This window comes from Streptomyces viridiviolaceus (assembly GCF_014650995.1).
Taxonomy (GTDB): domain Bacteria; phylum Actinomycetota; class Actinomycetes; order Streptomycetales; family Streptomycetaceae; genus Streptomyces; species Streptomyces viridiviolaceus.
Genome location: NZ_BMWA01000010.1, coordinates 1 through 42144 on the forward strand (window position 1 = coordinate 1; position 42144 = coordinate 42144).

At 72.5% G+C, this 42144-nt stretch carries 37 protein-coding genes and 1 pseudogene; 20 read left to right on the forward strand and 18 right to left on the reverse strand.

Features of this window, described 5'->3' with window-relative positions:
- Together IE260_RS15620 and IE260_RS15625 are read left to right on the forward strand one after the other, a co-directional pair.
- A partial coding sequence (locus tag IE260_RS15620; protein WP_189872162.1) for an electron transfer flavoprotein subunit alpha/FixB family protein occupies positions 1-717 on the forward strand: 717 nt, incomplete at its 5' end.
- A 156-nt stretch (positions 718-873) separates the two neighbouring features.
- Entirely contained in the window at positions 874-2169 is a 1296-nt protein-coding gene (locus IE260_RS15625; protein WP_189872165.1) for a DUF6986 family protein, read from the forward strand.
- Here IE260_RS15625 and IE260_RS15630 read toward each other — a convergent pair.
- Positions 2153-2959, reverse strand: a complete 807-nt coding sequence (locus IE260_RS15630; protein WP_189872721.1) for a hypothetical protein — start codon at positions 2957-2959, stop codon at positions 2153-2155. The two genes, IE260_RS15625 and IE260_RS15630, sit on opposite strands and share 17 nt — an antisense overlap.
- Positions 2960-3008: 49 nt before the next feature.
- Positions 3009-4085 (reverse strand): LacI family DNA-binding transcriptional regulator, encoded by a 1077-nt coding sequence (locus IE260_RS15635; RefSeq protein ID WP_189872166.1) that lies wholly within the window; start codon positions 4083-4085, stop codon positions 3009-3011.
- A gap of 202 nt (positions 4086-4287) precedes the next feature.
- Here IE260_RS15635 and IE260_RS15640 point away from each other — a divergent pair, with 202 nt between their 5' ends.
- The 3 genes from IE260_RS15640 (at position 4288) to IE260_RS15650 (ending at position 6778) form a co-directional block, all read left to right on the forward strand.
- A complete protein-coding gene (locus tag IE260_RS15640; protein ID WP_189872168.1) occupies positions 4288-5241 on the forward strand; it encodes an ROK family protein in 954 nt (317 codons plus the stop codon).
- A gap of 164 nt (positions 5242-5405) precedes the next feature.
- Positions 5406-5597 carry a hypothetical protein gene (locus IE260_RS15645; RefSeq protein WP_189872170.1) on the forward strand — a complete coding sequence of 64 codons (192 nt, stop codon included), beginning with the start codon at positions 5406-5408 and terminating at the stop codon, positions 5595-5597.
- A gap of 140 nt (positions 5598-5737) precedes the next feature.
- Positions 5738-6778 (forward strand): NUDIX hydrolase, encoded by a 1041-nt coding sequence (locus IE260_RS15650; protein ID WP_189872172.1) that lies wholly within the window; start codon positions 5738-5740, stop codon positions 6776-6778.
- 2 nt (positions 6779-6780) lie between these two features.
- Here IE260_RS15650 and IE260_RS15655 read toward each other — a convergent pair whose 3' ends face one another.
- Both IE260_RS15655 and IE260_RS15660 read right to left on the reverse strand, forming a co-directional pair.
- Complete coding sequence (locus IE260_RS15655; protein ID WP_189872174.1) at positions 6781-7488, reverse strand: MBL fold metallo-hydrolase; 708 nt, start codon at positions 7486-7488, stop codon at positions 6781-6783.
- 69 nt (positions 7489-7557) lie between these two features.
- A complete protein-coding gene (locus IE260_RS15660; RefSeq protein ID WP_189872177.1) occupies positions 7558-8913 on the reverse strand; it encodes a dipeptidase in 1356 nt (451 codons plus the stop codon).
- Positions 8914-9057: 144 nt separating this feature from the next.
- Between IE260_RS15660 and IE260_RS15665 the strand changes: the two genes are divergently transcribed.
- Complete coding sequence (locus IE260_RS15665) at positions 9058-10299, forward strand: geranylgeranyl reductase family protein (protein ID WP_189872179.1); 1242 nt, start codon at positions 9058-9060, stop codon at positions 10297-10299.
- On the opposite strand, the gene IE260_RS15670 is transcribed toward IE260_RS15665, so the two are convergent.
- Positions 10289-10747: a nitroreductase family deazaflavin-dependent oxidoreductase gene (locus tag IE260_RS15670; protein ID WP_189872181.1), complete on the reverse strand. Its 459-nt coding sequence runs from the start codon at positions 10745-10747 to the stop codon at positions 10289-10291. The two genes, IE260_RS15665 and IE260_RS15670, sit on opposite strands and share 11 nt — an antisense overlap.
- Positions 10748-10902: 155 nt before the next feature.
- Between IE260_RS15670 and IE260_RS15675 the strand changes: the two genes are divergently transcribed.
- On the forward strand, positions 10903-11634 hold the full coding sequence (locus tag IE260_RS15675; protein ID WP_189872183.1) for a TetR/AcrR family transcriptional regulator: 732 nt from the start codon (positions 10903-10905) through the stop codon (positions 11632-11634).
- A 10-nt stretch (positions 11635-11644) separates the two neighbouring features.
- On the opposite strand, the gene IE260_RS15680 is transcribed toward IE260_RS15675, so the two are convergent.
- The gene (locus IE260_RS15680; protein WP_189872185.1) at positions 11645-12442 is read right to left on the reverse strand and encodes an AfsR/SARP family transcriptional regulator; all 798 of its coding nucleotides are present in this window, start codon (positions 12440-12442) and stop codon (positions 11645-11647) included.
- 157 nt (positions 12443-12599) lie between these two features.
- On the opposite strand from IE260_RS15680, the gene IE260_RS15685 reads away from it, so the two are divergent.
- From IE260_RS15685 to IE260_RS15695, 3 genes are read left to right on the forward strand one after another with little or no spacing between them, the layout of a single operon-like run.
- Complete coding sequence (locus IE260_RS15685) at positions 12600-14756, forward strand: MMPL family transporter (protein ID WP_189872187.1); 2157 nt, start codon at positions 12600-12602, stop codon at positions 14754-14756.
- Positions 14757-14809: 53 nt separating this feature from the next.
- Positions 14810-16048 carry a sensor histidine kinase gene (locus tag IE260_RS15690; RefSeq protein ID WP_189872189.1) on the forward strand — a complete coding sequence of 413 codons (1239 nt, stop codon included), beginning with the start codon at positions 14810-14812 and terminating at the stop codon, positions 16046-16048.
- Positions 16045-16710 (forward strand): response regulator, encoded by a 666-nt coding sequence (locus IE260_RS15695; RefSeq protein WP_189872191.1) that lies wholly within the window; start codon positions 16045-16047, stop codon positions 16708-16710. Before IE260_RS15690 ends, IE260_RS15695 begins: the two co-directional genes overlap by 4 nt.
- Here the strand turns inward: IE260_RS15695 and IE260_RS15700 are convergent.
- The gene (locus tag IE260_RS15700) at positions 16671-16958 is read right to left on the reverse strand and encodes a DUF6332 family protein (RefSeq protein WP_189872192.1); all 288 of its coding nucleotides are present in this window, start codon (positions 16956-16958) and stop codon (positions 16671-16673) included. The genes IE260_RS15695 and IE260_RS15700 overlap by 40 nt on opposite strands.
- 73 nt (positions 16959-17031) lie before the next feature.
- Entirely contained in the window at positions 17032-18510 is a 1479-nt protein-coding gene (locus IE260_RS15705) for an MFS transporter (protein WP_189872194.1), read from the reverse strand.
- Positions 18511-18597: 87 nt separating this feature from the next.
- On the opposite strand from IE260_RS15705, the gene IE260_RS15710 reads away from it, so the two are divergent.
- Entirely contained in the window at positions 18598-18990 is a 393-nt protein-coding gene (locus IE260_RS15710; protein ID WP_189872196.1) for a MarR family winged helix-turn-helix transcriptional regulator, read from the forward strand.
- A gap of 30 nt (positions 18991-19020) precedes the next feature.
- Here the strand turns inward: IE260_RS15710 and IE260_RS15715 are convergent, their stop codons facing one another.
- Entirely contained in the window at positions 19021-19755 is a 735-nt protein-coding gene (locus IE260_RS15715; protein WP_189872723.1) for a maleylpyruvate isomerase family mycothiol-dependent enzyme, read from the reverse strand.
- A 294-nt stretch (positions 19756-20049) separates the two neighbouring features.
- Entirely contained in the window at positions 20050-21222 is a 1173-nt protein-coding gene (locus IE260_RS15720) for an MFS transporter (protein WP_189872198.1), read from the reverse strand.
- A 229-nt stretch (positions 21223-21451) separates the two neighbouring features.
- Between IE260_RS15720 and IE260_RS15725 the strand changes: the two genes are divergently transcribed.
- Together IE260_RS15725 and IE260_RS15730 are read left to right on the forward strand one after the other, a co-directional pair.
- Positions 21452-22021: a dienelactone hydrolase family protein gene (locus IE260_RS15725; protein ID WP_189872200.1), complete on the forward strand. Its 570-nt coding sequence runs from the start codon at positions 21452-21454 to the stop codon at positions 22019-22021.
- 590 nt (positions 22022-22611) lie between these two features.
- Positions 22612-23277 carry a maleylpyruvate isomerase family mycothiol-dependent enzyme gene (locus IE260_RS15730; RefSeq protein WP_189872202.1) on the forward strand — a complete coding sequence of 222 codons (666 nt, stop codon included), beginning with the start codon at positions 22612-22614 and terminating at the stop codon, positions 23275-23277.
- A 49-nt stretch (positions 23278-23326) separates the two neighbouring features.
- Here the strand turns inward: IE260_RS15730 and IE260_RS15735 are convergent, their stop codons facing one another.
- On the reverse strand, positions 23327-24355 hold the full coding sequence (locus tag IE260_RS15735) for a LacI family DNA-binding transcriptional regulator (protein ID WP_189872204.1): 1029 nt from the start codon (positions 24353-24355) through the stop codon (positions 23327-23329).
- A 266-nt stretch (positions 24356-24621) separates the two neighbouring features.
- Here IE260_RS15735 and IE260_RS15740 point away from each other — a divergent pair, with 266 nt between their 5' ends.
- Genes IE260_RS15740 through IE260_RS15765 form a run of 6 tightly spaced genes read left to right on the forward strand, consistent with a single transcriptional unit; the run spans position 24622 to position 32957 of the window.
- Positions 24622-25983 (forward strand): ABC transporter substrate-binding protein, encoded by a 1362-nt coding sequence (locus tag IE260_RS15740; protein WP_189872206.1) that lies wholly within the window; start codon positions 24622-24624, stop codon positions 25981-25983.
- Positions 25980-26912: a carbohydrate ABC transporter permease gene (locus tag IE260_RS15745; protein ID WP_188180139.1), complete on the forward strand. Its 933-nt coding sequence runs from the start codon at positions 25980-25982 to the stop codon at positions 26910-26912. The genes IE260_RS15740 and IE260_RS15745 overlap by 4 nt, the downstream gene beginning before the upstream one ends.
- A 2-nt stretch (positions 26913-26914) precedes the next feature.
- Complete coding sequence (locus tag IE260_RS15750) at positions 26915-27808, forward strand: carbohydrate ABC transporter permease (RefSeq protein WP_189872208.1); 894 nt, start codon at positions 26915-26917, stop codon at positions 27806-27808.
- 53 nt (positions 27809-27861) lie between these two features.
- Positions 27862-29958 (forward strand): glycoside hydrolase family 2 protein, encoded by a 2097-nt coding sequence (locus IE260_RS15755; protein WP_189872210.1) that lies wholly within the window; start codon positions 27862-27864, stop codon positions 29956-29958.
- Between the two features lie 38 nt (positions 29959-29996).
- Positions 29997-31661 carry a sialidase family protein gene (locus IE260_RS15760; RefSeq protein WP_189872212.1) on the forward strand — a complete coding sequence of 555 codons (1665 nt, stop codon included), beginning with the start codon at positions 29997-29999 and terminating at the stop codon, positions 31659-31661.
- 54 nt (positions 31662-31715) lie between these two features.
- Positions 31716-32957: an ROK family protein gene (locus IE260_RS15765; protein ID WP_189872214.1), complete on the forward strand. Its 1242-nt coding sequence runs from the start codon at positions 31716-31718 to the stop codon at positions 32955-32957.
- Between the two features lie 39 nt (positions 32958-32996).
- Here the strand turns inward: IE260_RS15765 and IE260_RS15770 are convergent, their stop codons facing one another.
- From IE260_RS15770 to IE260_RS15785, 4 genes are read right to left on the reverse strand one after another with little or no spacing between them, the layout of a single operon-like run.
- Complete coding sequence (locus IE260_RS15770) at positions 32997-34376, reverse strand: GH1 family beta-glucosidase (protein ID WP_189872215.1); 1380 nt, start codon at positions 34374-34376, stop codon at positions 32997-32999.
- A 32-nt stretch (positions 34377-34408) separates the two neighbouring features.
- Positions 34409-35236 carry a carbohydrate ABC transporter permease gene (locus IE260_RS15775; protein ID WP_189872216.1) on the reverse strand — a complete coding sequence of 276 codons (828 nt, stop codon included), beginning with the start codon at positions 35234-35236 and terminating at the stop codon, positions 34409-34411.
- 6 nt (positions 35237-35242) lie between these two features.
- Positions 35243-36196: a carbohydrate ABC transporter permease gene (locus IE260_RS15780; protein WP_189872217.1), complete on the reverse strand. Its 954-nt coding sequence runs from the start codon at positions 36194-36196 to the stop codon at positions 35243-35245.
- 11 nt (positions 36197-36207) lie between these two features.
- Entirely contained in the window at positions 36208-37494 is a 1287-nt protein-coding gene (locus tag IE260_RS15785) for an ABC transporter substrate-binding protein (RefSeq protein ID WP_189872218.1), read from the reverse strand.
- Positions 37495-37777: 283 nt separating this feature from the next.
- On the opposite strand from IE260_RS15785, the gene yicI reads away from it, so the two are divergent.
- Positions 37778-40048: an alpha-xylosidase gene (gene yicI / locus IE260_RS15790; protein WP_189872219.1), complete on the forward strand. Its 2271-nt coding sequence runs from the start codon at positions 37778-37780 to the stop codon at positions 40046-40048.
- A gap of 25 nt (positions 40049-40073) precedes the next feature.
- On the opposite strand, the gene IE260_RS15795 is transcribed toward yicI, so the two are convergent.
- The 3 genes and pseudogenes from IE260_RS15795 to IE260_RS43060 all read right to left on the reverse strand — a co-directional run.
- On the reverse strand, positions 40074-41276 hold the full coding sequence (locus IE260_RS15795) for a cysteine desulfurase-like protein (protein ID WP_189872220.1): 1203 nt from the start codon (positions 41274-41276) through the stop codon (positions 40074-40076).
- Positions 41277-41314: 38 nt separating this feature from the next.
- Positions 41315-41770, reverse strand: a complete 456-nt coding sequence (locus IE260_RS15800; RefSeq protein WP_268254925.1) for an aspartate/glutamate racemase family protein — start codon at positions 41768-41770, stop codon at positions 41315-41317.
- Between the two features lie 13 nt (positions 41771-41783).
- Positions 41784-42068: pseudogene (locus IE260_RS43060) on the reverse strand (aspartate/glutamate racemase family protein); the annotation flags it as partial.
- Positions 42069-42144: the final 76 nt, after the last annotated feature.

A 42144-nucleotide genomic window follows, 5' to 3' on the forward strand; every position in this document is an offset into this window, starting at 1 on the left:
GTGTCCCCGGCCGCGGTCCTGGTCCCCTCCTCCGCGGAGGGCAAGGAGATCGCCGCCCGTCTGGCGCTGCGCATCGGTTCGGGCATCATCACCGACGCCGTCGACCTGGAGGCCGGCGACGAGGGTCCGGTGGCCACCCAGTCGGTGTTCGCCGCCGCCTTCACCACCAAGTCCCGCGTCTCCAAGGGCACCCCGGTCATCACGGTCAAGCCGAACTCGGCCGCCGTCGAGGCCGCCCCGGCCGCCGGCGCGGTCGAGGCCCTGTCCGTGTCGTTCTCCGCGCAGGCGACCGGTACCAAGGTCACCGGTCGTACGCCGCGTGAGTCGACCGGGCGTCCGGAGCTGACCGAGGCCGCGATCGTGGTCTCCGGCGGCCGTGGCGTCAACGGCGCGGAGAACTTCGCGCTCATCGAGGCCCTCGCCGACAGCCTGGGTGCGGCCGTGGGTGCCTCGCGTGCCGCGGTGGACGCGGGCTGGTACCCGCACACCAACCAGGTCGGCCAGACCGGCAAGTCCGTCTCGCCGCAGCTGTACATCGCCTCCGGCATCTCCGGCGCGATCCAGCACCGGGCCGGCATGCAGACCTCGAAGACGATCGTGGCGATCAACAAGGACCCGGAGGCCCCGATCTTCGACCTGGTCGACTACGGCGTCGTCGGCGACCTGTTCGACGTCGTCCCGCAGCTCACCGAGGAAGTCAAGACCCGCAAGGGCTGAGCATCCCGCCGGAAGCCGACCGAGGCCCCCGCGACCGTCGCTGGTCGCGGGGGCCTCGGCGTCTGCGCAGGATGGTGTTGACCGACGGGAAGGTCGCCGGATAACTTCGCTCTGCGGATTGTTGATTCCGTACAGTGGAAAATAGGAGGGTATCGGATGGGTCAGCAGGAGAAGGTGGCAACGAGCCTCGCGGGTGCCGTCAGCGAGGAGATCAGTGCCTCCCTCGCGCCGGTCGACGCGGAGCTGGAGCGCCGCTACCCCGGAGACCCGGGCACCCGCCAGCCCGTCCACACCGTCTACGTCCCCGGCGACGTCTTCGCCGCCGACACGATCCGCTCCTGGGGCGACCAGGCCCTCGCCGCACTCGACGAGCACGCCCCGGACGCCGCGTCCTTCGCCGCCGTACTGGGCCTGTCCGACGAACTCGCCGAGCCCGTGTACGCGCGCGTGCGCGCCAAGCTGGAGCGCGAGCCGATCGAGGACCTGCGCGTCGACTTCGAGGACGGCTACGGCAACCGCGCCGACGCCGAGGAGGACGAGGCCGCCGCCCGCGCCGCCCGGTTGATCGCCGAGGCGTACGCCGACGGGACGGCCGCCCCGTACATGGGCATCCGCATGAAGTGCATGGAGGCCCAGGTGCGCGACCGGGGCATCCGCACGCTCGACGTCTTCCTCAGCGGCCTGACGGAGGCCGGCGGCCTGCCGGACGGGCTGGTCCTCACCCTGCCCAAGGTCACCTACCCCGAGCAGGTCACCGCCATGGTGCGGCTCCTGGAGGCGTTCGAGAAGGCACGCGGCCTGGAGCCCGGACGGATCGGCTTCGAGATCCAGATCGAGACCAGCCAGTCCATCCTCGCCTCCGACGGCACCGCCACCGTCGCCCGCATGATCCAGGCCGCCGAGGGCCGCGCCACCGGGCTGCACTACGGGACCTTCGACTACAGCGCCTGCCTCGGTGTCTCCGCCGCCTACCAGGCCAGCGACCACCCCGCCGCCGACCACGCCAAGGCGATCATGCAGGTCGCCGCGGCCGGTACCGGCGTACGCGTCTCGGACGGCTCCACCAACGTCCTGCCGGTCGGCCCCACGGCGAAGGTCCACGACGCCTGGCGCCTGCACTACGGCCTCACCCGCCGCGCCCTGGCCCGCGCCTACTACCAGGGCTGGGACATGCACCCCGGCCACATCCCCACCCGGTACGCCGCCGTCTTCGCCTTCTACCGCGAGGGCTTCGAGCAGGCCGCCGCCCGCCTCGCCCGCTACGCCAGCCGGACCGGTGGCGACGTGATGGACGAGCCCGCCACCGCCAAGGCCCTCAGCGGCTACCTGCTGCGCGGTCTGGACTGCGGTGCCCTCGACATCGCCGAGGTGGCCCGGCTGACCGGCCTCACCCGCGCCGACCTGGAGGGCTTCGCCTCGCCCCGGCGCGGCGACCTCACGGCCTCGGCTTAGCGGACGGCGGCAGGTACCGTTCCAGGCCGGACGCCGTCACCCACTTCTCCTCGGCGAACAGCCGCGTCCCCCGCTCGCACAGCCGCCGGTCGGCCCGTGCCCGCGCGCAGAACTCCTCGGGTGTGACCCCGAACAGTTCCCGCAGCCGGGCCGACCGGACGAGCAGTTCGGCCAGCAGGGCGCGCTGCCCCGGATGGGTGCGCGGTGCTGCGGTGCCGTTGTGCAGGACACCGTGGCGGTTGACGTAGGCGTACGCGCCGCTCAGCACCACGCCGTCGGCCTCGATCCGCACGCCGGGAGCGGGCAGCCAGGCACGGTCGAAGTTGCCGGTCGGCAGCGGCACGCCCTCGCTGACGTCGATCACGGCGAGCTGTTCCGCGTCGAGCCAGATCACGAACAGCTCCCGCACAGTGTCCGGGGCGCTGACCGGCGAGGCGGAGACGTAGCCCAGGCGGCTCACATGGGCCGAGACGCCGATGTCCACGCCGGTGACCCGGGCCTTGACCATCGGGATCGGCGACGTGATGCCGAACCCGGCCATCTTGTGCCGTAACTGGCCCGGGCTCGCGTTGGAGCCGATCGCGAGGACGGGGACGCGGTCCTCGTGGACCGGCCCGTCCAGCGGCAGCAGCCGGTCCCCGACGAGCAGCCCGGACTCGGCCGGCCACGCGCCCGGATACAGCAAGGGGTGCTCGCGCGGCGCCTCGGCCAGCCCCAGCGCCCGCAGCGTCCGGCCCGCCCCGCCCGGCTCGGGCGCGCGGCGGTCACCGGACCGTCGGCCGGGCGGCACGCCGGGATCCCGGGGACCGCCGCCCCGCGAAAGGTCCGCCACGGGCCGCTCAGTCCGCGGGCGGCAGCTCGCCCGAGCCGCGGGTGATCAGCCGGGTCGGCAGTTCGATCCGGTCCGGTGCGAGCAGGGTGCCGTCCAGTTGCCGGAAGAGCCGTTCGGCGGCGGTGCGGCCGAGGGCCGCCGCGTCCTGGGCGACCACCGTGACGCCCGGCTGGAGCAGATCGGCGAGCTCGATGTCGTCGAAGCCGACCAGGGCGACGCTGCGGGCGTGCTCGGCGAGGACCCGGATCACGGTGACCGTCACCCGGTTGTTGCCCGCGAAGACGGCCGTGACCGGATCGGGGCCGGCGAGCATCTCCTCGGCGGCCCGGCGCACCCGCTCCGGGTCGGTGACGCCGAGGGACATCCAGGCGTCCTTCACGGGTATGCCGGCGTCCTCCATGGCCGCCCGGTAGCCGCGCAGCCGCTCGGCGGCGGTGTGGATGCGGGGCATGTCGCCGATGAAGCCGATCCGGCGGTGCCCGTGCGCGATCAGATGGGCCACGCCGTCGCGGGCGCCGCCGAAGTTGTCGGACAGCACCACGTCCGCGTCGATGCGGCCCGCCGGACGGTCGACGAACACCGTGGCGACGCCCGCCTTGATCTCCGGCTCCAGGTACTGGTGGTCGTCCCCGGCCGGAATCACCACCAGCCCGTCCACGCGCCGCGCGCACAGGGCCAGCACCAGTTCCTGCTCGCGGTCCGGGTCCTCCGCGCTGGACCCGTTGATGAGCAGCGCACCGTGGGCGCGGGCCACCTCCTCCACCGCGCGGCTGAGCGGGCCGTAGAACGGGTCCGCCAGGTCCTCCAGGACCAGGCCGACGCTCGCCGTCCGGCCCTTGCGGAGCACCCGCGCGCTGTCGTTGCGGCGGAAGCCGAGCGCGTCGATCGCCTCCTGGACGCGCCGTTCCGTCTCCGGGGTCACGCCCGGTTCCCCGTTGACCACCCGGGAGACGGTCTTCAGCCCGACCCCGGCGCGAGCGGCCACGTCCTTCATGGTCGGGCGGTTGCCGTAGCGGTTCCCGGGAAGGCGGCCTGCGCGGCGGGGCGTGTCGGGCACGGTGTCCTGTCCTGTCCTGTCGTCCACGGGATCGCGTCGGTTCCTGTCGTCCACAGGGGATGCGTCGGTCATGGGTTCGTATGAGGATGTGGCGTCGAGCATAGAGCCTGGACAACGTTGTCAGGTCCAGGGGACACTGTCCATCGCAATCTCGGGCCCGTGCCGTCACCGTGCGACCGGCCTGCTGTTCTCTTGTGATTCTCATGGTTGACGGGGAGATCCGACACTGATGCACACCGACCTCGTGGCCGCGCTGGACATCGGCGGCACCAAGATCGCCGGAGCGCTGGTGGACGGCCACGGCAGGATCCAGGTGCGCGCGCAGCGTGCGACGCCCGCCCGACAGGACGGCGAGACCGTGATGCGGGCCGTCGAGGAGGTGCTCGGGGAACTGACCGCCTCGCCGCTGTGGGGCCGCGCGACGGCCGTCGGCATCGGCAGCGCCGGACCGGTGGACGCCTGCGCCGGCACCGTGAGCCCGGTGAACGTGCCCGGCTGGCGCGACTACCCGCTGGTCCGGCGGGTCCGCGCCGCCGCCGGTGAGCTGCCCGTCGAGCTGATCGGCGACGGGGTGGCCATCACGGCGGCCGAGCACTGGCAGGGCGCCGCCCGCGGGCACGACAACGCGCTGTGCATGGTGGTCTCGACGGGTGTCGGCGGCGGTCTGGTGCTCAACGGCCGGCTGCACCCCGGTCCGACCGGGAACGCCGGCCACATCGGCCACATCAGTGTGGACCTGGACGGCGACCCGTGCCCCTGCGGCGCGCGCGGCTGCGTCGAGCGCATAGCGAGCGGCCCCAACATCGCGCGGCGTGCCCTCGACGGCGGCTGGCGTCCGGGGCCGGACGGCGACACCTCCGCGGCCGCCGTGGCCGCCGCCGCCCGTGCGGGTGATCCCGTCGCCGTGGCGTCGTTCGAACGGGCCGCGCAGGCGCTGGCCGCCGGGATCGCGGCCACCGCGACCCTCGTGGAGATCGACATCGCCGTGGTCGGCGGTGGGGTGGGCAAGGCGGGCGAGGTGCTCTTCGCCCCGCTGCGCAAGGCCCTCACCGACTACGCGACCCTGTCCTTCGTGCAGCGCCTGGCCGTGGTGCCGGCGCAGATGGGCACGGACGCCGGGCTGGTGGGAGCGGCCGCGGCCGCCCTCACCAGGACGGCGGGAGTGACCGCGGCGGGCGTCTGAGGCCCTGCCCGGGCAGCCGGACTGCGGCGCGACGGCGGCCCGCCCCCGGGCGGGCGGCCGCCACCCGGGCCGCGAGCCCCCGATGGAGCCGAGAGCCGAACCCGTCGGCCCCCGTTCGCACCCCCACCCGTTACCCCGGCCCGGCGGACACAGTTGAGTGCGGCATGAAGAAGCGCAGCATGCTCGCCCTCGCCTCCCTCGCCACCGGCTTCGTCGTCGCGGCCGTCACCCCGTCCCACGCACAGGGCGGCCTCCCGGTCGACGTCGAGGCGGAGGACACCGTCGGCGCCGTCGAGAGCACCGTCCTCACCGAAACTCTTCCCCTTGCCCAGGAGGCCCTCGACCACCGGGGCTGACCCGCACGGACCGGTCCGCACGGCGCCGGTGCCCCTCGTCCGGGGGCACCGGCGCCGTTTCGTGCCCCCTCAACTGGGGCTGGTTTCCGTGGCAGGGTGGAGCGGGCAAGCCACAGGGGGCCACCAGAAGAGGGGGAACCGTGATCGTCTGGATCAACGGTGCGTTCGGTGCGGGAAAGACCACCACCGCACGGGAACTGATCGAACTGATCCCGAACAGCACGCTCTTCGACCCCGAGGTCATCGGCGGCGCACTCGCGCACCTGCTGCCGCCCAAACGCCTCGCCGAGGTCGGCGACTTCCAGGACCTCCCGATCTGGCGCCGCCTCGTGATCGACACGGCGGCCGCGATGCTCGCCGAGCTCGGCGGGACCCTCGTGGTCCCCATGACCCTGCTGCGCCAGGAGTACCGCGACGAGATCTTCGGCGGCCTCGCGGCCCGCCGGATCCCGGTCCGGCACATCCTCCTGGCCCCGGCCGAAACGATCCTGCGCGAGCGCATGGCGGGCCGCGAGGTGCCGCAGGACCTGCCCGGCGGCGAGATACGCGTACGGCAGTGGTCGTACGAGCACATCGAGCCCTACCGCGCCGCCCTCGCCTCCTGGCTCACCGCCGACGCGCACCCCGTGGACACCAGTTCCCTCACCGCGTACGAGGCCGCCGCCCGCATCGCCGAGGCGGTCAGCGCGGGCACCGTGCCCGCCTGCGACATCGTGCAGACACCCGAGCCCACCGCCGAGACACTCGCCGCCGGTGTCCTGCTCTTCGACGAACAGGACCGCGTGCTGCTCGTCGACCCCACCTACAAGCCCGGCTGGGAGTTCCCCGGCGGCGTCGTCGAACCCGGGGAGGCGCCCGCGCGTGCCGGGATGCGCGAGGTCACCGAGGAGACCGGGATCGTCCTGGACGACGTACCGGCCCTGCTCGTCGTCGACTGGGAATCGCCCGCGCCGCCGGGCTTCGGTGGTCTGCGGCTGCTCTTCGACGGCGGGCGGCTCGACTCCGCGGACGCCGGCCGGCTGCTGCTGCCCGGTCCCGAGCTGCGCGACTGGCGGTTCGTCACCGAGGAGGAGGCCGCCGACCTGCTGCCCCCGGTCCGCTACACCCGTCTGCGCTGGGCCCTCAGGGCCCGGGAACGGGGGGCGGCGCTGTACCTGGAGGCGGGCACCCCGCTCGGCTGAACTCACCCGGGCGTACCCTGCGCCCGCGCCGCCGCCCTCCGGAGCGCCTCTCCGGCCCGGGCGGTCACCGGGTCCCCGTGGCCGAAGCAGGCCACCTCCGTGTCGAGGCCGGCCAACCGGCGCAAGGAGGCGACGGTCCGGTCCCGGTCGACGTTGAACACGCCCGGCATCACGGTGCCGTCGACGGGCGACGCGGCCACGGCGTCGCCCGTGAACAGCACGCCGTGGCGCGGCAGGTGCAGTGCGATGCTGCCGTCCGTGTGGCCGGGGACGTGGACGACGCGCGCCCCGCCGCCGAAGTCGAGGACGTCGCCCTCCGCCACCTCGCTCACCCGTGCCGGGCGGTCGAAGCCGCCCCGGGGAAGCCGCCGGACGGCCTCGGCGTGCAGGGGGCGCTCCCAGTCCTCGAACACCGGTGGCGGGCCCGGCACCTCGCCCCGTACGACGGGCGCGTCCAGGGCGTGCGCCAGTACGTCGGCGCCGCCGAGCGCCGCGACCTCGCCCGCCCCGCCCGCGTGGTCCTCGTGGAAGTGGGTGAGGACCACGCGCCGTACGCGGCCGACCGCTTCGGCCGCCTCGGCGATGCGCGCGCCCGACCCGGCCGGTCCGGCGTCGATCAGCGTCAGTTCGTCGCCGTCGCGCCAGAGGTAGGCCTGGCCGACCGGGAAGCGCAGCAGGTGCAGGCGCGGGAGGAGTTCGATGACGTCCATGGGACGACCGTAGGGAAGGCCCCGTACGGTGACGAGGGCCCTCTGCCGTCGGCAGAGCGGGCGCTGCGCTCAGCTCGCCGCGTAGTTGCGCAGGAACAGCGCCTCCGCCACCGACAGCCGCTCCAGCTCCTCGGGGGACACGCTCTCGTTCACGGCGTGGATCTGCGCCTCCGGCTCGCTCAGGCCGATCAGCAGGATCTCCGCCCGCGGGTACAGCGCGGCGAGGGTGTTGCACAGCGGGATGGAGCCGCCCTGGCCTGCGTACTGCATCTCCTGTCCGGGGTACGCCACCGCCATCGCGTCCGCCATGGCCTGGTAAGCCGGGCTCGTCGTGTCGGCGCGGAACGGCTGGCCCTGGCCGATCTGCTCGACCTGCACCCGCGCGCCCCACGGCGTGCGCGACTCCAGGTGAGCCTGGAGCAGCTTGGTGGCCTCGGCGGCGTCCACGCCCGGCGGCACCCGGAGGCTGATCAGCGCCCGTGCGCTCGCCTGCACCGAGGGTGTGGCGCCGACGACCGGCGGGCAGTCGATGCCGAGGACGGTGACGGCGGGGCGGGCCCAGATGCGGTCGGCGACGGTGCCGGAGCCGATCAGCTCCACGCCGGAGAGCACCTTGGCGTCCCGGCGGAACTGCTCCTCGTCGTACTCCAGGCCGTCCCACCGGTCGTCCCCGGTCAGCCCGTCGACGGTCGTCGAGCCGTCCTCGGCGCGCAGCGAGTCCAGTACGCGGATCAGCGCTGCCAGCGCGTCGGGGGCTGCGCCGCCGAACTGGCCGGAGTGGAGGTTGCCTTCGAGCGTGTCGACCCGCACCCGCACCAGGGTCATGCCGCGCAGCGTCGAGGTGACCGTCGGCAGACCGACGCGGAAGTTGCCCGCGTCGCCGATGACGATGGTGTCCGCCTCCAGCAGGTCCGGGTGCGCCTCGGCGTACCGCTCCAGACCGCCCGTGCCCTGCTCCTCCGAGCCCTCGGCGATCACCTTGACGTGCACCGGCACTCCGCCGTTGGCCTTCAGCGCGCGCAGGGCGAGCAGGTGCATCAGCACGCCGCCCTTGCAGTCGGCGGCACCGCGCCCGTACCAGCGGCCGTCGCGCTCGGTCAGCTCGAAGGGCGGGGTGGCCCAGCCGGCCTCGTCCAGCGGCGGCTGCACGTCGTAGTGGGCGTAGAGGAGAACCGTCTTGGCGCCCTCGGGGCCGGGCAGGTGGCCGTACACCGACTGTGTGCCGTCCGGCGTGTCGAGCAGGGCCACGTCCTCGAAGCCCTCGGCGCGCAGGGCCGCCGCTATCCAGTTCGCGGCGCCCTCGCTCTCGCTGCGGGGGAACTGGCCGAAGTCCGCCACCGATTTGAAGGCCACCAGCTCGGTGAGCTCCGCCTTCGCCCTCGGCATCAGCGAGGCGACGGTCTCGGCGACCGGATTCGACGACATGGGCACGCTCCTTGTGGGTGCGACGTTGTATCGAGGAGTACTGGGGTTGGTGGGCCGATCCTCCCACAGTGGCCTGCGGCGATGCCCGCCGTAGGATGCGGGGGTCAGGTGCGGCATGCGGTTTGATCGGAGCAGTAGACCATCGTGAGCAGCGAGAACTCTTCGGCGGACGACGCGCGTCAGGTCTGGGACGTCGTCGTGGTGGGCGCGGGACCGGCGGGCGCCACGGCCGCCTACGCGGCGGCGGTCGCGGGGCGGCGCGTGCTGCTGCTGGAGAAGGCGGAGCTGCCCCGCTACAAGACCTGCGGCGGAGGCATCATCGGCCCGTCGCGCGACGCGCTGCCCCCCGGCTTCGAGCTGCCCTTCCGGGACCGTGTGCACGCGGTGACCTTCTCCCACAACGGGCGCTTCACCCGTACCCGGCGTTCCCGGCAGATGCTGTTCGGGCTCATCAACCGGCCGGAGTTCGACCAGCAGCTGGTCGAGCACGCGCAGAAGGCGGGTGCCGAGCTGCGCACCGGAGCGACGGTGACGCGGGTCGAGCAGCACGGGTCCGCGGTGCCGGACCGGCGCACGGTCGCCGTCGTCCTGCAGGGCGGCGAGACGGTGCTGGCCCACGCCGTGGTCGGCGCGGACGGCAGCGCCAGCCGGATAGGGGCGCACGTCGGGGTGAAGCTCGATCAGGTGGACCTCGGCCTGGAGGCGGAGATCCCGGTGCCCGAGACGGTCGCCGAGGACTGGCGGGGGCGGGTCCTCATCGACTGGGGGCCGATGCCCGGCAGTTACGGCTGGGTCTTCCCCAAGGGCGACACACTGACGGTCGGGGTCATCTCGGCCCGCGGCGAGGGCGCGGCGACCAAGCGGTATCTGGAGGACTTCGTCGGCCGGCTCGGTCTGTCCGGCTTCGAACCGAGCATCTCCTCCGGCCATCTGACCCGGTGCCGTGCGGACGACTCGCCGCTGTCGCGCGGGCGGGTGCTGGTGTGCGGCGACGCGGCGGGGCTGCTGGAGCCGTGGACGCGCGAGGGCATCTCCTTCGCGCTGCGGTCGGGACGGCTCGCGGGGGAGTGGGCGGTGCGGATCGCCGAGGCCCACGACGCCGTGGACACGCGCAAGCAGGCCCTGAACTACGCGTTCGCGATCAAGGCCGGGCTCGGGGTCGAGATGAGCGTCGGCAAGCGGATGCTCGCGGTGTTCGAGCGCCGCCCGGGTCTCTTCCACGCGGCGCTGACGGGCTTCCGTCCCGCCTGGAGGGCGTTCAAGGAGATCACGCAGGGCTCGACGTCGCTGGGTGAGCTGGTGCGCGGTCATCCTCTGGCGCAGCGGGCCCTGGCCGCGATGGACCGCAAGGCCGTGGCCCCCGCTGCCGACGAGATCAGCCCGTGAACTCGATCCGGAAGACCGGATGGTCGGGGGCGGACGCGGTGATCTCCTCGTCTGAGGACTTGGCGGTCACCCCCTGGAAGTACTGGTTGACCTCCCAGCCCCACTTCTCCAGATAGGTCCGCAGGATCGGGAGCTTCTCCTCGTCGGGAAGCTCCACGGCGGTGAACACGCGTACCCTGCGCCCGACGCGCAGCTCTCCGCCGCCGGCGGCGCGCATGTTGCGGACCCACTGGGAATGGCCGCGCGCCGACACCAGGTACTGTCCGCCGTCGTACGCGTGCGGGTTGACCGGGATGCGCTGCATCTGTCCGCTCTTGCGGCCGCGGACGGACATCTCCGCGCTGCCCGCGAGGCTGACGCCGTGCCGTGCCAGCCAGCCGATGACGCTGTTGAGCCGGACGTTCATCCGGCTGCCCTTGAGGTAGTACGGCGAGGACGACGACGGCATGGTGACCCCCGGGAAGGTGATGGAGAGAGCAGCGCTCGCTTTTGCGAGCAGTGCTCTCGTTCGAGAGTTCCAGTCTGCAGGAGATGGGCAGGCGAAAGCAAGAGCACTGCTCTCGTCTGTGTGCGCCGCTCTGAATCCGTGGGACACTCCTCGGCATGAGCAGCACCGCACGGGGCGTCCGCGCCCGAGCCAGGATCGAGGTCACCGCCGCCATCAAGGACGAGGCGCGCAGACAGCTCGCGGAGGAGGGCGCCGCGAAGCTGTCGCTGCGGGCCGTCGCCCGTGAGCTGGGCATGGCCTCCTCCGCCCTGTACCGCTACTTCCCGAGCCGGGACGAGCTGCTGACCGCCCTCATCATCGACGCCTACGACTCGATCGGCGCCGCCGCCGAGGCGGCACGCGACGCCGCCTCCGGCAGCGACCCCGCCCGTCGGTGGACCCTCGTGTGCGAGGCCGTACGGGTCTGGGCGCTGGCGCACCCCCACGAGTACGCGCTGATCTACGGTTCGCCCGTGCCCGGCTACACCGCCCCGGACGACACCGTGCCCGCCGCCGCCCGGGTCGGCCACGTGTTCATCGGCATCATGCGCGCCGCACAGGGCGATGCATGCCTGGACCGGCCCGAACTGCCCCCCGGGCTGCGGCCCGAGGCCGACCGGATGACCGCCGACCTCGCCCCCGACCTGCCGCCCGAGAACGTGACGGCGCTCGTCGCGGCCTGGGCCGAGTTGTTCGGTCTGATCGGGTTCGAGGTCTTCGGGCAGTTCAACCGGGTGGTGGAGGACCGGAAGGCGTTCTTCCGGCACGCCGCGGACCGACTCGCCCGCGGCGTCGGCCTGATGCCCCCGCAGCAGGGCGAGGGAGCGACGCCGGCGCGCCGGGCGTGACGCGAGGGACTCAGGCGACCCGGGGCCGGGGCAGCAGCGCCGGGTCCTGTCGCAGGATCCGCGCGTGCAGGGACCGCAGCGCGGGTCCCGGGTCCGCGCCCATCGCCTCCGCCAGCCGCTGCCGCGCCGCCTCGTAGGCGGCCAGGGCGTCGGACGGGCGGCCGGTGCGGCACAGGGCGAGCATCAGCAGCTCCACGAGCCGTTCCCGCAAGGGGTGGGCCGCGACAAGCCGGACCAGTTCGTGGACGTACCCGAAAGCGTTGCCGAGTTCGATCTCACCGGCCAGCCGGGCCTCCAGGACCGTGAGCCGTTTCTCCGCCCAGCGCAGCCGCTCCGCCGCCAGGTAGGGGGCCCGGAGTCCCTCGGCGAACTCGCCGCGCCACAACTCCTCCGCGCGCCGGGCCAGTTCACCCGCCCGGCGCAGGTCGCCGGCGTCCCGTGCGGCCAGCGCCTCGTCCACCAGTTCCCGGCGCCGCCGCAGGTCGTCCGCGTGGACGCCGGTGAGCCGGTAACCGCTGCCCGTCCACGCCAGTTCCGCCCCCTCGCCGAGCGCGCGGCGCAGCCCGGAGACGTACTTCTGCACGAGGTTGCGCACGTGCACCGGCGGCGCGCCGCCCCAGACGGCCTCGACCAGGCCGTCGTAGGAGATCGGACGCCCCTCCTGAAGCAGCAGGACCGCGAGCACCGCGCGCTGCTTCGGCGGGCCGAGCGGGATCTCGTCGCCGTCGCGCAACGCGCGCAGCGGGCCGAGCAGTTCGCAGCGCAGACCGCCGATGGCCCGGGATGTCCCCGTCGTCCCCTCACCCATGGGCCGAGCGTATCCCGGGCGCGGTTCCGGCGGCTTCCGCCGATCCTCCCGATCTTCCAGTGGATCTTCCAGTGGATCTTCCAGCGACCGGACCGACCGTGTGCCTGACCCACCCTCGGAGGCCCACCCCTCGGGCATCCCGGAGAAAGGCCCACTCATGCTCACCCGGCTCGGCCGTCTGGCCGTGCGGCGCAGCCGTGCGGTGCTGATCGGTTTCCTGCTCGCCCTCCTCGGCCTCGGCGCGTACGGCGCCGGCGCCCAGAACGACCTGGACCTCTCGCGCTGGGACGCCCCCGGCACGCAGTCCGTGCGCGCCGGCGACGTCCTGCGCGACGACTTCCGCACCGGCAACCCCAACCTCGCCCTGCTGGTCACGGCCCGCGACGGCGACGTCGACAGCCCGCGCACCGCACGGGCAGCCCGGGAACTCGCCGCCGAGATGGCGAAGTTGCCGCTCGTCACGGACGTCACCTCGTACTGGGACGCCTCCAGCGCGGCCCTGCGCGGCGAGGACGGCCGCCGGGCCCTGATCCTCGTCCGCCTCGAAGGCTCGGCCACCGCCACCCGCGAGGAACTCGCCACGCTGTCCCCGGAGCTGACCCGCACGACCCCGGCACTCGACGTCCGCGTGGGCGGCCAGGAGGAGATCTCCCGGCAGGTCGGCGAACAGGCCCGCACCGACTTCCTGCGGGCGGAGGCGTTCGCCCTGCCCGCCGTGCTGCTCCTGCTGGTCCTCGTGTACCGGCGCACGGCCGCCGCGCTGCTGACGGTCGCCGTCGGCTTGTTCTCCGTCCTCGGCACGCTCGCCGGGCTACGGGCGGTCGCGCAGGTGACGGAGGTGTCGACGTTCGCCGCCAACCTCGCGCTCGTGCTCGGCCTCGGACTGGGCATCGACTACAGCCTGTTCGTGATCAACCGCTACCGCGAGGAGCGCGCCGCCGGGCACGCACAGCCCGAGGCGGTCGTCGGGGCCGCCCGCGCCGCCGGGCGCACCGTGGTGTTCAGCGGGGTCACGGTCGCGGTGTCGTTGTGCGCGCTGCTGGTGTTCCCGTTCTTCTTCCTGAGCTCGTTCGCCTACGCCGGGGTGTTCGTCGTGCTCACCGCGGTCGCCGGGGCGGTGCTGTTCCTGCCCGCCGCGCTCGCCCGCTGGGGGCATCGCGTCGAGCGCCCCGCCGCCCCCGCCTCCGGCTTCTGGCACCGCACCGCTCTCGCCGCCATGCGCCGCCCGCTGCTCGCGGGCGCCGGAGTGGTGGCCGTCCTGCTGGTGGCGGCCTCCCCGCTGCTCGGTCTGCGCTTCGGGCTGCCCGACGAACGCACCCTCCCCGAGGGCACCTCCTCACGCACCACCTCGGAGATCGTGCACCGAGAGTTCGCCGCGGAACCCACGGACACCGTCCAGGTCGTCCTCGGCGAGGGCGAACCGGCCGGCACGCGCGCGTACGCCACCGCCCTCTCCCGCCTCCCCGGCGTGTTCCAGGTCGACGCGCCCGAGGGCACCTTCCGGCAGGGCGAGCGCACCGGCGCCCCGGGCCAGGACCGGCTGACGGCACCCGACGGGCGGGTCCGCCTGGCCGTCGTACCGACGCAGGAGGCCATGCGCGGTGACGTCCCCGCCCTCGTCGCCGGCATCCGGGACACCCCGGCACCGGCCCCCGTCCTCGTCGGCGGGTACCCGGGCGAGACCACCGACTTCCGCGCCACGCTCCTCGACCGGCTCCCGTACGCCGTGGGGATCGTGCTGGTGGCGACGTACGTGATCCTGTTCCTGATGACCGGCAGCGTGCTGCTGCCGGCCAAGGCGACCGTGCTCAATCTGCTCAGCCTGTCCGTGATGTTCGGCTGTCTGGTGTGGGTCTTCCAGGACGGGCACCTGTCCGGCCCCCTCGGCTTCACCCCGACCGGTTCCATCGAGCCGAGCATCCCGGTGCTGATGTTCTGCGTGGCCTACGGACTGTCCATGGACTACGAGGTCTTCTTGCTGGCCCGCATCGCGGAGGAGCACGAACGCACCGGCGACACCGTGCGCGCGGTCGGCGAGGGCATCCGGCGCAGCGCCCCGCTGATCACCGCCGCGGCCGGCATCCTCGCGCTGTCCTTCCTGTCGTACGCCACCGGAGGCGTCGTCTTCCTCAAGGAACTCGGCATCGGCACGGCCCTGACGATCCTCGTCGACGCCACCCTCATCCGGGTGGTGCTGCTGCCGGTGACGATGCGGCTCGCGGGGCGGGCGAACTGGTGGGCACCGCGTCCGCTGCGCCGCCTGCGGGTGAAGGAGGAACCGGCCGCCGACGTACGCCACCGGGAGTACGCGTGATCACCACGCCCGGGTGACGTCGTCCCGGTGCCGCGGCGTCTAGCGTGGCGGACATGGACGGACAGCGCGCGGGCCGGGACGGTGGGCCCCGGTGGTGGCGGGACGGCCCACCGTGGGGGAACCACCGGGGCGACGAGGAACACGCCCCGCGGTGGCCCTGGCCCTCCACCGTGGTGATCACGGCCTTCGTGCTGGCCGGCTCCACCTTCGCCGCCCACGCGCAGGAGGGTGAACGGGTCGCCCTGGACCCCCTCGCACGCGTGCTGCTCGTCCTGACGGGGGCCGCCCTGCTGTGGCGGCAGCGGTACCCGGTGGCCGTCGTCTTCGCCACGGCCGCCACCACCCTGCTCTACCTGGGGACCGGATACCCGTACGGGCCGGTGTTCCTGGCCGTCGCCGTCGCCTGCTTCGGCGCCGTCGTCGCCGGGCACCGCAGGGCCGCCTGGACGGCGATGGGGGCGCTGTGGGCCGGGCACGCCCTGATGGCGCACTGGCTGTACCGGTGGCTGCCGCCGTCCGGGGACTCGGCCGCCTCCTGGGGGCAGGAACTGGTGATCGCCACCTGGGCGGTGGCGATCGTGGCCCTGTCGGAGCTGGCGCGGGCCCGGCGCGAGCAGTGGGCGAGGGAGCGGGCCGAGCGGGCCCAGGCGGCGCAGCGACGTGCGGACGAGGAGCGGCTGCGGATCGCCCGCGAACTGCACGACGTCCTCGCCCACAGCATCTCCGTCATCAACGTGCAGGCCGGCGTCGGCCTCGCCCTTCTCGACAGCGACCCGGAACAGGCCCGCACCGCGCTCACGACCATCAAGGCCAAGAGCAAGGAGGCCCTCGGCGAGGTGCGCCAGGTGCTCGACACCCTCCGCGCCCCCGGTGACGCGCCGCGTGCGCCGGCCCCGGGGCTCGGCCGGCTGCCCGAGCTGGTGCACGAGGCGGCGAGCGCGGGGCTCACGGTCGAGGTCGAGGGGGAGCCGCCGCGGCTCGCGCCCGGCACCGACCTGGCGGCGTTCCGCATCGTCCAGGAGGCGCTGACCAACGTCGTACGGCACTCGGGTTCACGGCACGCGCGCGTGCACCTCGGCCGGGGCGGCGGGACGCTGCGGCTGCGCATCGACGACGACGGGCCGGCGACCGGCGCCGACGCGGGCGGCGGCGGAAACGGACTGGCCGGAATGCGGGAGCGGGCGGCGGCACTGGGTGGCACCATCGAGGCGGGCCCGCGCCCCGACGGCGGCTTCCGGGTGCTCGCGACCCTGCCGCTCACCGTGCGGCACGACAAGGAGGAGGACCGGTGATCCGGGTACTGCTCGCCGACGACCAGTCACTGGTGCGGGCCGGCTTCCGGGCGCTGCTCGACGCGCAGCCGGACATCGAGGTGGCCGGGGAGGCCGCCGACGGCGAGGAGGCGGTGCGGGCGATCCGCGAACTGCGCCCCGACGTCGTCCTGATGGACATCCGCATGCCCCTGCTGGACGGCCTGGCCGCGACCCGCCGCGTCACCGAGGACCCCGCACTGACGGACGTGAAGGTGGTCATGCTCACCACCTTCGAGCTCGACGAGTACGTCTTCGAGGCCATCCGCAACGGTGCCTCCGGCTTCCTGGTCAAGGACACCGAGCCGGACGAACTGCTGCGTGCCGTGCGGGCGGTGGTCGCGGGCGATGCGCTGCTCTCGCCGGGCGTGACCCGCCGGCTGATCGCCGAGTTCGCGGCCCGCTCCAAGGAGCCGGCCGCGGCCGACGGGCTGTCCCTCCTGACCGAGCGGGAGCGGGAGGTGATGGCCCTGGTCGGCATCGGCCTGTCCAACGAGGAGATCGCCCGCCGCCTGGTCGTCAGCCCCCTCACGGCGAAGACCCACGTCAGCCGCACGATGGTGAAGCTGGGCGCCCGGGACCGGGCCCAACTCGTCGTCCTCGCCTACGAGTCGGGGTTGGTCCGGCCGGGCTGGCTGGGCTGATCCGGCCGCCGGAACCGCAGCAGCACGCTCACCACGCGCACGGCGAACACCACGGCGGCCACCGTCGCGCCCGAGCCGACGAGCGTGCCGCGCGCACCGGCCGGCAGGTCGAAGACGTACGCGGGCCCGGCCACGGCCCCGAACAGCACCGCCGCCGCGAACGCCGCGCTGCACAGGGCGTATCCGATCTCGACGGTGATCGCGTCCCGTTCGGCCTGGGTGCGCCGTCGTCCCCCGTGACTGGTCATGCCGGGAGTCTCACAGGCGTGCGTCCGGCGGAGCAAGCACGCTCCGCCGGACGCACGGGTGGAGGCGGTCCCCCTAGTCGCGTACCGGGACGCGCTCCGCCTCCGCAGGGGTGGACTTGGCGACCACGACGGACCGCGGCGTCCGGCGCCGGCGCAGTCCGGTGGCCGTGATCAGCAGGCCGGCGACCGCGATGGCCGTGACCACGACCAGGCCGGGCCGGTAGCCGTCCAGGACGGCCTGGGGCGAGGCGGGCCCCTCGGGCGCGTTGGCGGTCATCACCGCCGTCACCACGGCCAGGAAGAGCGCGCCGCCCACCTGGACGGAGGTGTTGAGCAGACCGGAGACCATGCCCTGCTCGTGCTCGTCGACGCCGTTGGTGGCCTGCACGTTGAGGGACGGGAAGGTCAGCGCGAAGGCGGCGCCGACCAGCAGCATCGTCGGCAGGATCACCGCCGCGTAGACCGGGTCGAGGTCGATCCGCAGGAAGAGCAGGTAGCCGATCACCATCAGGGCGAAGCCGAGCACGATCAGCCGCGGTGTGCCGAACCGGTCGATGACGGCCCCGACCTTGGTCGCGGACAGCGCCACCAGCGCGCCCGCCGGCAGGAAGGCCAGTGCCGTGTGCAGCGCCGACCAGCCGAGCAGGTCCTGCATGTACAGCGTGACCAGGAACTGGAACCCGATGTAGCTGCCGAGGAAGGTCAGCGCGCCGAGCTGGGCGCGGACCTGGGGGCCGGAGCGCAGCACCCCGAGCCGGATCAGGGGGCTCGGGCTGCGTCGCTCGACGGCCACGAACGCCACCAGCAGGGCGACGACGGCGACGAAGGACAGGACCGTGCGGGCCGAGGCCCATCCGGCCTCGGGGGCCTGCACCACCGTGAACACGAGCAGCAGCATCGAGGCGGTGCCGAGGACGGCGCCGGGGACGTCGTAACCGCCCGTACCGCGCTCACGCGGGCTGCGTGGCAGCAGCTTCAGGCCGGCGAGCAGGGCGATCAGCGCGATCGGCGCGGGCAGCAGCATGGTCAGCCGCCAGCTGGCCTCCGTGAGCAGGCCGGAGAAGACCAGCCCCATCGAGTAGCCGGTGGCGCCGCAGGTGGTGTAGATCGACAGGGCGCGGTTGCGCAGCGGGCCCTCGGCGAAGGTCGTCGTGATGATGGAGAGGCCGGCGGGCGCGGTGAAGGCCGCGCTCAGGCCCTTGACGAAGCGGCTGGCGATCAGCAGCGGCCCGGAGTCGACGAGCCCGCCGAGCAGCGAGGCGACCGCGAAGACGCCGAGGGCCACCAGGAAGACCTGGCGCCGGCCCAGCAGGTCGGCCGCGCGTCCGCCCAGCAGGAGCAGGCCGCCGTAGCCCAGGATGTAGCCGCTGACGACCCATTGCAGCGTGGCGGTGGACAGGCCGAGGTCGGCACCGATGGAGGGCAGCGCGACGCCGACCATCGAGACGTCGAGGGCGTCGAGGAACATGGCGGCGCAGAGCACCAGCAGGGTGCCCCACAGTCGGGGGGTCCAGCGTTCCTCGGACCCCGTGGTGGTGAGCGGAGAGGTCATGTGGAAGACAGTACATGCGCATGCATCGAATGCAAGCGCATTTAATTCCCGTGCAACAAAGCTCCGTCTCTGCTACGGTGCGGGCCCATGGCGGCGAAGAAGGCCGAACAGGCGCTCGTGACCCGGTGGCGCGGCATCCTGGCGCTGCACGCCCGTACCCAGTGCGAACTCGACCGTGTGCTGCACCGGCACGGCCTGTGCGCCAGCGACTTCGAGGTGCTCGACGTCCTCGCCGAGAGACGGGGCCGGGGCGGCTCCTGCGCGTTCCGCGTCCAGGAGATCTCCGAGCGGGTCCACCTCAGCCAGAGCGCGCTGTCGCGGCTGGTCGCCCGGCTGGAGAGGGACGGTCTCGTCGAGCGCGGCCTGTGCGCGGAGGACCGCCGAGGCGTGCGGGTGTCGCTCACCGCGAAGGGACGTGCGCTGTACGGCGAGGTGCTGCCGGTGCAACGGGCGGTGCTCACCCGGATGCTGGCCGACTGAGCGGGCCCCTGCGCGGGGTCCGGTTCAGCTTCAGGTGACCCCCGACTTCTCGCGCCACAGCTCGGCGAGGCGGGCGTCGCCGGTCACGACCGGGAACGGCGTCCGGTTCCACAGCGCGAGGTACAACTGCTCGGAGGGACCGGCCAGTTCGCAGTCGGCGTCCCCGATGTCGCCCCGCACCGTGACGGGCGGTTCCGGGGACAGCCGTACGGTCCACACCGCGTCCGGCACGTCCGTCGCCCGGATCCGCAGGGCGCGGGGCTTCTCGCTGCGGACGGCGCTCTTCGCGCGGGCGTGGAATCCGCACAGCAACTCGTCGATTCCGTCCACCGCGAAGTCCTCGCCCACGCCGGAGGGTGTGCCGCCCCTGGCCGACTCGGCGTCGAACCGGTGCACGGTCGTCTCGTGTGCCTGCCGCCTGGCCCAGAAGGCCAGCGGCGACGGCGCGGGCAGGAAGTGCCAGCAGCGCACGTCCGCGGGGGCGGCGCGGAGCGTGTCGACGAGTGCTTGGTGCCCGTCCCGGAACCAGCCAAGCAGCGCGGCCCCGTCCAGGTCGGGCAGGCCGCCGTCGGGGTGGTAGGAGGTGCGCCCCTCGGCGACGAACGCCGTCGCCCACCGGTGCACCATTCCCGTGTGCCGCAGCAGGTCCCGCACCAGCCAGCCCGGACAGGTCGGCACCTCGGCACCACTCCCGACCTCCTCGGCGGCCGCGGCCAGCAGCCGGCCCTCCCGCTCCAGGACATCGACGTGGGCGCCGATCGTCATCGTCTCCATGGCGGAGAGTGTGCCGGATGGAGTGCGGTCGAAGGGGAGGGGTTTCCGGTGTTCTCCCGGTCCGGGGAGGCGCCGGGGGCCGGTGTGTTCGGGCGCCGGGTGCCCGTGCGTTCGGGCGCCGGGGTCCGGTGCGTCCGGGGGGCGTGGCCGGTGCTACGCCTGGCGGTAGGTCGGCCTGGGGGTGCGGGGTGCAGGACGCTGTGTCGCGTCGGCGACGAGTACGGGGGCGGGCGCCGTGCCCTGGTGCGTCGGGCACCGTGCCCGGTGTCCGCCCCTGCGGGGTGGTCAGCCCGGCGCCGCCGCGCGTCGGGTCGCGACCGCGATGAGTACGGCCGCCGCCGCGAGCACCGCCACGCTGGTGAGCGCGGCCGGCAGGGAGAACCAGTCGGCCATGAATCCGATCGCGGGCGGGCCGAGCAGCATGCCGCCGTAGCCCAGCGTGGACGCGGTCGCGACGCCGCTCGGGCCGCCCAGCGCCCCGGCCCGTTCCACCGCGACCGGGAAGATGTTGGCCAGCCCGAGTCCGGTGATCGCGAAGCCGAACAGCGCCACCCCCACGGAGGGGGCGAGCGAGCCGAGCAGCATGCCGGCCGTGGCGGTCGTGCCCCCGGCCACCACCGTGGGGGTCCTGCCCAGACGTTCCAGCAGGGTCGTACCGGTCAGCCTGCCGGCGGTCATGGCGAGAGCGAAGCAGGAGTACCCCATGGCCGCGACACCGGGCGAGGCGTCGAGGTCCTGTTCCAGGTGCAGGGCGCCCCAGTCGGCCATGGCGCCCTCGCCGTACGCCGTGCACAGGGCGATCAGCCCCAGGGTGAGCACCAGCCGGCGGGTGCGGGCGTCCGGTCGGCCCGGGGCGGCGTCGTCCCGGGCGGTGTGCTCCGGCGGGGCGGGCGGTTCGCAGCGCAGCAGGGCGCGGCCGGCGACCAGCGTGACGAGCAGGCCGGTCACGGTGAGGGCGGCCAGGTGCTGCGCCGGTGAGAGCCACCCGGCGACGATCGCGCCCAGCCCGGCCCCGACCATGCCGCCCAGGCTGAACGCGGCATGGAAACTGGGCATGATCGGGCGCCGCAGCGCGGCCACCAGATCGACGGCGGCGCTGTTGAAGGCGACGTTGATCCCGCCGTAGGCGCTGCCGAACACCAGCAGAACGACGCCGAGGGCGAGCGCGGAGTGGGTGAGCGGGGGCAGGGCGACACTGAGGCACAGCAGAACCGCGCAGGCCACGGTGACGGGGTGACTGCCGAAGCGCCGGCAGAGCCGGCCGGTGAGGGTCATGGTGACGACGGCGCCCGCCGACACACCGAGCAGGGCCAGGCCGAGAGCGCTGGCGGAGGCCCCGGTCTGCTCCTTGATCGCGGGGATCCGCACCACCCAGCCGGCGAACACGAAGCCGTCGAGGGCGAAGAAGGCGGTCAGAGCGGTGCGGAGGCGCCCGAGATCGTCGCGGGGACCCGGCACGGCGCTGTGCGAACGGGATTTGTTTATCAGCGGCACAAAGTCAGGTTAGGCGGGGTAGAGGGGAGGGACAAGGGCGATCGAGGTCCGTCGGTTCCTCATTCGCCGATGGGACGAGCGAACCGCCTGCCGCGCACTCGTGAGCTGTGAGATGGTCGGGTGCTGAGTGAGGTACCAGCGTCCTGGTGCGTTGTCGGAACAGTCGATCAACAGGCGAAGGACACCGCGGAATATGGCTGAGGTTCTGCTCTACCATCACGTCCAGGGCTTGACCGACGGGGTCCGGGCGTTCGCCGACGACCTGCGACAGGCCGGCCACACCGTACACACTCCGGATCTGTTCGAGGGCCGCACCTTCGGCAGCCTCGAGGAGGGCATGGGGTTCGCGCGGGAAACCGGATTCGGCCCCCTCGGGGAACGCGGTGCGGCAGCGGCCGAGGACCTCGGCCCGGAACTGGTGTACGCCGGCTTCTCGTTCGGCGTGACGATCGCCCAGAAGCTCGCGCAGACGCGGCCCGGCGCACGTGGAGCACTGCTGATGCACTCGTGCATCCCCGTCACCGAGTACGGGGAGTCCTGGCCCGACGGTGTGCCGGTGCAGATCCACGGCAAGGAGGGCGACGAGTTCTTCGACGAAGACCTGCCCGCGGCACGCGAGCTGGCCAAGTCCGCACCGGCCGCGGAGCTGTACGTCTACCCCGGCGAACAGCACCTGTTCACGGACGCCTCTCTCGAGGCCTTCGACGCGGAGGCGACCAAGCTGCTGCTGGAGCGCGTGCGGACGTTCCTCGCCTCGGTCTGACCCTTGCCGCGACCCGGTGGCCGGACTCGTGCCGGCCTCCGTGTGAACCGCGCCGGAAGCCGGCGCCCGCACCCTGCGGCAGGGGATGACCGACAGACCCCGCACTCATGTGGCGAGGGCGGGAGCCTTCCGGGGCGGTGGGCTCCCTGTCCGCCTTCCCGGGCGGATGGTGGCACAGCCCCAACCGTCTCCCCACGGCGGGGTTTTAATCGCATGCCCTGGAGCAGGCCGGCGGCTACGGTGGACGCGTTCAGGTGCGCAGGTTGCGGCTACTTCTCCTGCCAAGAGGGAGACGCGGGTTCGAATCCCGCCGCCGGCCCCGGCCGGTGTCGTCCAGCGGCCCAGGACACCGACGTCGCCGCCACCGACTCGATCTCTGGACACTCAGGCTGAGGCCGCCCGCCTTCGGGGGAAGCGGGCGGTCTTGCCGGTGCTGGTGCGATCCGGGTTCGGGTGCCGGAAAATATGGCGCTCACCGGCGACGACTTTGCTCCGGAACAACAGTCTCCATCGGGAACGCCCCTGCCGGACGTCCCCTGTTCGGGCCGGGGCGAGGCAGATCACGATCCTCGACAGGAGACCAGCCCGACATGAGTGACCCGGCACTGACGGCAGACCGCAATCGCGAGACCGGGGTCTGGTCCTTGATCCGCAGCGAGCGAGCGGCGCTGGCGGCCGATCTCGCAGATCTGACGGACGAGCAGTGGGCGACGCCCTCGCTCTGCACCGGTCTGACGGTGCGTGAGGTGCTGGCGCACCTGACCGCGGGCGCGAGCCTCAACGCCGTGAGGTGGCTGGCGGGTGTGATCCGCTGCCGGTTCGACTTCGACAAGCAGGTGGCCATGCGGCTGGCCGAGCAGCTCGGCGCGACCCCGGGCGAGACCCTTGAACGCTTTCGGCGGATCGTCCCGAGCACGACCAAGCCGCCGTTGCCCGCCATCGCCCTGCTGGGCGAGACGGTCGTGCACGGAGAAGACATCCGGCGCCCGCTGGGCATCCGCCGCGACCACCCGATCGGGGTCGTCACGGAGACGGCCGAGTACTACCGGGGCTCGGACATGGTGGTCGTCGCCAAGGGACGCATCGGTGGCCTGAGACTCGTGGCGGACGACGGTCCCTTCATGACCGGTTCCGGGCCTCTCGTGTCCGGCAGCACCTTGTCCCTGTTGATGGCCATGACCGGGCGCGCGACGTACTGCGACGATCTCGAAGGCGACGGTGTGGAACTCCTCCGCAGCCGTTGCGGACCGGCGTGACAGTGAACGATGTCGTCGACCGGATGCTCCGACGCGGGCGGCGAGGGGTTCAGGACCCCGCGCCCCCCGTCCCCACCGTGCTCTCCCTCACCAGCAGCTGGTGGGGAGCCTTCGTCTCGGTCGGCGGTGGTGCCGAGCCGTCGATGACGGCCAGCAGGGTGCCGACCGCCGTGCGTGCGATCTGGGCCTTGTCGGGGGCGACCGTGGTCAGTGATGGGGAGCTGTACTGCCCCTCCTGGATGCCGTCGACGCCGACGACGGCGATGTCCTCGGGCACCCGTACCCCGGCCCGTGCCGCGGCGCGCATCGCGCCGATGGCCAGCAGGTCGTTGTAGCAGAAGACCGCGTCGGGCGGCTCCGGCAGGGCGAGCAGGTGCTCCATGGCCTGGGCGCCCAGGTGGCGGTGGAAGCGCTGGGTGGGGACGATCAGGTCCTCGTCGACCGTGAGCCCGGCCCGCTCCAGCGCCTGGCGGTAGCCGATGGTGCGCAACTGCGCCGTCTCACCGGTGCTGTACGGCTGGTCGCCGATGGCCGCGACGCGCCGGCGGCCCAGTCCGAGCAGGTGCTCCGTCGCCTCCCGGGCCGCAGCGACGTTGTCGATCGCCACGTGGTGGAAGCTGCCGTTGAAGATGTGCTCGCCGAGCAGCACGACGGGCACCCGGTTGGTGCGGCTGCGCAGTTCCTCCGCCGAGATGGTCAGCGGGCTCAGCAGCAGACCGTCGAACATCGTGGCGCGCGACTCCCGGCCGAGCAGTTCCCGCTCGCGCTCACCGTCACCGTCGGTCTGGTCGAGCATGACGACGTACCCGTGGGCGCGGGTGGCGGTGATCACCTCCCGGGCCAGCTCGGCGAAGTACGGCACGTCGAGCTCGGGGACGACGAGGGCGATCATCCCGCTGCGTCCCCGGCGGAGATTGCGGGCCACCAGATTCGGCCGGTAGTCGAGCTCGTCGAGCGCCGCCTGCACCCGCGTCCGCAGCTCCTCGGAGACGGGGACCGACCCGTTGACCACGTTGGACACGGTGCGGATCGAGACCCCGGCGCGTCGTGCGACGTCGCGGAGCGTGGAGCCGGCCATCCAGTTCCCCCTCACAGCCCTCGCGGGCTTCTTCCGTCGGAAGCATCTCGCGCCGGCGCCGGTGCGACCACCGCTGACGCAGGTTGATGTTACTCAGCTATTGCATCGTTGCAAAAGGCGCAGCATCATCTCTGCATCGTTGCAGAGCAGTTGGCGGCGACCGGCGCACTGCCGTGCGGACGACGCCTGCGCGCAGTCCGGTCCGCCGCGCACGCGTCCCCTCCCTGCTCCCTCGCGACCGCCTTCCCGACAGAGGAGCCGTGCTCATGTCCAGACCACCCGTCCCGCGCCGCAGCGTCCTGCGCGGTGCCCTCGGCGCCGGTGCGCTCGCCGTCGCCGCCGGCCCGCTCGCGGCGTGCGCCCCCGGCTCCTCGGGGTCCGAACCGCGCAAACTGACCGGCACCCCCAGCGCCTCCGCCAAGGGGGAGATCACCATCTGGAACCGCTCGGGCGACCTGTTCAAGGTCTTCGACGCGGCCATCGACGCCTTCCGCAAGGCCTATCCGGACGTCAAGGTGAACCACCAGGCCGTCGACATCGACGCCAAGCTCGCCAACACCCTGATCAGCGGCACCGACCTGCCGGACGGCAGCTTCTGGGACGACGCCAAGATCGGCAGCCAGGCCGAGCACCTGTACGACCTGACGGACCTGATCGCGCCCTACCGGAACAGGACGTCGGCGTACAAGCTGTCGGTCAACACCGTCGACGGCCGGATCTACGGCGTCCCCTGGGACCTCGATCCCGGGCTGCTCTGGTACCGCGAGGACCTGCTGGAGGACGCGGGCGTCGACCCCGCCGACCTCAAGTCCTACGACGACCTGCTGTCGGCGGCCCGGTCGCTGAAGGAGAAGAACCCCGCGGCCCGCCCCATCCACATGGAGAAGGACCCCTTCCTCGGACAGCTCTGGCTGGAGATGCTCGCCGGCCAGCAGGGCACCAGCCTCGCCGACGAGCACGGAAAGGTGCGGCTGGACTCCAAGGAGTACCGCACCATCCTCAACTGGATCCGGGACGCCGTCGACGACGGACTGGTCACCCATGCCGAATACCTCAAGCAGGCCGACCTCGCCGCCCTGGAGAACGGGCAGCAGGCCCTGGTTCCCTGGGCGGTGTGGTGGTCCTTCGCGCCCCAGCAGCTGCTGAAGAAGACCCAGGGCAAGTGGCGGGCCGCCCCCCTGCCCGCCTGGACCCCGGGCGGAGCGCGCAGCGGCGCCATGGGCGGCAGCAGCTTCATCATCCCGGCGAAGGCCAAGAACCCCCACCTGGCCTGGCTGCTCTATGAGTTCCTGTGCTTCAAGGAGCCCGGGTACAGCGCCGTGTACGGCCCGAGCGAGATCTACCCCGGCGGCCTGACCACCTCCGTACCGAGCTACGCCCCCGCCCGCCGCGCCGACAGGCCGCTGTTCGAACCGGTCGCCGCGCTCGGCGGCCAGGACCTGTGGAAGGTCGCCGTCGACGCCGCGGACGCCATCCCGCCCGCCGCGCCGATCCCCGCCTGGTGGAACAAGTCGGTCGACTACCTCGGGAACAACCTGCAGCGGCTGATGGAGGGGAAGATGGCGCCCGACGACGTCATCGACGACTCCACGAAGAAGATCCAGCGCAATCTGGTGGACCGCGCATGACACCCACGACCCTCACCCCGGCACGCCGGGAGCGGGCCGCCCCGGCGCCGCCGCGCCCCGCGCGCTCCCGCCGCCGGCCGTTCCTCACCCCGTACCTCTTCGTCGCCCCGTTCTACGTCGTCTTCGCCGCCTTCGGCCTGTATCCGCTCGTCTTCGCCCTCCAGTTGAGCTTCACCGACTGGAAGGGCGCGGGCGAGGCGCACTTCATCGGCCTGGAGAACTACACCTACCTGCTCACCAGCGAGGAGTTCTGGTCGTCGCTGGGCAACAGCGCGGTGATGTGGCTGCTCATCGTGCCGGTGCAGATCGTCGGGGGCCTGGCCGCCGCGGTCCTGCTGGCCAACGCCAGGCTGCGGCTGCGCGGCATGTTCCGGGTCGCCTTCATCGCGCCGTTCGTCACCCCGCTGGTGGCGATGGCACAGGTCTGGATCGTGGCCTTCGACACCGACTACGGGCTGGTCAACCACCTGCTGGGCCTCGTCGGCCTGCCCGGCGTCGACTGGCTGCAGTCGACCGCCTGGGCCAAACCGACGCTCGCGCTGCTGTTCCTGTGGAAGACCACCGGCTTCGCGGTCATCATCCTGCTCGCCGGACTCCAGGCCGTGCCCGCCGACGTCTACGAGGCCGCCTCCCTCGACGGCGCCTCGCGGAAACGGCAGTTCTGGTCGCTGACGCTGCCGCTGATGCGCCGGAGCATCGCCTTCCTCGTGGTGGTGCAGACCCTCGCGGTGTTCCAGATGTTCGCCGAACCCCACGTGGTCACCCAGGGCGGGCCCTACGGCTCGACCACCACCGGCGGCCTCTACCTCTACAACCACATCACGACGTCCGACCTCGGGACCGGCGCCGCGAACTCCTTCCTGCTGGTGCTGCTGGTGTTCGCCCTGTCCCTGCTGTCCGTGCGTCTGCTCCGCTCCCGGGACGAGTGACCATGATCAGCCAGAGCAAGGAACGCAACAGCGAGCGGCGCAAGAGCCTCTCCCGGCCCGCTCCGGGCCCCTTCCAGTACCTCGTGCTCGGTCTTCTGGCCGTGGTGTTCGTCTACCCCATCTGGTGGGCCGTCAGCTCCTCGCTGAAGCCGCCGGCCGAGATCGTCCGCGACCCGCTGTCCTTCTCGCCGGGCGCGGCCACCCTGGACAACTACCGGGCCATGTTCGACGACGTGCCGATCGGCACCGGGTTCGTCAACACCGTGCTGGTCGTGGCGGTCAAGGGCGCGATGACCATGTTCTTCTGCCCGCTGGCCGGCTACGCCTTCGCCAAGTACCGCTTCCCCGGCAAGAACCTGCTCTTCGGGGTGCTGATGCTCACCCTGATGCTGCCGACCCTCGTGCTGATCATCCCGCTGCTGCTGGAGATGAGCCAACTGGGCTGGGTCAACACCTACCAGGCGTTGATCCTGCCCGGCAGCATCGACGCCTTCAGCATCTTCTGGATGCGGCAGACCATCGCCGCGGTCCCCGACGAACTCCTCGACGCCGGACGCGTGGACGGCGCGAGCGAGTTCGGCATCTTCGCCCGGATCGTGGTGCCCGTCATCCGTCCCGGCATCGCCGCGCTCGGCGTGCTGACCGCCATGAACATCTACAACGACTTCGTCTGGCCCGTCGTCGCCGTCAACGACGAGAGCCACCAGACGCTCCAGGTCGTCCTGTCCACCCTCGCGCAGAACGTCGCCGGCAACCGCGTCGGCGCCGACTTCGCGACCGTCTGGGGCGAACTGCTCGCCGCCGGAAGCATCGCGATGCTGCCCGTGCTGGTGCTGTTCGTCCTGCTGCAACGCCACTTCATCAACGGGATCCTCGCGGGCAGCGTCAAGGGCTGACGCCCCGTCACCCGCCCCTCCCCGCCCCGCGCACCGATCGGAGCACACACCCCATGTCCACCCAGCAGGCCCCTCGTCCCGAATACCCCCGCCCCCACTTCGACCGCTCCCACGCCTGGCTCGGCCTCAACGGCACCTGGGACTTCCGCGCCGACCCCGCCGAGCGGTACTCCGCCGACGCGGCCGACGGCTACGACCAGCGGATCACCGTGCCGTTCGCCTGGGAGACCCCCGCCTCCGGCATCGCCGCGCACTGGCTGCAGACCGCCTGGTACCGGCGTACGTTCACCGTGCCGGCCGACTGGGCAGGCCAGCGCGTCGTGCTGCACTTCGGCGCCGTCCACCACGAGGCCATGGTGTGGGTGAACGGCACCGAGGTCGCCCGCCACGAGGGCGGCTACACCCCCTTCTCGGCCGATGTGACCGACGCCCTCGGCGACGGCGAGCAGCTGCTCACCGTGCGCGTCCACGCCCCCGCCGACAAGCGGGACATCGCCCACGGCAAGCAGCGCAGCATGCCCCGCGACGACTACGACGGCGTCTGCTTCACCCCGTCCTCGGGCATCTGGCAGAGCGTCTGGCTGGAGTCCCGGCCCGCCACCCACCTCGCCTCCCTCCGCCTGCGCCCCAACCACGACCTGACGGGGATCAGCGTCGAAGCCGCCGTGCACGGGCCGGCCGTCGAGGGCGCGTCGCTGCGGCTGCGCGTCCGTGGCGAGGCCACCGCCGTGACGATGACCGTCGACCCCGACGGGCGGGCCCGCACCGAACTCCTCCTCGCCACACCCCGGCACTGGTCGCCCGAGGACCCGCACCTCTACCACGTCGACGCCGAGCTGACCTCCGCGGACGGCACCGACCGGGTCGCCTCCTACACCGGCCTGCGCACCATCACCGTCGACGGCGAGAACCTGTACCTCAACGGGCGCCGGCTGTTCGTCCGCGGCGTGCTCGACCAGGGCTACTGGCCCGACACCGGCATCACCGCCCCCGACGACACGGCCCTGCGCCGGGACCTGGAGCTCGCCGCCGACGCCGGCTACAACCTCGTACGCAAGCACCTCAAGCTGGAGGACCCCCGCTACCTCCACCACGCCGACACCCTCGGCATGCTCCTGTGGGCCGAGCCCGCCTCGCCCGGACGCTTCTCGCCCGCGTCCGTCGCCGCCTTCGCCGAGCAGATCGAGCCGATGGTGGAACGCGACGGCAACAGCCCCGCCATCGTCATCTGGGGCCTGTACAACGAGGAGTGGGGCCTGGACTGGGACATCCCCGGCGACGCGGCCAAGCAGAAGGCCACCGCCGACGCCTACGACCGGCTCAAGGCCCTCGACCCCACCCGCCCGGTCGTCGACAACTCCGGCTGGACCCACGTCAGGACCGACCTGCTCGACTGGCACTACTACGACGAGAGCGCCGCCTCCTGGGCCACCACGGTCGCCGACCTGCTCTCCGGCGCACGCGACGACTTCCCCGTCAAGCTCGGCCCCGACCACGTCGTCCACAAGAAGCTCGCCGTCCCCGCACAGCCCCTGCGCGGCCTGCCCAACCTCAACAGCGAGTACGGCGGCGGCTTCACCGGCCTGGAACGCGCCTGGCACCTGCGCTGGCAGACCCAGGAACTGCGCCGCCACGACCGCCTCGCCGGGTACGTCTACACCGAGCTGTACGACATCGAGCACGAGAGCGCCGGACTGCTGGACTTCCGGCGCGCCGCCAAGGACCTCGCCGGTGTCGACCCGGCCCACGTCAACGCGCCGACCACCCTCGTCCTGGACGTCACACCGGTCGCCCCGGGCCGAGACCTGCTCACCCCCACGCCCGACTTCACCGTGGACCTGCGCGTCTCCCACCACGGGTCCGACCCGGTCGAGGGCACCGTGCACACCACCTGGACCCCGGTGTACGCGCCCACCCCCCGGGACCCGGGCGAGGCGGTGCCCGGCTGCCGTGCCGGGGCCAAGCCGTACGTCCTCGGCGCACCCGTCACCGTGCCCGCCGCCCTGCCCGCCGGCTGGGCCGGCGGTCGGCTGCACCTGGCGCTGGTCGTGGACGGCACCGTCGCCGCCCGCACCGCCCTCGACGTGGACACCCGCACCGAGCCGCACATCGGCGACGACCCGGCCGCCCGCGCCGCCCAGGCCCACTGACCCGCACCACCCGGCACCCACCACCAAGGAGTCGATCCGTGCGCAACCCCTCGCCCAGACGCACATCTCCGGCGCTGCTCGGCGTCCTGGCCCTCGTCGCGGCGCTGCTGTCCCTGTGGACCCAGCCCGCCTCGGCCGCGCCCGCCGGCCAGGTCCTGGCGTCACCCGACCTGGCGGCCCACCCGCAGGGCGACGACAGCTACCCGCGCGCCGTCCGCCTCGACCACGACGGCTCGGCGGGCCAGACCATGCTCGCCACCTACGCCCGGCGCAACCAGGGCACCACCAACACCCTGCCCGTCCACCGCAGCACCGACGGCGGCCGCACCTGGAGCACCACGCCGATCTCCACGATCACCTCCCACACCGCCGGCTGGGACATCGAGGCCCCGGTGCTCTACGAGGTGCCGCGCACCGCGAACGGCCTGAACCAGGGAGACCTGCTCGCCGCCGGCACCGCCTGGCGGGCCGGTGACTACACCACGCAGAAGATCGAGGTCTTCAAGAGCACCGACCACGGCCTGAGCTGGCAGTACCTCTCCGACTGCACCCGGACCAGCGGCCTGCCCGACACCATCGGGCACGGCATCTGGGAACCCTGGTTCCTGCTCGCCCCGAACAACACCCTGGCCTGCTTCATCTCGGACGAGCGGCCCGCGAACAGCCCGACCAACAACCAGGTCATCGGCCACTACACCTCCACCGACGGCGGACGCACCTGGAGCGGCACCCTCACCAAGGACGTCGCCTTCCCCGCCGACGCCCTCGCCCGCCCCGGCATGTCGATCGTCGTCCCGCTGCCGAACGGGCGGTTCATGATGGCGTACGAGATGTGCCGGGACGCCACCGACGCCGACCACGCCTGCGAGGTCTACACCAAGACCAGCCCCGACGGCCTGAACTGGGCGCCCGCCGACGACCCCGGCACCCTCGTGCGCACCGCCGACGGCAGGGAGCTGCTCCACACCCCCTACCTAGCCTGGGTACCGGGCGGCGGCCCCGACGGCACGCTGCTGATGTCCGGCCAGCGCGTCGTGACCGGGCCCACCGGGAACAAGGCCGTGATGGCCGAGTCCGGCAGCGTGCTGTTCGCCAACACCGACCTGGGCGCGGGGGAGTGGACCGAGATCGAGGCCCCGGTCCTGACCGACCCGACCGGCGGCTACAACCCCGGCGAGCCCTCCTGCCCGGCCTACAGCTCACCCGTCGTGCCGCGGGCCGACGGCACCTCCTTCCTCTACCTGACGGCCACCTGGCTCGGCACCGGCAACCAGTGCCAGATCCGTTTCGGCACCGGCGCGCTCGGCGGTCCGGCCGGCCAGGTCACCACGCCGTGGGTGGCGGGCAGGTGCCTGGACGTCGACACCAACACCAGCGGCAACGGCAGGGCCGTCCAGCTGTGGGACTGCAACACCGCCACCGGCCAGCGCTGGTCGGTCGCTCCCGACGGCACGCTGCGCGCCTTCGGCAGATGCCTCGACATCGACGGCAACGGCACGGCCAACTTCACCAAGGTCCAGCTGTGGGACTGCGCCGTGGGCGTCGGCGGCCAGCAGTGGCGCCACCGGAGCGACGGCTCCCTGCTGAACCCGCAGTCCGGCCGCTGCCTGGACATCCCCTCCGGCGCCACGGCCAACGGCACCAAGCTGCAGATCTACGACTGCAACGGCCTCGGCACCCAGAAGTGGAACCTGCCCGGGTAGCGGGGGACGGGGGCGCGGACCGGCGCTCCGGGCGTCGCATACGCTCGGACCACGATGAAGAACAACCTGACCCCCCTGGAGCCGAAGGCCGACAAGGCCACGGTCAGACGGCACAACCTCAGTCTGGTCCTGAGGGCCGTGCACGACGCGGGGGAGGCGACCAGGGCCGGCGTCGCCACGCACGTCGGACTGACCCGCGCGGCGGTGTCGTCCCTGGTCGAGCAGTTGCTGGAGTACGGCTACGTCACCGAAGGGGGCAAGACCAGCAGCGGTCAGGCGGGACGCCCCGGCACCGTCCTGAAGGTGTCCCGTTCCGGTCCGGCCGGCGTCGGCGTCGAGATCAACATCGACTACGTCACCGTGTGCGTCGTCGACCTCGCCGGCACCGACCGGGTCCGGCTCGTGGAACACGTCGACAACCGAGGGGTCCAGCCCTCTCAGGTGCTGGCCCGCGCGGCCCGGCTGGCGGCCCGCGCCATCGGCTCGGCGGCCGAACAGGACCTCGCGCCCGCCGGCGTCCATGTCGCCCTGCCGGGCCTGGTGACCGGGGGCACCGTGCGCCAGGCCCCGAACCTCGGCTGGCAGCGGGTCGCGGTCGAGGGACTGTTCGCCCAGGCGCTGCTGGCCCTGCGTCCCACCCACCGGGCGCTGCCGGTCAGCTCCGACAACGAGGCCAACGCCGCCGCCCTCGCGGAGCTGTGGTTCGGCGCGGGCACCGAGGGCGTGCGCAGCTTCCTCTACCTCACCGGCGAGATCGGCATCGGCGGCGCGCTGGTGCTGGGGGGCGAACTGCTGCGCGGAGCCCATGGCTTCGCCGGGGAGATCGGCCACATGGTGGTCGACCCCGACGGGCCGCTGTGCCGGTGCGGCGCCCGCGGCTGCCTGGAGCAGTACGCCGGCCAGGCCGCCCTGCTCGAGGCCGCGGGCATCGCCGCCGACGCGGGCCTGCCCGGCGTCGCGGAACTCGAACGCCGGGCCCGGCGGGGCGACCCGTCCGCGCTGTCGGCGATCGAGCGGGCGGGGCGTCGGCTCGGCGTCGTGGTGTCGGGCGCGGTGAACCTCTTCGACCCCGACGCGGTGATGCTCGGCGGTGTCTACCGGGAGCTGATGGACTGGCTGGCCCCCGCCGTCGACCGTGAACTCGCGCTCCGCGTGGTCTCGGGGCTGTGGCGCGAGGGCGGTGAACGGCTGAGGGCGTCCTCGTCCCGCGGCGACGCGGCCCGCGGCGCGGCCGGCGTGATCGTACGCGAGGTGTTCGCGGACCCGGCGGCGTACGCCGAACGCGCCGGGAACTGAGGAAAGGGCCGCCCCTCTGCCCGGCGGCCCCTCGGCAGGTCACCCGCGGTGCGCGGCGATCAGCTCCCGGTACCAGTGGTAGCTGTCCTTGGGTGTGCGCTCCTGCGTGTCGTAGTCGACCCGGACGATGCCGAAGCGCTTGTCGTAGCCGAACGCCCATTCGAAGTTGTCCAGCAGGGACCACACGTAGTAGCCGCGCACGTCCACGCCCGCGTCCATCGCCGCCCTCAGTGCGGTCAGGTGCTCGCGCAGGTAGGCCACCCGGTCGGCGTCGTGCACCGTGCCGTCGGCGGCGACCGTGTCGTCCTCCGCGGAGCCGTTCTCCGTGATGTGGACCGGCGGCAGCGCGTCGCCGTACTGCTCCTTCAGCCGCACGAGGAGATCGGTGAACGTGGCCGGGGCGACCGGCCAGCCCATCGCCGTGTGCCGCACGCCGGACAGCACCACCTCCTCGTAGCGGTTGTCGGTCGCCACGCGCCGTGCCGGGTCGCTCTCGCGGTAGGGGGCGTCGGCGACCACGATCGGCCGGTAGTAGTTGATGCCGAGGAAGTCCAGCGGCCGGGAGATCAGCTCCAGGTCGCCGTCCCGCCGGAAGTCCTCCCCGGTGATCAGCTCGCCCCAGGTCTCCTCCTCCGTGGCCGGGTAGCGGCCCGCGAGGATCGGATCGGTCCACACCAGGTTGTGCTGGGTGTCGGCGCGGACCACGGCCGCCAGGTCGGCGGGGGAGCCGGAGGCCGGGAGGTTGCGGTCGAGGTTGAGCGTGATGCCGACCTCGCGCGCCCCGGCCGCCCGCAGCGCCTCGACCGCCAGGCCGTGGCCGACCAGGAGGTGGTGGGCGGCGGCCAGCGCGCCCCGGCCCTCGCGGGCTCCGGGAGCGTGCCGGCCGACGGAGTAGCCGAGGAAGGCACTGCACCAGGGCTCGTTGAGGGTGATCCAGCGCGGCACCCGGTCGCCGAGGTGCTCGGCGACGGCGGCCGTGTACTCGGCGAACCGCTCCGCCGTCTCCCGCACCCGCCAGCCGCCCCGGTCCTCCAGAGCCTGCGGCAGGTCCCAGTGGTAGAGCGTGGCGGCCGGTTCGATGCCCGCCGCGAGCAGTTCGTCGACGAGGCGGGAGTAGAAGTCCAGCCCCTTGGCGTTCACCGGGCCGCCGCCGTCCGGCACGATCCGCGGCCAGGCGATCGAGAAGCGGTACGAGTCCACGCCCAGGTCGCGCAGCAGCACCACGTCCTGCGGATAGCGGTGGTAGTGGTCGCAGGCCACGTCACCGGTGTCGCCGTTCGCCGTCGCACCGGGGGTGTGGCTGTAGGTGTCCCAGATCGACGGGCCGCGACCGTCCTCGTGCGCCGCGCCCTCGATCTGGTACGAGGCGGTCGCGGCACCGAAGACGAAGCCCGGCGGAAAGGAGGGGAAGTCACTCATGCGGGGAAAGCCCATCTCCTGGTCTGGAAGGGTCACTTGACGGAACCGCCGGTGATGCCGGCGGCGATGTACTTCTGGGCGAGGACGAGCAGGACGGCCGCCGGGACCGCGGAGAGCACGGACGCGGCCATCACCGACCCCCAGTCGCCGACGTGCGCGCCGATGTACTGGTAGATGCCCAGCGTGATCGGCTTGACGTCGTCGGTGGTGTTCAGGGTGAGCGCGAACATGAAGTCGCTCCACGAGAACAGGAAGGCGAACAGCCCCGACGTGATCAGCGAGTTGCGGCTCATCGGCAGCACCACCCGCACGAACGTCCGTACCGGCCCGGCACCGTCCATCTGCGCGGCCTCGATCACCTCGCCCGGGATCGAGACCATGAAGGACCGCATCAGCACGATCGAGAACGGGATGCCGAGCGAGGCGTCCGCCAGCATCAGGCCGAAGTAGGAGTTCACCAGTCCCAGGTCGACGTACGAGTTGTAGAGCGCGTTGGCGATCACGATGCCCGGCACCATCTGGGTGATCAGCGTGCCGAACACGATCGTCCGCGAGCCGCGCAGCCCGAACCGCGCCAGCCCGTACGCGGCGGGAGCCGCGACGGCCAGGCAGATGACGACCGCGCCGAGCGAGACGGCCAGCGAGGTCAGCAGATGACCGCCCTGGTCGCTGATGGCCTGGGAGAACCCGGACAGGTCCAGGGTGCCCGGCACCGGGTCGACCTGCAGCAGCCCCGCCTCGGGCTGCAGCGCCGTGTTCAGCATCCAGTACAGCGGGAAGAGCATCACGCACAGGACGATCACACCGGCGACGGTGGATCCCCAGCGGCGCCGGGACGCGGTGGGCGTGTGGGTGGCCATCGTCGGTCACTTCCCCTCGGTGCGGTTGGCCCGCAGGTAGAACACCGCGAACACGGCGGAGATCAGGATGAGTACGTTGCCGACGACCGCGCCCGCGCCGAAGTCCAGCTGCACGAAGGAGTTCTGGTAGGTGAGCGTGCCGAGGGTCTGGGTGGAGTCGGCGGGACCGCCGTCGGTGAGGGCGAGGATCAGGTCGAGGATCTTGACCGTCGACATGAAGCCGAGGACGAGCACCACCGTGATGACCGGCTTGAGCATGGGCAGGGTGATGGAGCGGAAGGTGCGCCACGCCGAGGCCCCGTCCAGGGAGGCCGCCTCGTACAGCTCCTTCGGGATCTCCTGGAGACCGCCGTACAGGATGACCATGTTGAACGGGATGCCGATCCAGATGTTGACCAGGACGACGGACAGCAGGGCCATGTGCGGACTGGTCAGCCATGGAGTGTGACCGCCGAGGCCCAGGGTGTCCAGGAACGAGTTGAGCACGCCCGTGTCCTGGTCGAGGATGCGCCGCCAGACGATGCCGGACACCACCATGGGCACCAGCCAGGGCAGCAGGATCAGCGACCGCAGCGCCCCGCCCAGGGGGAACCGGCGGCTGAAGAACACCGCGAGCGCCAGCCCGATGCAGAACTGGCCGAGCAGCGATCCGGCCGTGAACACGAGGGTGTGCCACAGCGCCTTGCCGAACAGGGCGTCCTGGAACACGTTCGACCAGTTGTCGGTGCCGTTGAAGGGCGCCTCACCGGTGAAGAAGGTCTTCGGCGTGTAGTGCTGGAAGCTCATCACGACGTTGCGGACGAGCGGGTAGCCGAAGAACAGCAGCATGAAGACGACCGCGGGGGCGACGAACCCCCACTGGGCGAGCCTGCGCCGGCGACGCAGCCGGGCCGGGTCCGGCGCGGTGGACGCCGGGGAGGCCGTGACGGGGGCCTGGGCGGTGACGGTGGACGTGGTCATGTGCGCGTACCTCAGTTCCCGCTCGTGGCCCGCTGCTGGGCGCGCTTCAGGGCGGCCTCGCTGGACTGTCCGGTCAGGGCGGACTGGAAGGCGCTCTGCAGGGCGAGCGACACGTTCGACCAGCCGGCGCCGAGCTTGGCCGTACGGGACCGGGCGGCGGCGACCTGGTCGGCGAGCGCGTCCAGCTCGGGCACCCGCTCGCGCCACACGGCGGCGGCCTCGGCGTTGGCCGGGACCATCCAGCTGTTGAGCGCGTAGGTCAGCTGCTCCTTCTCGCCGGCGAGGCAGGCGACGATCCGGCCGGCCGTCCTCTCCCGTGCCTCGTCACCGGTGCCGGGCACGGTGAGCACGGCACCGCCCAGCGGACCCACCGAGTCGTCACCCGCCTCGGGCACCGGGATCTGCGCGATGCCCCAGTGCAGCGACTTGTCCGTGTTGAGGGTCTCCACCTGCCACGGGCCGTTGATCATCATCGCCGCGTTGCCGGCCATGAACTGGTCGTTGACGTCCGCCTGCGTCCAGTTGACCGTCGACTTCGACAGCGAGCCGTCCTTCAGCAGGCTCTTCCAGTAGTCGAGGGCCTCGGCGACCTGCGGGCTGTCCAGCTTCGTCTCGTCGCCGCCGTTGGACCACATGAACGGCGTGAACTGAAAGACGCCGTCCTCGGCGCCGCCCGCGCTGAGCGCCAGACCGTACCGCTTGCCCTGCGTCAGCTTCCGCGCGGTCTCCCGCAGCTCGGCCCAGGTGGCCGGCACCTTCAGACCGGCCTCGTCGAGGATGTCCTTGTTGTAGAAGAGCGCGAGGGTGTTCACCGACCGCGCCGCACCGTAGTACGTGCCCTTGTACGAGCCGAAGTCGACGATGCCCGGCGGGATGTCGTCGGTGCTCAGTCCGAGGCTCCTGAGGTCGACCAGGCCGCCGGCCTCGGCGAAGGTCGGCATCTCGGAGGCGTCGAACTGCACGATGTCAGGGAGGGACTTCGAGGACGCCATGCGCAGCGCCTTGGTCATCACCTGCGCGGCAGGGACGCTCTGCTGCTCGATGGTGACGCCCAGCTGCTCGCCGCAACGGGTCATCGCCTCCGCGTCCCAGCGGTGGTACGACTCGTCGGTCGAGGAGTTCAGCACGGTGTAGACGTCGGCGTCGCGTTGCTGTCCGCAGCCGGTCAGCGCGGCCCCGGCGATCAGCGCGCAGGCGGCGGCGACCGGCGCGACGGCTCTGCGGGAGCGTCCGCGCCCGCCGGGCCCGGTGGCCGGAGGGTGTGCTGTCAAGGCGAGCGAGGTGAAGCGCTTCGACATGGGGCGGCCCTTGCTGTCGTACCGTCCGGCTTCCTCGCCGGACCGTTTTGTTTGATGTGATGACTAATACGTCAAGGACGCGCTGTCGCGCTAGAGCCAAGTGGCCTCGCTCTCTCCGCCCCGTGGCGTGAGGAGACTGTTCGTGTGGGTGATACTGCCTGTTCAGAGCCCTGAAGGTGGCATGAAGGTCTCGGAATGCGGATTTGTTTTGTGTACGATCAAAAAGCTGTGAGACGCCCTCGTGCTCCCACTCGCCAGCCTCCCGCCCCACCCAAGGAAGATCATGAAGTTCACCGACGGCTTCTGGCTCATCCGCGAGGGTGTGCAGCTCTCGTACGCCACCGAGGTACGCGACGTCCGCGCCCAATCGAAGCGCTTCACCGCCTATGCAGCCGTGAAGAAGGTGACGCGGAGGGGGGACACGCTCAACGCGCCGCTGATCACGGTCGACTGCTTCTCTCCGGCCGAGGGCGTCATCGGCGTCCGGGTCACCCACCACTCCGGCAAGCGCCGGCCCGGCCCCGACTTCTCCCTCACGGGCGCGCCGGACGGCGCCGGAGCGGTGCGCCGGGACGGCACCGTCACCGAGCTGACCAGCGGCCCGCTGACCCTGCGGCTCGACCGGGCAGGACCGTGGAGCCTCACCTTCCACGACGCGGACGGGCGCGAGCTGACCCGCGCGAACGCCAAGGGCACCGCGTTCGCCACCACCGGCGACGGAGCCCACCACATGCTGAGCCGGCTCGGACTCGGTGTCGGCGAGCAGATCTACGGCCTCGGCGAGCGCTTCACCCCGTTCGTCAAGAACGGCCAGGTCGTCGACATCTGGCAGGCCGACGGCGGCACCAGCAGCGAACAGTCGTACAAGAACGTCCCGTTCTACCTCTCCTCACGCGGCTACGGCGTCTTCGTCAACCACCCCGGCGCCGTCTCCTTCGAGGTCGGCTCCGAGTCCGTCGGACAGGTGCAGTTCAGCGTCGAGGACCAGACGCTGGAGTACTACGTCGTCGCAGGCCCCGCCCCCAAGGACGTCCTCACCCGCTACACCGCCCTCACCGGCCGCCCCGCCCTGCCGCCCGCCTGGTCCTTCGGTCTGTGGCTCACCACGTCCTTCACCACGTCGTACGACGAGCGGACCGTGATGTCGTTCGTCGACGGCATGGCCGAGCGCGGCATCCCGCTCTCCGTCTTCCACTTCGACTGCTTCTGGATGCGCGAGTACCAGTGGTGCGACTTCCAGTGGGACCCGGACGTCTTCCCCGACCCGGAGGGCATGCTCGCCCGGCTGAAGGCCAAGGGACTGAAGGTCAGCGCCTGGATCAACCCCTACATCGCCCAGAAGTCCCCGCTGTTCGACGAGGCCGCCGCGCTCGGTCACCTGGTGCGGCGCCCGGACGGCGACGTCTGGCAGTGGGACCTGTGGCAGGCCGGCATGGGCCTGGTCGACTTCACCAGGCCCGAGGCCCGCGACTGGTTCGCCTCGAAGCTGAAGCCGCTGCTGGACCAGGGCGTCGACTCCTTCAAGACCGACTTCGGCGAGCGCGTCCCCACCGACGTCGTCTGGCACGACGGCTCCGACCCGGAGCGCATGCACAACTACTACACGCACCTCTACAACCGGACGGTGTTCGAGCTCCTCGAGAAGGAGCGCGGCCAGGGCGAGGCGGTCCTCTTCGCCCGTTCCGCGACCGCGGGCGGCCAGCAGTACCCGGTCCACTGGGGCGGCGACTGCTGGTCGTCCTTCGAGGCCATGGCCGAGTCGCTCAGGGGCGGCCTGTCGCTGTCCCTGAGCGGCTTCGGCTTCTGGAGCCACGACATCGGCGGCTTCGAGGGCACGCCCGACCCCGCGGTCTTCAAGCGGTGGCTGGCCTTCGGCCTGCTCTCCTCGCACAGCCGCCTGCACGGATCCTCGTCGTACCGGGTGCCGTGGGAGTTCGGCGAGGAGGCCGTCGACGTGGCCCGGCGCTTCACCCTGCTCAAGCACCGGCTGATGCCGTACCTGTACGGCGCCGCCGTCGAGGCCCACCACACCGGCGTGCCGGTGATGCGGCCCATGGTCCTCGAATATCCGCAGGACCCGGCGTGCCGCCAACTGGACCGGCAGTACATGCTCGGCCCCGACCTCCTGGTCGCACCCGTGTTCACCGAGGACGGCGAGGTCGAGGTCTACCTGCCCGCCGGCACCTGGACCCACCTGCTGACCGGCGAGCGGGTCACCGGCCCGGCGTGGCGCACCGAGCGGCACGGCTACGACAGCCTCCCGCTGTACGTCAGGGAGGGCGCCGTCCTGCCGCTGGCCTCCGACGACCGGCGACCGGACGGCGACTGGCTGGACGCGCCGACCCTGCTCGTCCACCCGTCCGCCGGGCCCGGGTACGCGGCCGAGGTCACCGTGCCCGACCTGCTGGGCACGCCGGCCGCCACGTTCCGGGTCCGGCGCGACGGCGACGTCCTGCGGGTCACCGCGAGCGGCACCGGCCGGCCGTTCACCGTGCGGGTCGCGGGCGGGGCGAGCGCCGAGGGAACCGGCGAGGTGAGCGTGCCGCTCACGTGAGGCGAGGCGGGCGCGGCCTCGTCCGTCAGCGGGGGAGGCCGCCCAGCGCCGCCAGCAGCCGCTCCACGTCCTCGCCGCAGCTGTACGGCGCGAGCCCGACGCGCACGCCGCCCTCGTCGCCCAGCCCGAGCCGGCGCGCCGCCTCCACGGCGTAGAAGGAACCGGCGGGGGCGTCGACGGCCTGCCCGGCCAGGTGCCGGGAGACGTCGGCCGGGCGCACACCCGCCACCGTGAACAGCAGGGTCGGGGTGCGCAGCCCGGCCCGCGAGTACACGGTGATCCCGCCGAGAGAAGCCAGCCCCTCCTCGATCCGCTCGCGCAGCGCGTCCTCGTGGGCCTCCAGCGCCGCGAAGGAGGCGACGAGCCGGTCCCGGCGGCTGCCCGCCGCGTCCGGCACCAGGTCCGCGAGGAAGTCGACCGCGGCGCGGGCGCCGGCCAGCAGCTCGTAGGGCAGGGTGCCCAGCTCGAAGCGCTCGGGTACGGCGTCGCTGGAGGGCAGCAGCTTGTCGGGGCGCAGGGTCTCCAGGAACTCGGGCCGGGCCGCCAGTACGCCCAGGTGCGGGCCGAGGAACTTGTACGGCGAGCACACCAGCGTGTCCGCGCCCAGCGCCGCCAGGTCGACGGCGGCGTGCGAGGCGTAGTGCACCGCGTCCACGTGCAGCAGCGCCCCGACGCCGTGCGCCAGGGCGGCGACGGCCGGGACGTCGGGCCGGGTGCCGATCAGGTTGGACGCCGCGGTGACCGCGACCAGCCGGGTGCGCGGGGAGAGCACGGCCTCGACGTGCTCGGGGCGCAGCTCCCCGGTCTCCGGGTCGAAGTCGGCCCACCGCACCGTCGCGCCGGCCGCCTGGGCCGCCTGGACCCAGGGCCTGATGTTCGAGTCGTGGTCCAGTCGGGTGACGACCACCTCGTCACCCGGCCCCCAGGTCCTGGCCAGCGTCCGGGACAGGTCGTACGCCAACTGCGTGGCGCTGCGGCCGAAGACCACGCCCCGCGGGTCGGCGCCGAGCAGGTCCGCCAGCGCCCCCCGGGCCTCCGCGACGATGTCGTCGGCGTTGCGCTCGCCCTCGGTGGTCCGCCCCCGGTTGGCCAGTGGCCGGCTCAGGGCCTCCGCGATCGCGTCGATGACCGGCTGGGGCGTCTGGGTGCCGCCGGGCGCGTCGAAGCGGGCGGAACCGGACTTCAGGGCGGGTATCCGAGAGCGGATCGCGTCGGCGTCGAGTGCCATGTGAACTCCTGGTGGGCGCGGATGACTTCGGTCGGGCGTCAGCTGACGCGGTCCTTGTGCCGGGGCGGCATGTACGTGGTGCGGCTGGGACGCACCCCGAGCCGCACCTGCGACTCCAGCCACATGATCGCAGCTCCGGTGGGATCGACGACAGGGACGAAGACACCGTCCCGGGTCAGCCGTTCCTGGAGGGCCGCCGCCACTCCCAGCATGCCGGTGCAGCCGAGCACGACCACGTCCGCCTCCCGGGCGGCCACCGCGGCCCGGGCCTGTCCGGTCAGCGCGTCCAGCAGCCCGTCCCCGGCGTCCAGGTCGAGCACCGGGATGTCCACCGCGCGGATGGATCCGACCCGCTCGGTCAGGCCGTAGCGGCGGACCAGGCCGTTCAGCATCGGCAGCACGTTCGGCAGCACGGTGATCACCCCCGTGCGCTCGCCGAGCGCCAGCGAGGTGAGCACGGCGGGCTCGAAGCCGCCCACCGCGGGAAGGTCCACGATTCTCCCGCGCGGCCTGCACCCCCGGATCGCCGAAACAGCTGACGAAGACCGCGTCGGCCCCGTCCTCGGCGGCCTCGCGCACGGCGTCGAGGATGCCGGGACCGGCCAGCGCCTCGTCGTACGCGGACTCGATGGAGGCCGTGCCGCGCGCGATGCGCCGCACCTCGACCTCCGTGCCGGGTGTGATCCAGGCGCCCACCTCCCTGCGGACCTCCTCGGTGAACGCGTCGGTGATGACCGGCAGCACGACCGTGAGCTTCACAGCACCTCCAGGAGCGGCGGAACGACGTGACACACACCCTGCGAGCGGGCGCCGGCGCCCACAAGGTGCCGCCTGCCCGGTCGTCGGGGCCGGGCTGTGTGACCGGCAC

Bases quoted from the DNA above. Each gene is read 5' to 3' on its own strand.
- IE260_RS15625 (WP_189872165.1), top strand. From the start codon at position 874: ATGGGTCAGCAGGAGAAGGTGGCAACGAGCCTCGCGGGTGCCGTCAGC.
- IE260_RS15640 (WP_189872168.1), top strand. From the start codon at position 4,288: ATGCACACCGACCTCGTGGCCGCGCTGGACATCGGCGGCACCAAGATC.
- IE260_RS15645 (WP_189872170.1), top strand. From the start codon at position 5,406: ATGAAGAAGCGCAGCATGCTCGCCCTCGCCTCCCTCGCCACCGGCTTC.
- IE260_RS15655 (WP_189872174.1), bottom strand. From the start codon at position 7,488: ATGGACGTCATCGAACTCCTCCCGCGCCTGCACCTGCTGCGCTTCCCG.
- IE260_RS15660 (WP_189872177.1), bottom strand. From the start codon at position 8,913: ATGTCGTCGAATCCGGTCGCCGAGACCGTCGCCTCGCTGATGCCGAGG.
- IE260_RS15670 (WP_189872181.1), bottom strand. From the start codon at position 10,747: ATGCCGTCGTCGTCCTCGCCGTACTACCTCAAGGGCAGCCGGATGAAC.
- IE260_RS15675 (WP_189872183.1), top strand. From the start codon at position 10,903: ATGAGCAGCACCGCACGGGGCGTCCGCGCCCGAGCCAGGATCGAGGTC.
- IE260_RS15680 (WP_189872185.1), bottom strand. From the start codon at position 12,442: ATGGGTGAGGGGACGACGGGGACATCCCGGGCCATCGGCGGTCTGCGC.
- IE260_RS15685 (WP_189872187.1), top strand. From the start codon at position 12,600: ATGCTCACCCGGCTCGGCCGTCTGGCCGTGCGGCGCAGCCGTGCGGTG.
- IE260_RS15690 (WP_189872189.1), top strand. From the start codon at position 14,810: ATGGACGGACAGCGCGCGGGCCGGGACGGTGGGCCCCGGTGGTGGCGG.
- IE260_RS15700 (WP_189872192.1), bottom strand. From the start codon at position 16,958: ATGACCAGTCACGGGGGACGACGGCGCACCCAGGCCGAACGGGACGCG.
- IE260_RS15705 (WP_189872194.1), bottom strand. From the start codon at position 18,510: ATGACCTCTCCGCTCACCACCACGGGGTCCGAGGAACGCTGGACCCCC.
- IE260_RS15710 (WP_189872196.1), top strand. From the start codon at position 18,598: ATGGCGGCGAAGAAGGCCGAACAGGCGCTCGTGACCCGGTGGCGCGGC.
- IE260_RS15715 (WP_189872723.1), bottom strand. From the start codon at position 19,755: ATGACGATCGGCGCCCACGTCGATGTCCTGGAGCGGGAGGGCCGGCTG.
- IE260_RS15725 (WP_189872200.1), top strand. From the start codon at position 21,452: ATGGCTGAGGTTCTGCTCTACCATCACGTCCAGGGCTTGACCGACGGG.
- IE260_RS15730 (WP_189872202.1), top strand. From the start codon at position 22,612: ATGAGTGACCCGGCACTGACGGCAGACCGCAATCGCGAGACCGGGGTC.
- IE260_RS15735 (WP_189872204.1), bottom strand. From the start codon at position 24,355: ATGGCCGGCTCCACGCTCCGCGACGTCGCACGACGCGCCGGGGTCTCG.
- IE260_RS15740 (WP_189872206.1), top strand. From the start codon at position 24,622: ATGTCCAGACCACCCGTCCCGCGCCGCAGCGTCCTGCGCGGTGCCCTC.
- IE260_RS15745 (WP_188180139.1), top strand. From the start codon at position 25,980: ATGACACCCACGACCCTCACCCCGGCACGCCGGGAGCGGGCCGCCCCG.
- IE260_RS15750 (WP_189872208.1), top strand. From the start codon at position 26,915: ATGATCAGCCAGAGCAAGGAACGCAACAGCGAGCGGCGCAAGAGCCTC.
- IE260_RS15755 (WP_189872210.1), top strand. From the start codon at position 27,862: ATGTCCACCCAGCAGGCCCCTCGTCCCGAATACCCCCGCCCCCACTTC.
- IE260_RS15765 (WP_189872214.1), top strand. From the start codon at position 31,716: ATGAAGAACAACCTGACCCCCCTGGAGCCGAAGGCCGACAAGGCCACG.
- IE260_RS15770 (WP_189872215.1), bottom strand. From the start codon at position 34,376: ATGAGTGACTTCCCCTCCTTTCCGCCGGGCTTCGTCTTCGGTGCCGCG.
- IE260_RS15775 (WP_189872216.1), bottom strand. From the start codon at position 35,236: ATGGCCACCCACACGCCCACCGCGTCCCGGCGCCGCTGGGGATCCACC.
- IE260_RS15780 (WP_189872217.1), bottom strand. From the start codon at position 36,196: ATGACCACGTCCACCGTCACCGCCCAGGCCCCCGTCACGGCCTCCCCG.
- IE260_RS15785 (WP_189872218.1), bottom strand. From the start codon at position 37,494: ATGTCGAAGCGCTTCACCTCGCTCGCCTTGACAGCACACCCTCCGGCC.
- yicI (WP_189872219.1), top strand. From the start codon at position 37,778: ATGAAGTTCACCGACGGCTTCTGGCTCATCCGCGAGGGTGTGCAGCTC.
- IE260_RS15795 (WP_189872220.1), bottom strand. From the start codon at position 41,276: ATGGCACTCGACGCCGACGCGATCCGCTCTCGGATACCCGCCCTGAAG.